This is a genomic window from Nocardia takedensis NBRC 100417 (genome assembly GCF_000308695.1).
GTDB lineage: Bacteria > Actinomycetota > Actinomycetes > Mycobacteriales > Mycobacteriaceae > Nocardia > Nocardia takedensis.
The window spans coordinates 115,344-162,926 of the sequence record NZ_BAGG01000032.1; the positions used below are offsets into that span (position 1 = coordinate 115,344).

40 protein-coding genes and 2 pseudogenes (1 of these 42 cut by a window edge) are annotated in these 47,583 nt (G+C 70.2%); 32 read left to right on the plus strand and 10 right to left on the minus strand.

The features are described 5' to 3' along the window. The 3 genes from ON30_RS07590 to ON30_RS07600 form a co-directional block, all read right to left on the minus strand. Positions 1-146 carry the start of an RtcB family protein gene (locus ON30_RS07590; protein ID WP_040705180.1) on the minus strand. The gene continues 1,078 nt to the left of window position 1, outside the view, so only the first 146 of its 1,224 coding nucleotides appear in the window; the start codon lies at positions 144-146; its stop codon lies off the left edge, out of view. Between the two features lie 61 nt (positions 147-207). Beyond that, the gene (locus ON30_RS07595; protein WP_051029040.1) at positions 208-1,401 is read right to left on the minus strand and encodes an aminotransferase class I/II-fold pyridoxal phosphate-dependent enzyme; all 1,194 of its coding nucleotides are present in this window, start codon (positions 1,399-1,401) and stop codon (positions 208-210) included. Between the two features lie 116 nt (positions 1,402-1,517). Then, the gene (locus ON30_RS07600; RefSeq protein ID WP_281004715.1) at positions 1,518-2,387 is read right to left on the minus strand and encodes a ribokinase; all 870 of its coding nucleotides are present in this window, start codon (positions 2,385-2,387) and stop codon (positions 1,518-1,520) included. A 266-nt stretch (positions 2,388-2,653) separates the two neighbouring features. Between ON30_RS07600 and ON30_RS07605 the strand changes: the two genes are divergently transcribed. The 18 genes from ON30_RS07605 to ON30_RS07690 all read left to right on the plus strand — a co-directional run bounded on the left by ON30_RS07605 (position 2,654) and on the right by ON30_RS07690 (position 23,339). Beyond that, positions 2,654-3,934, plus strand: a complete 1,281-nt coding sequence (locus tag ON30_RS07605) for a glutamate-5-semialdehyde dehydrogenase (RefSeq protein WP_040705182.1) — start codon at positions 2,654-2,656, stop codon at positions 3,932-3,934. Positions 3,935-3,963: 29 nt separating this feature from the next. Continuing rightward, on the plus strand, positions 3,964-4,848 hold the full coding sequence (locus ON30_RS07610; protein WP_040705184.1) for an AAA family ATPase: 885 nt from the start codon (positions 3,964-3,966) through the stop codon (positions 4,846-4,848). A 5-nt stretch (positions 4,849-4,853) separates the two neighbouring features. Continuing rightward, positions 4,854-6,278, plus strand: a complete 1,425-nt coding sequence (locus ON30_RS07615; protein WP_040705306.1) for a vWA domain-containing protein — start codon at positions 4,854-4,856, stop codon at positions 6,276-6,278. Between the two features lie 10 nt (positions 6,279-6,288). Next, positions 6,289-6,630: an MmcQ/YjbR family DNA-binding protein gene (locus ON30_RS07620; protein WP_040705186.1), complete on the plus strand. Its 342-nt coding sequence runs from the start codon at positions 6,289-6,291 to the stop codon at positions 6,628-6,630. 120 nt (positions 6,631-6,750) lie between these two features. After that, complete coding sequence (locus ON30_RS07625) at positions 6,751-8,607, plus strand: HSP90 family protein (RefSeq protein WP_051029041.1); 1,857 nt, start codon at positions 6,751-6,753, stop codon at positions 8,605-8,607. A 162-nt stretch (positions 8,608-8,769) separates the two neighbouring features. Next, positions 8,770-10,713: a hypothetical protein gene (locus ON30_RS07630; protein ID WP_051029042.1), complete on the plus strand. Its 1,944-nt coding sequence runs from the start codon at positions 8,770-8,772 to the stop codon at positions 10,711-10,713. Between the two features lie 101 nt (positions 10,714-10,814). Next, positions 10,815-11,522, plus strand: coding sequence for an RsiV family protein (locus tag ON30_RS07635; RefSeq protein ID WP_051029043.1), 708 nt, complete (start codon positions 10,815-10,817; stop codon positions 11,520-11,522). 54 nt (positions 11,523-11,576) lie between these two features. Next, positions 11,577-12,221 (plus strand): nicotinate-nucleotide adenylyltransferase, encoded by a 645-nt coding sequence (gene nadD, locus ON30_RS07640; protein ID WP_083911210.1) that lies wholly within the window; start codon positions 11,577-11,579, stop codon positions 12,219-12,221. Next, positions 12,218-12,631: a ribosome silencing factor gene (rsfS, locus tag ON30_RS07645; protein ID WP_040705191.1), complete on the plus strand. Its 414-nt coding sequence runs from the start codon at positions 12,218-12,220 to the stop codon at positions 12,629-12,631. The genes nadD and rsfS overlap by 4 nt, the downstream gene beginning before the upstream one ends. 49 nt (positions 12,632-12,680) lie before the next feature. After that, complete coding sequence (locus ON30_RS07650) at positions 12,681-13,340, plus strand: histidine phosphatase family protein (RefSeq protein ID WP_040705193.1); 660 nt, start codon at positions 12,681-12,683, stop codon at positions 13,338-13,340. Between the two features lie 1,180 nt (positions 13,341-14,520). Further along, positions 14,521-15,213, plus strand: a complete 693-nt coding sequence (gene octT, locus ON30_RS07655; protein WP_040705312.1) for a diglucosylglycerate octanoyltransferase — start codon at positions 14,521-14,523, stop codon at positions 15,211-15,213. Positions 15,214-15,216: 3 nt separating this feature from the next. Then, positions 15,217-16,071: a DegV family protein gene (locus ON30_RS07660; RefSeq protein WP_040705195.1), complete on the plus strand. Its 855-nt coding sequence runs from the start codon at positions 15,217-15,219 to the stop codon at positions 16,069-16,071. Positions 16,072-16,116: 45 nt separating this feature from the next. Then, the gene (locus ON30_RS07665) at positions 16,117-16,605 is read left to right on the plus strand and encodes a GNAT family N-acetyltransferase (RefSeq protein ID WP_040705197.1); all 489 of its coding nucleotides are present in this window, start codon (positions 16,117-16,119) and stop codon (positions 16,603-16,605) included. A 39-nt stretch (positions 16,606-16,644) separates the two neighbouring features. After that, positions 16,645-17,301 carry a transcriptional repressor LexA gene (gene lexA, locus ON30_RS07670; protein WP_040705199.1) on the plus strand — a complete coding sequence of 219 codons (657 nt, stop codon included), beginning with the start codon at positions 16,645-16,647 and terminating at the stop codon, positions 17,299-17,301. Positions 17,302-17,898: 597 nt separating this feature from the next. Next, on the plus strand, positions 17,899-18,765 hold the full coding sequence (locus tag ON30_RS07675; RefSeq protein ID WP_083911219.1) for a ComEA family DNA-binding protein: 867 nt from the start codon (positions 17,899-17,901) through the stop codon (positions 18,763-18,765). Next, positions 18,762-20,420 carry a ComEC/Rec2 family competence protein gene (locus ON30_RS07680; protein WP_051029044.1) on the plus strand — a complete coding sequence of 553 codons (1,659 nt, stop codon included), beginning with the start codon at positions 18,762-18,764 and terminating at the stop codon, positions 20,418-20,420. The genes ON30_RS07675 and ON30_RS07680 overlap by 4 nt, the downstream gene beginning before the upstream one ends. Positions 20,421-20,682: 262 nt before the next feature. Beyond that, the gene (holA, locus tag ON30_RS07685) at positions 20,683-21,648 is read left to right on the plus strand and encodes a DNA polymerase III subunit delta (RefSeq protein ID WP_040705201.1); all 966 of its coding nucleotides are present in this window, start codon (positions 20,683-20,685) and stop codon (positions 21,646-21,648) included. Positions 21,649-21,716: 68 nt separating this feature from the next. Then, the gene (locus ON30_RS07690; RefSeq protein ID WP_083911212.1) at positions 21,717-23,339 is read left to right on the plus strand and encodes an LCP family protein; all 1,623 of its coding nucleotides are present in this window, start codon (positions 21,717-21,719) and stop codon (positions 23,337-23,339) included. Between the two features lie 47 nt (positions 23,340-23,386). Here ON30_RS07690 and ON30_RS07695 read toward each other — a convergent pair whose 3' ends face one another. Both ON30_RS07695 and rpsT read right to left on the minus strand, forming a co-directional pair. Next, positions 23,387-23,629, minus strand: coding sequence for a hypothetical protein (locus ON30_RS07695; protein ID WP_040705203.1), 243 nt, complete (start codon positions 23,627-23,629; stop codon positions 23,387-23,389). A gap of 169 nt (positions 23,630-23,798) precedes the next feature. Further along, the gene (rpsT, locus tag ON30_RS07700) at positions 23,799-24,059 is read right to left on the minus strand and encodes a 30S ribosomal protein S20 (protein WP_040705206.1); all 261 of its coding nucleotides are present in this window, start codon (positions 24,057-24,059) and stop codon (positions 23,799-23,801) included. A gap of 294 nt (positions 24,060-24,353) precedes the next feature. On the opposite strand from rpsT, the gene ON30_RS07705 reads away from it, so the two are divergent. The 4 genes from ON30_RS07705 to ON30_RS07720 all read left to right on the plus strand — a co-directional run bounded on the left by ON30_RS07705 (position 24,354) and on the right by ON30_RS07720 (position 28,791). Continuing rightward, positions 24,354-26,081, plus strand: coding sequence for a circularly permuted type 2 ATP-grasp protein (locus ON30_RS07705; protein WP_373282510.1), 1,728 nt, complete (start codon positions 24,354-24,356; stop codon positions 26,079-26,081). Further along, complete coding sequence (locus ON30_RS07710) at positions 26,081-27,055, plus strand: alpha-E domain-containing protein (RefSeq protein ID WP_040705210.1); 975 nt, start codon at positions 26,081-26,083, stop codon at positions 27,053-27,055. The genes ON30_RS07705 and ON30_RS07710 overlap by 1 nt, the downstream gene beginning before the upstream one ends. Next, on the plus strand, positions 27,052-27,894 hold the full coding sequence (locus ON30_RS07715; protein ID WP_040705212.1) for a transglutaminase family protein: 843 nt from the start codon (positions 27,052-27,054) through the stop codon (positions 27,892-27,894). The genes ON30_RS07710 and ON30_RS07715 overlap by 4 nt, the downstream gene beginning before the upstream one ends. A gap of 108 nt (positions 27,895-28,002) precedes the next feature. Continuing rightward, positions 28,003-28,791 (plus strand): aquaporin, encoded by a 789-nt coding sequence (locus tag ON30_RS07720; protein ID WP_040705214.1) that lies wholly within the window; start codon positions 28,003-28,005, stop codon positions 28,789-28,791. Between the two features lie 47 nt (positions 28,792-28,838). Here ON30_RS07720 and ON30_RS07725 read toward each other — a convergent pair whose 3' ends face one another. Continuing rightward, positions 28,839-29,390 (minus strand): type II toxin-antitoxin system PemK/MazF family toxin, encoded by a 552-nt coding sequence (locus ON30_RS07725; RefSeq protein ID WP_040705216.1) that lies wholly within the window; start codon positions 29,388-29,390, stop codon positions 28,839-28,841. Between the two features lie 105 nt (positions 29,391-29,495). Between ON30_RS07725 and lepA the strand changes: the two genes are divergently transcribed. From lepA to ON30_RS07740, 3 genes are all read left to right on the plus strand, one after another. Further along, on the plus strand, positions 29,496-31,358 hold the full coding sequence (gene lepA / locus ON30_RS07730) for a translation elongation factor 4 (RefSeq protein ID WP_040705218.1): 1,863 nt from the start codon (positions 29,496-29,498) through the stop codon (positions 31,356-31,358). Positions 31,359-31,682: 324 nt separating this feature from the next. Continuing rightward, positions 31,683-33,902 carry a superantigen-like protein SSL4 gene (locus ON30_RS07735; protein WP_040705220.1) on the plus strand — a complete coding sequence of 740 codons (2,220 nt, stop codon included), beginning with the start codon at positions 31,683-31,685 and terminating at the stop codon, positions 33,900-33,902. 78 nt (positions 33,903-33,980) lie between these two features. After that, complete coding sequence (locus ON30_RS07740) at positions 33,981-35,801, plus strand: dynamin family protein (protein ID WP_051029045.1); 1,821 nt, start codon at positions 33,981-33,983, stop codon at positions 35,799-35,801. Positions 35,802-35,803: 2 nt separating this feature from the next. On the opposite strand, the gene ON30_RS07745 is transcribed toward ON30_RS07740, so the two are convergent. After that, a complete protein-coding gene (locus ON30_RS07745; RefSeq protein ID WP_083911214.1) occupies positions 35,804-37,789 on the minus strand; it encodes a glycoside hydrolase family 15 protein in 1,986 nt (661 codons plus the stop codon). 102 nt (positions 37,790-37,891) lie between these two features. On the opposite strand from ON30_RS07745, the gene ON30_RS07750 reads away from it, so the two are divergent. Next, positions 37,892-38,158 carry a hypothetical protein gene (locus tag ON30_RS07750; protein ID WP_040705222.1) on the plus strand — a complete coding sequence of 89 codons (267 nt, stop codon included), beginning with the start codon at positions 37,892-37,894 and terminating at the stop codon, positions 38,156-38,158. Positions 38,159-38,224: 66 nt separating this feature from the next. Here the strand turns inward: ON30_RS07750 and ON30_RS07755 are convergent, their stop codons facing one another. Continuing rightward, positions 38,225-39,082 carry a M48 family metallopeptidase gene (locus ON30_RS07755; RefSeq protein WP_040705324.1) on the minus strand — a complete coding sequence of 286 codons (858 nt, stop codon included), beginning with the start codon at positions 39,080-39,082 and terminating at the stop codon, positions 38,225-38,227. 183 nt (positions 39,083-39,265) lie between these two features. Between ON30_RS07755 and ON30_RS07760 the strand changes: the two genes are divergently transcribed. Beyond that, positions 39,266-40,180, plus strand: a complete 915-nt coding sequence (locus ON30_RS07760) for an alpha/beta hydrolase (RefSeq protein ID WP_245553969.1) — start codon at positions 39,266-39,268, stop codon at positions 40,178-40,180. 86 nt (positions 40,181-40,266) lie between these two features. Here ON30_RS07760 and ON30_RS07765 read toward each other — a convergent pair whose 3' ends face one another. Continuing rightward, complete coding sequence (locus ON30_RS07765; protein WP_083911215.1) at positions 40,267-41,112, minus strand: alpha/beta fold hydrolase; 846 nt, start codon at positions 41,110-41,112, stop codon at positions 40,267-40,269. A gap of 271 nt (positions 41,113-41,383) precedes the next feature. Here ON30_RS07765 and ON30_RS07770 point away from each other — a divergent pair. Then, positions 41,384-42,712, plus strand: a pseudogene (locus ON30_RS07770) (FAD-dependent monooxygenase). A 37-nt stretch (positions 42,713-42,749) separates the two neighbouring features. Here the strand turns inward: ON30_RS07770 and ON30_RS07775 are convergent. Beyond that, a complete protein-coding gene (locus ON30_RS07775; protein WP_040705224.1) occupies positions 42,750-43,577 on the minus strand; it encodes an alpha/beta fold hydrolase in 828 nt (275 codons plus the stop codon). Positions 43,578-43,901: 324 nt separating this feature from the next. Here ON30_RS07775 and ON30_RS07780 point away from each other — a divergent pair, with 324 nt between their 5' ends. The 4 genes and pseudogenes from ON30_RS07780 to ON30_RS40900 form a co-directional block, all read left to right on the plus strand. Continuing rightward, positions 43,902-45,503 (plus strand): GMC oxidoreductase, encoded by a 1,602-nt coding sequence (locus tag ON30_RS07780; RefSeq protein ID WP_040705226.1) that lies wholly within the window; start codon positions 43,902-43,904, stop codon positions 45,501-45,503. 413 nt (positions 45,504-45,916) lie between these two features. After that, complete coding sequence (locus ON30_RS42220) at positions 45,917-46,006, plus strand: Ms4533A family Cys-rich leader peptide (protein WP_332873269.1); 90 nt, start codon at positions 45,917-45,919, stop codon at positions 46,004-46,006. A gap of 193 nt (positions 46,007-46,199) precedes the next feature. Continuing rightward, entirely contained in the window at positions 46,200-47,246 is a 1,047-nt protein-coding gene (locus ON30_RS07785) for a sulfate ABC transporter substrate-binding protein (protein ID WP_040705228.1), read from the plus strand. A 97-nt stretch (positions 47,247-47,343) separates the two neighbouring features. Further along, a pseudogene (locus ON30_RS40900) lies at positions 47,344-47,583 on the plus strand (hypothetical protein); the annotation flags it as partial.

Sequence of the window (47,583 nt, forward strand, 5' to 3'; positions counted from 1 at the left end):
TGCACGTCCGGCATGACGCGCACGCCGTGCACCCACTCCAGTTGCGCGATGTTGCGCAACTGCCGCACCGCGGCGGGTTCGATCTCGTGCTCGTGGGCCCACATCAGCGTCCGCGCCCGGGTACCGGGCAACTCGACGGGAAACATCGGTTCGTCCTCTCGTTCTCCGTTCCACGGTAGAGAGCGAGCGGAGGCGACCGCACCCGATTTATTCCACGCCGTGCATCGCGTGGCGCGCGGAGTCGACGGGGCGCGGCGGGGCGACGGGGACCGGCGGCACGGTGCCGAAGGTGTCGCGCACCTGTTCGCAGGCCAGCACGATCCGCTGCACCTCGACGTCGGTGAGTTCGGCGTGCAGCGCGAATCGGACCAGCGTGCGGTGCCGCGCGGTGACCGGCGGGCACAGGATGGTCCCGAAGACGCCGCGCTCGGTGAGCAGGTCGCGCATCGCGATCGCGCGCTGATCGTGGCCCGCGGGCAGCGCGATCAGGTGCGCGGGGGTGGGCGGGACGTCGAAACCCAGGCCGGCCAGCGCGTCGCGCACCGTGGCCGCGATGTGCCGCAGGCGTTCGCGGCGGCGGTCGTCGGTGCGCACAATGTTGAGCGCGGCGGCCAGACCGGCGCGTTCGTGCGCCAGCAGACCCGCCGAGAACACCGACGGGTACGCCTCCATCGTGAAGTAGTCCACGAAATCGACCCCGTTGACGCAGACGAATCCGGCGCGGCCCGCGAACGCCTTGGACAGGCTCGCGGTGCGGAAGGGCACCCGTTCGGCGAGGCCGAGCGCGACCACCGCGCCCGCGCCCAGCGGTCCGTCGATGCCGAGAGCGTGTGATTCGTCCACCACCAGCAGGCTGCCGGTCTGCTCGGCCACATCGCAGAACTGCGCCAGCGGCGCGCGAGTGCCCGTGCCGCCGTAGAGCGCGTCGACGGCGATGATGCCGGGGCCGTAGGTGCGGATCTTCTCGCGCAGGTGGCCGGGGAAGTTGTGGCGGAACGGATGCAGCGGCGCCCCGGCCGCTTTCGCGGCCTGCCACAGCGACATGTGCGCGAGGCTGTCGATGTAGACCGGGAGGCGCGGGTCGGCGATCATCTGGAACAGGCCGATGTTGGCCTGCCAACCCGACTGACACACGATGCCCGCGGGTGCGCGCATGTGGTCGGCCAAGGCGCGTGCCAGTCGGTCGTCCTCGGTGTGCGGCGCGGTCGCGGCGTCAGAGATCGCCGCGGCGACGCGCGGATCGCCGCCGATGCGCAGGTAGTCCTCGCTGTCGAGCAGGATCGCGTCGGGTCCCGGCGCGCGGCCGTGCGCCACGTGCCGACCGCCCCATTCGCCGACCACCCGGCCGTACTGGAATCGGTCGACCCGGAACTGCACCTGCTCGGCGACAGTGGGAACCACGCGGAACTCCCTTCACTGGATATCTGGCTACCCGAGAGCACACATCGGCCCCGATTCAACCACCGCGCGCGGGAACTCGCCGGCGTTCGTCGGAAGTGGGCGCGGCGGAGCGGTATTCAGTGGTTGCGGGAGGTTTTCGGGGGCGGTGTCCGCAGGAGTTCCTCGATCGCGGCGGCGGTCGGGATGGACGCGCTCGCGCCGAGGACGGTGGTGGCCGACGCTCCGGCGGCGCAGGCGTAGGGCAGGGCGGTCTCCGGTCCGCGTCCCCAGGCCGCGACGAGCGCGCCGGTGAAACTGTCTCCCGCGCCGGTGGTGTCGACCACCCGCACCCGCGGACTCGGATAGGAACAATGCCGACCGTCCGGTCCTCGATACGTCGCGCCCGCCCCACCCCTGGTGGTGACCACGTGCGGCACCGAATCCACCACCGCGCCGAGCTGTTCCGCTTCGCCCGAATTGACCACCGCCACCTCGACATCCGCCCACAGCCGCGCGGGCAGTTCGGCGACCGGTGAGGGATTCAACACCACGACGGTCGCGTTGTCCCTGGCGTGCCGGGCCGCCGCCGCGACCGTCGCTATCGGAATCTCCAACTGGCACAGCAGGATGTCCGCGGCGGCGATCACCTCCAGATCCCTTCGATCCAACTCGGTGAGCCGGGCGTTCGCTCCGCCCACGACGATGATGCTGTTCTCCCCGCCGTCGTCGACGGTGATCGCCGCGATCCCGCTCGGGCCCGGGATGGTTCGCAACCGGTCCACGCCGACGCCGCTCGCGACGAGCGTCGACCGCAACTGTTCGGCGAACACGTCGTCGCCGACCGCGCCGAGGAATTCCACCCGAGCCCCCGCACGCCGCGCCGCGATCGCTTGATTCGCGCCCTTGCCGCCGGGCACCGTCGCGAAGGCCGTGCCGAGCACCGTCTCCCCGGGGGCGGGCCTGCGCGCGACGCTCGTCACCAGATCCATGTTGATACTGCCGAGCACGGCGACGGTGACCGGACGGCTGGCCCGGGGCTCGTACGCTGCGTCGCCCGCCGGTTCGGCGGAGGAGTCGGCGGTCGACCGAGGTTCGTCGGTGAGGGGCACGGCCGCGACCTTAGCCTCCACGTGTCCCGACCGGCGGCGGATGAGCGCCCGCTGTCCACGGTGTCCCTCTTGTGCGCGGGGGCGATTCGGTGGGGGTTGTCCTCCGGGTGCGCAGGGGTGCAGCGGTGCTACTGACGGCAGGCCCTATCAGTAGTCTGTGGGGTATGACGGCTGCAACGACGACGGGGGTCGACGCCCGCGAACTCGATACCCGCGAGGTGGTGCACGAGGCCGCGCGGCGGGCCCGGGTGGCCTCCCGCGCGCTCGCGCAGCTCACCACCGCGCAGAAGGATCAGGCCCTGCACGCGGCCGCCGACGCGCTGCTCGCGGCGTCCGCGACCGTGCTGGCCGCCAACGCCGAGGACATCGCGACCGCGCAGGCCGCGGGCACCGAGGAGGCGCTGCTCGACCGGTTGCGGCTGACCGAGGCCAGGATCGACGGCATCGCCTCCGGCCTGCGCCAGGTGGCCGGGTTGCCCGATCCGATCGGCACGGTGGTGCGCGGGTCGACACTGCCCAACGGGTTGGAGATCCGCCAGGTCCGGGTGCCGCTCGGTGTGGTCGGGATGGTGTACGAGGCCCGCCCCAACGTCACGGTGGACGCCTTCGGGTTGGCCCTGAAGTCCGGCAACGCCGCCGTGCTGCGTGGCTCCTCCTCGGCGGCGCACTCCAACGCCGCGCTGGTCGAGGTGTTGCGCGCCGCCCTTGTCGACCAAGGCATCCCGGCCGACGCGGTGCAACTGCTGCCCAGCCACGACCGCTCCAGCGTCACCCATCTGATCCAGGCGCGCGGCCTGGTCGACGTGGTGATCCCGCGCGGCGGGGCCGGACTGATCGCGGCGGTCGTGCGCGACGCCACGGTGCCCACCATCGAGACCGGCACCGGCAACTGCCACGTCTACGTGCACGCGGCCGCCGATCTGGACATGGCCGAGCGCATCCTGATCAACGCCAAGACCCGCAGGCCCAGCGTCTGCAACGCCGCCGAGACGGTGCTCATCGATGACGCCATCGCCACCGTCGCGGTGCCGAAGCTGATCGAGGCGCTGGAACGGCACGGGGTGACGGTGCACGGTGACCTGCCGGGCCTGATTCCGGCCGCCGACCGGGACTGGGGTGAGGAATATCTCAGCCTCGACATCGCCCTCGCGGTCGTCGAGGATCTGGACGCGGCCGTCGCGCACATCGACACTTGGGGCACGGGACACACCGAGGCCATCGTGACCGGCGATCTGGCCGCGGCCCGTGAGTTCACCGCCCGCGTCGACGCCGCCGCGGTCATGGTCAACGCCTCCACCGCGTTCACCGACGGCGAGCAGTTCGGCTTCGGCGCGGAGATCGGCATCTCCACCCAGAAACTGCACGCGCGCGGCCCGATGGCGCTGCCGGAACTCACCTCGACCAAATGGATCGTGTGGGGCGAGGGGCAGATCCGCCCCGTGTGACGGATCTATTCGCAACGGAAGGACACCACGTGGCTTCGCAGCAGAGTGCGACCCAGGAACCGATCTTCACCTCGGTCGACGATGTGATCGAGCGACTGGCCACCACCGGCTATCTCGCCGACAAGGGCACCGCGACCTCGGTGTTCCTCGCCGACCGCCTCGGCAAACCGCTGCTGATCGAGGGGCCCGCGGGCGTCGGCAAGACCGAACTGGCGCGCGCGGTGTCCCAGACCGCGGGCGCGGAACTGGTGCGGTTGCAGTGCTACGAGGGCGTGGACGAAGCCCGCGCGCTCTACGAGTGGAATCACGCCAAGCAGATCCTGCGCATCCAGGCTTCCAGCGAGAACGACTGGGAGGAGACCAAGGCCGATGTGTTCACCGAGGAATTCCTGCTCTCGCGTCCGCTGCTGACCGCGATCCGCCGCGCCGACCCCACCGTGCTGCTCATCGACGAGACCGACAAGGCCGACGTCGAGATCGAGGGCCTGCTGCTCGAGGTGCTCAGCGATTTCGCGGTCACCGTGCCCGAACTGGGCACCATCGTCGCCCAGCGCAAACCGTTCGTGGTGCTGACCTCCAACGCCACCCGCGAACTGTCCGAGGCGCTCAAGCGCCGCTGCCTGTACCTGCACCTGGATTTCCCGGACGAGGAACTCGAGCGGCGCATCCTGGCCAGTCGGGTGCCGGAGTTGTCGGCGGCCGTGGCCGCGCAGTTGGTGCGCATCGTGCACGTGCTGCGCGGGATGCAGTTGAAGAAGCTGCCCTCGGTGGCGGAGTCGATCGACTGGGCGCGCACGCTGCTCGCGCTGGGGTTGCACGACCTGGACGACAGCACGGTCCGCGCCACCCTGGGCGTGGTCCTCAAGCACCAGAGCGATCACCAGCGCGCGCTGGCCGAGCTGAAACTGGCCTGACGGTGGTGACCGGATCGGGGGTCGACCCGGACGTCGCGGGCGCGGCCCCGCACGGACTGCCGGGGCATCTGGTCGGATTCGTGGAGGCGTTGCGCGCCCGCGGCATCCCGGTCGGGCCGTCGGAGACGGTGGACGCGGGCCGGGTGGTCACCGTCATCGACCTGATGGACCGCGAAGTGCTGCGCGAAGGGCTGGCCTGTTCGCTGCTGCGCCGCACCACCCACCGCGCCACCTTCGACGGCCTGTTCGACCTGTGGTTCCCGGTGGCGGTCGGGCAGCGTTCGGCCACCGCCGAGGACATCGAGATCCCGCACGCGCCCGACGGCACGGTGGACATCGCCGCGCTGCGGGAGATGTTGGCCGAGTTGCTGTCCCGGGACGACGCGGGCGACCTGCTCGACCGGATGGCCGCGCAGTTGGTGGAACAACTCGGTCAGTACCAGTCCGCGCGCGGGCCGTCGTTCTCGGCGTACCAGGCGCTCAAGGACGTGCAACCGCAGACCCTGCTCGCCAAGATCCTGGCCGGTCTGGCCAACGGGCCCGGCACCAGCGAATTCGACACCGAGGTCGCCCGCCGCGCCGCCCGCGGGCGCATCGACGCCTTCCGCACCTCGGTGGAGGCCGAGACGCGCAGGCGTGTGGCCGAGCGGATCGGTCGCGAGCGGGTGGCGGGCTACGGCGTCGCCCGCCAGGCCGAGGACGTGGATTTCCTGCGCGCCTCCGAACGCGAACTGACCGAACTGCGCCGCAGCAGTCAGCGCCTGGCCCGCATCCTGGCCTCGCGGTTGGCCGTGCGGCGCAGGCACTCTCGGCGCGGCGAGATCGACCTGCGCAAGACGTTGCGCAAATCCATGTCCACCGGCGGCGTGCCGATCGACCTGGTCAATAAGAAACCGCGACCGGGCAGGCCGGAACTGGTGCTGCTGTGCGACATCTCGGGGTCGGTCGCCGGATTCAGCAATTTCACGCTGCTGCTGGTCAGCGCGCTGCGCGAACAGTTCTCCCGGGTGCGCATCTTCGCTTTCGTCGACCGCACCGACGAGGTGACCCGCTTCTTCGATCCGCGCACCCAACTCGATTCCGCGTTGACGGCGATCTTCACCGAATCCGACGTGATCGGCTACGACGGGCATTCCGATTACGGGTCCGCGCTCACCAGTTTCGCCACCGATTTCCCGGACGCGGTCACCAGTCGCAGTTCGCTGCTGATACTCGGCGACGGACGCACCAATTACCGGGACCCGGAACTGGAGACGTTGCGCACCCTGGTCGGCACCGCCAAACACGCGCACTGGCTCAATCCGGAACCGGTGCGGCAGTGGGGTTCCGGCGATTCCGCCGCCGACCGCTACCGCGAGGTCATCGAGATGCACGAATGCCGGTCGGCGGGCCAATTGACCGAGGTGGTGTCCCGGCTGCTGCCGGTGTGAGGAGGCGCGTGTGAACGGCGACGGACTGCTCGCGTACTGTCTGGCCAAACCGGGCGCACGAGAGGACGAGCCCTGGGAGGGCGATGTCGTGGCCAAGGTCGGCGACAAGATCTTCGCCTTCCTGGGCGCGGAGTCGGTGGGCCTCAAATGCGGGGCGAATCGCGCCGAGGCCGACGAATTGGTGCTCATGTACCCCGGGGACGTCACCGCCTCGGCCTATATCGGCCGCTACGGCTGGAACAGCGTGCGTCTGGGCGGTGCGGTGCCCGAGGCCGAGATCCGCGCCCTGGTCGACCAGTCCTACGACGCCGTGGTGGCGAAACTGCCGAAATCGAAACGGCCCGTCCGATGATGTTGCGGTTTCGCGGTCGCCGACGATAACCAGGTGATTCGGCGCCTGGGTTGGCGCGCGCCCGGCTTCGAAAGCATTCGTTAAGGAAACCGTTGGGCGCACTGTCCACGATCCACACCCATGGTGCAAGCAACGCCGGAGGGCACGGGGCCCGTCGACGGTGACGTGGTGACGGACAGGTATTCGTTTCAGGTGGATCTGCGGGGGATCGTCGACCTGCTCTCGCACCACCTGTATTCCAGTCCGCGGGTGTATGTCCGCGAACTGTTGCAGAACGCGGTGGACGCGGTCACCGCGCGGCGGCGGATCGATCCGCTCGCGCCGTCGGAGATCCGGATCGCCGTCGACGCGCACGGTCTGCGTATCACCGATCCCGGCGTCGGCCTGACCGAAGCGGACGTGCACCGGTTCCTGGCCACCATCGGCCGCTCGTCCAAACGCGACGACATCGAGGGCGCTCGTCGGGAGTTCCTGGGCCAGTTCGGAATCGGGCTGCTGGCCTGTTTCACCGTGGCGGAGACGATCCGGGTGGTCACCAGGTCGGCGGTCGACCCGGACGCACCGCCGGTGCGGTGGGTGGCGGCCGCGGACGGCACGTATTCGGTGCTGACCCTCGACCCCGGGCAGCATCCGGGGCCGGGCACCACCGTCGAGGTGACCCCGCGTCCGGGGGCGGCCGCGTGGTTCGAACCGGACCGGGTCTTCGCGTTGGTCCGCGAATTCGGTGCGCTGCTGCCCTACGAGGTCACCGTGGAGTCCGACGGACACGTGCGGACCGCCACCGACGGTGTCCCGGTGTGGCGGCGCGCCTACGCCTCGCCCGCCGAACGGCGTGCCGCGCTGTTCGAGTTCGGTGAGCGCACCTTGGGGTTCGCGCCGTTGGACGTCATCGAACTCGACGAGGACGGCGCGGGGGTGCACGGCGTCGCGTTCGTGCCCGCCCAGGCGGGCAACCCCGCCGACGGCAGCACCCACCGCGTCCACCTGAAGGGGATGCTGCTCGGCGACGCGGTGCGCGGATTGCTGCCGGACTGGGCGTTCTTCGTGCGCTGCGTGATCGACACCGACAGCCTGCGTCCGACCGCCTCGCGCGAAGGGCTCTACGAGGACGAGCGGTTGGCGATCGTGCGCGAGGCGCTCGGCGAGCGGATCCGCCTGTGGCTGACCGAGATCGCCGCCGAACAGCCGCAGCGCCTCGCGAATTTCCTGGCCGTGCACGCACTCGGGGTCAAGGCGGTGGCCCGGCATTCACCGGATCTGCTGCGGGTGATGTTGCCGCACCTGCTGTTCGAGACCACCGACGGACGCGTCCCGCTCACCGACTTCGCGCGCAACCACCCCGACGTGCGGGTGACCGCGACCGTCGAGGAATTCCGTCAGGTGGCGGCGACGGCCGCCGCGCAGGGGATCGGCGTGGTCAACGGCGGGTACGCCTACGACGCGGAGTTGGTCGCCCACCTGCCCGCGATGCTGCCGGGGGTGACGGTGCGCGAACTGGACGCCGAAGCCGTCACGGCCGCGCTGGACTCGGTCGACGCCGACGCCGAACTCGCGCTGACACCGGTGCTCGCGACCGCCCGCGCCGTGCTGGACCCGCTGGCCTGCGACGTGGTGCTGCGTGCCTTCCACCCGGTGAGCGTGCCCGCCCTGTACCTGGACAGTCGCGGCGCGCGCAACGAACGCGCCAGGGCCGAGGTCGCCGCCGATTCCGACGCGCTGTGGACCGAGATCCTGGGCGCGCTGGAAGCCGACGAACCGCGCGCCCGTCTGGTGCTCAACCACCACAGTCCGGTGGTGCGCCGACTCGCGCGCATCGATGATCCGGCTTTCCTGAGAACGGCCGTGGAATCGCTCTACGGCCAGGCGCTGCTGCTGACCCACCGCCCGCTGCGACCCGCGGACACCGCGCTGCTCAACCGGGCCTTCGGCGAATTCCTGGGCTGGGCGACCCTGCGCGCGGCGGGAGACGAGGCGTGAGCGCGCGACCGGAACCGGGCTGCGCGGACCGGGCGGGAACCGGCGCGCGGGCATGGGCGACGCGCACCCGCGCGACGCCGGGGGACACGACACACCGACGGCTCCGACCGAGCCGTCCGATCGCCGGATGCGGGCATCGCGGCGCGACCCAGGAGGGGTGAGGTGGACACCACCGAGATCATGGCGGAGCTCGCGCGGGCCCGGGGACTACCGGACGGCCGGACCCGCACGCAGCGGCTGGAGACACTGGCCGCCGCCGCCAAGCAGGGCGTCGATCGGGCGCTGGAGGGGCGCGTCCTGATCGACCTGGCCAAGGCGTACACCCACGCGGGCGAACGGGACCTGGCGCCGGTCACCTACGCCAGACTGCTGCACATCTACGACGAATACCCCGCCGAACTGGGGTCGCTGAGCCATTCGGTGCACTGGTACCTGAAGTGGATGACCTGGGGATTGATCGAGAGTCCGGCCGTGCCACTGCCGGTCATCCGCCGCTGGCTCGACGAACTGGACCAGCGCTACCGCGTCAAGGGCTACAGCCCGCGTCCGGTCCTGTCGCTGCGCGCCACGCTGGCCCGTGACCTGGGCGAGCACGTCGAGGCGGCGCGGCTGACCCGCGCGGCGGTGGCGGCCCCGAGCGACAGCATGTCCGACTGCGACGCCTGCGAACGCGACGACTGGGGCGCGACCGCCGCGGCGGCCGGGGACGACCGCACCGCCCTCGACCACTGGCAGCCCGTCCTCGACGGCGAGTCCACCTGCGCGGAACAGCCGCACCGGATCGCCTCGAGGGCGCTGCTGCCCCTACTGCGTCTGGGTCGTTCGGCCGACGCGCGCCGCGCCCACCTGGTCGGCTATCCGCTGGTCCGGCACGCCGAGGGTCTGCGCGACGCCGTCGCCCGGCACGTGGAATTCTGCGCGCTGACCGGCAACGAGGCCCGCGGCCTGGAGATCCTCACCGAGCACGCGGGGTGGCTCACCGATTCGGGGACCGACGCGGGACTGCGCCTGTCCTTCGCCGGCGGGGTGTGCGTCCTGCTGAACCGGCTGAGTGAACTCGGACTCGGACAGTCCCCGCTCGGCACGGGCACGGTGGCCTCCGTGCGCGCCGGACTCGGCGTCGAACTCGCCGAACTCGCCGCCCGCTACGACGCGCGCAACGGCCACGGCGTGGTCGGCGCCGCGGTCGCCGCGCGGCTGGCCCGCCGCCCGCTGCTCGACCACCTGCCGCTCGGCATCAAGGTCGGCCTGTCCGAACCCCTGCCCGCCCGCGCGGCCGATCCGGTGGCCGGTGAATCCGAGCGGGCCGCCGAGGCGATGGCGCTGGCCGAGGAGGCCGCCACCCACCTGCTCGACGACCCGGCCTTGGCCGAGAAGCAACTGCGCCGCGCCTTGGCGCTCGGGGTGCGGGCGCTGCCGCCGGAACATCTGGCCCGGCTCGGGTCGCAACTGGTCATGGTGATGTCCGGACAATCCGGGCGCGAGGAGGAACTCGCGGACGCCGCCCTGCACGCCGCCGCCCGCTGGGACGGCATCTCCGACGCCGACGCCACCCACCTCACCTTCGTCGCCGCCCGCGCCTTCCACCGGGCGGGCAGGCACGGTGAGGCCGCCGCGCTGTTCGAGCAACCGCTCGCGGCGGGCAACACCCCCTACCCGGACACCGAGATGGCGGTCCTGCGCTCCCAGTACGGCCGTTCCCTCGGACTGCTGGGACGGCACCGCGACGCCGCCCGGCAGTTCGTCGAAGCGGCGGCCCTGGTGCAGCACCGGCCCGACCGGTTGCCTCTGCGCGCCGAACTCGCGGCCTCCGCGGCTACCGCCCTTGACGCCTGCGGGGCCGACGACCAGGCGCGGGCCGCCTACCTGCGCGCGGCCGAACTCTGGGGCGAACTCGACCAGATCGCCGCGCGGGCGCGCTGCCTGCGCTCGGCCGCGTGGCTCCAATTCTGGCGTGACAGTGCGACATCCGACGAACAAGGCGCGCTCACCACCCTGCGCGACCTGCTCGCCGAACTCGAAGCGCGCGACCAGACCCCCGAGGTCGCGGGCGAACTCGCCCAGACCAGAAGACAACTGGCGAACATGGAATCCCACGAGGTCTGACCCGACCGTTGGCGGATCATAAGAACCCTTTCAGCGGTGGCGCGCACTGTCGGATCAGCGACCGGGACAGCCCCGGCCGACTCGACAATTCGGAGATCGACATGAGGAAGTTCGCCGCATTCGCCATCGCAGGGGTGCTGACCGCCACGCTGACCGCGTGCGCGGCCGGGGTGGAGCACGGCGAGCTCACCCCGGCCGCGGGCCAACAGCAGGTGTGCGCCCAGGGCGGGTTCACCGCCGCCTCGGTCCGCCTGCAAGGCCCCTGGTACACCGTGGACGTACCGCAGGTCGCGGGCGGTACGGACGCCGCGCGCACCGAGTTCAACACCGCCATGCGCGGCCTGGCGCAGGGCTGGATCGACCGGGTCGACGGGACCATAGTCCTCGAACCCGGCGCCGGTCAGGTGACCTACCTGGGCACCCGGGTGCTCAGCGGTCTGCTGGTGGTCAGCGTGAACGGCGGCGGAGCGCACCCGAACAACGCGCTCGAGACGCACGTCACCAACGCCGACACCGGCGCACCGATCACCCTCACCGACCTGTTCACCGACGTCCAGGCCGGACTCGACGTCCTCGCCGAACAGGCCGCGATCGAGGTCCCCAAGACCCGGGCGGGCGACACCTACTCCAAGAGCGGCATCGAAGCCGCCGAATTCAACTACCGACTGTGGCTGGCCACCCCCGGCGGCATGGAGATCCACTTCGGCGAGATCGCCTCGCACGCGGCGGGCGACATCGTCATCACCGTGCCCTGGTCCAAGCTGGCCTCGGTGCTGAAGCCCGGCATCCGCGAGGTCGTGAGCAGCTGAGCGCCGACCGGTGTCCCGGGCCGCCGTCCGAGACACCGGTTAAGCTCGACACTCATGCAAGAGACAGGGCGGTCCGGCCGCAAGCTGGGCGTCATGGGCGGCACGTTCGACCCCATCCACCACGGGCACCTCGTCGCCGCCAGTGAGGTCGCCAACCGGTTCGACCTCGACGAAGTGATCTTCGTCCCCACCGGGCAGCCGTGGCAGAAGGCGGACAAGCAGGTCAGCCCGGCCGAGGACCGCTACCTGATGACGGTGATCGCCACCGCCTCCAACCCGCGGTTCTCGGTCAGCCGCGCCGACATCGACCGCGGCAAGGTCACCTACACCGTGGACACCCTGCGCGAGATGCGCGCCCAGCATCCCGAGGCCGAGCTGTACTTCATCACCGGAGCGGACGCACTGGCCAACATCCTGACATGGCAGGATTGGGCCGAACTGTTCGAACTGGCGAAGTTCGTCGGGGTGAGCCGACCGGGGTACGAGCTGAACACCGATCATCTGCGGGAACATCTACGCGATCTTCCCGTCGACGCGGTGACCATGATCGAGATCCCGGCACTGGCCATCTCCTCGAGCGAATGCCGTCGCCGCGCCGCCGAGAACCGGCCGGTGTGGTACCTCGTCCCCGACGGCGTGGTGCAGTACATATCGAAGCGGCACCTGTACGTGCCCGCAGAGCGGAAGGCAACTGAATGACGGCATCTGTCGAGTCGGTCGAGATCGCGCAGGTCGCCGCGCGGGCGGCGGACGAGAAGCTGGCTTCCGACGTCGTGGTCCTCGACGTCTCCGAACAGTTGGTCATCACCGACTGCTTCGTGATCGCCTCCGCGCCCAACGAGCGTCAGGTCAACGCCATCGTCGACAATGTCGAAGAGAAACTGCGCGCCGCCGGACACAAGCCGGTCCGCCGCGAAGGCACCCGCGAAGGGCGCTGGGCGCTGCTGGACTACGTCGACGTCGTCGTCCACATCCAGCACAACGACGAACGCAATTTCTATGCGCTGGAACGACTCTGGAAGGACTGCCCCGTGGTGCCGGTCGACGGGATCGGCGATCCCCGCACGGCCGGGACGAACGGGACGAATCCGGGGGACAGCGCGGAGTGAGAGAACGAGCCCACAGATCCCCCAGCTCGTTCGGCACGGAGGCACAGCAGTGAGCAAGAACGCAGGCGTGCGCACGCTGATCCTGTTGCGCCACGGTCAGACCGAGTGGAACGCCACCGACCGCATGCAGGGGCAGATCGACACCGACCTCACCGAACTCGGCCGCAGGCAGGCCAAAGAAGCCGCGCGCGAACTCGTTTCGCGCAACGCCATCGCGATCGTGTCCTCGGACCTGCGGCGCGCGCACGACACCGCGCTCGCGCTGGCCGACCACACCGCGCTCCCGATCCGCCTCGACCCCCGGCTGCGCGAGACCCACCTCGGCGACTGGGAAGGGCTGACCCACCTCGAGGTCGACGCCGACGCACCCGGCGCGCGCGTCACCTGGCGGCTGCACGCCGACTACCGCCCGCCCAACGGCGAGACCAAACTCGAGGTCGGCGCCCGCTCGCTGCCGGTCGTCCAGGAATTGTTCAGCGAGCGACAGGACTGGCCGGGCCGGACTATCATCCTGGTGGCGCACGGCGGACTGATCGCCGCACTCACGGCCGCGCTGCTCGATCTGCCGCCGGCGAACTGGCCCGTCCTCGGAGGGCTGGCCAACACCAGCTGGGTGCAGCTCAGCAGCCACGGCCCGAGTGCCGAACAGCCCGGCTGGCGCCTCGATGTGTGGAACGCAGCGGCGAAGGTAGCTCCCGATGTCCTCTGATGAACCGATCAGGTCGGTGCCGGACGAGTTGTTCCAGCAGGTGACGGCCAAACCGGAACGTCGACTGCCGGACGCGCTCTTCGGCCCGCCCCCCGAACCCAAGTCCTCTGACCGGTCCAGATCCGACGAGGATCGGACCGTGCCCGACGAACTGTTCAAACAGGTCACCGCGAAGCCGACCCGGCAGTTGCCCGACGCGCTGTTCGGCGGGCCGCCGGCACCGAAACCGGAAGCGTCCGCTGAATCTGCCTCCGGTGGGGCTGGTTCCGGGGCTGCTTCTGCCGGGGCGGCGGACGGAGGGGAGAAGTCGTCGGATTCCGCCGCTGGTGCTTCCGAAGCGGAAGGTGTCGATGTGATCGTCGGTGCCGATGGGGCTGAAGAGACTGCGGATGCCGGTGATGCCGGTGGTGCTGTGGGTGCTGTGGGTGCTGTGGGTGCCAGTGGTGCTGCGGGCGCTGGTGGTGCTGTAGATGCCTATGGTGCTGCGGGTGCCGATAGTGCTGATGGTTCTGCCGGAGCGCATGAGGCTGAGAGTTCTGCCGGTGCGGACGGTGTTGCTGGTAGTGCTGCTGGTGCGAACGAAGCTGCGGGTGCTGCTGCATCTGTTGCGCGGTCGGCCGACGTCGCCGATGCGGATCGTGCTGCCGGTGTGGCCGGGGCGAGCTCGGCGGCCGGCGCGCCAGTTACGGAGTCTTCCGGCGGAGCGCCCGTGGGTGCCGAGTCCGATGACATGGTCCGGCGCGAGGATTCCGGTCTTTCCGAGACCGGGACCGCGGCCGGGACCAAGGCGGACCAGGCCGGCGGTTCGGCCGCCGCCACCGGTGAACAGGGCGGGGTATCGGACCCCGCCGTCGAATCCCCTTCCGCCGGCATTCACGATGCCGCTGCGGGAGTCAACGGCGGATCCGCTGCTGGGGCCGCTGACACCGGCCAGGCGGCACAACCCGCCCTTCGGATCGCCGGCGCGACAGCGGCCGCCAACGGTGCCGTGCCGTCGGAATCCGGGACGGACACCGCCGCGCATCTCCCGGGCGCGGCCGTCGCCGCCGACGGCAGGGCGCACGCGCCGAGCGAAACCGCCTCGGCGGCATCTCGAGCGGCCTCGGTTGACGCTTCGGTCGCGGCCGAGCCGAGCGACAGCGAGCAGGGCGAGGCCGGGGAGAAGCCGGCGCGTCCGGTACTGCTCGTCATCGCGGACTCGCTGGCCTACTTCGGGCCGAAGGGCGGACTGCCCGCCGACCATCCGCGGATCTGGCCGAATCTGGTCGGCGCGGAACTGGATTGGGACGTGGAACTGGTCGGCCGGATCGGCTGGACCTGCCGCGACGGCTACTGGGCGCTGATCGGCGACCCGCGGGTGTGGGCCGCCGTGCCCAAGGCCGGTGCGGTGGTCTTCGCCGTCGGCGGGATGGATTCGCTGCCCTCGCCGCTGCCCACCGCGCTGCGTGAACTGATCCGCTACGTCCGCCCGTCCTGGCTGCGGCGGATCGTGCGGTCGAGCTACAACTGGTTGCAGCCCAAGCTGTCCCGGCTGGGCCGTCCGGTGGCGCTGCCGCCGAAGGTGAGCGTCGACTATCTGGAGCAGTCGCGCCAGGCGTTGGCGCAACTGCGCCCGGAACTGCCGTTCGTGGCGGTGCTGCCCTCGGTGCACGACTGCGCGGCCTACGGACGCGTGCACAGCGGTCGTCCACGCGCGGTGAAGGCGTTGCAGGCGTGGTCGGCGCGCACCGAGGTGCCGTTGGTCGACCTCGCCGAAGCGGTGCGCGAGGACATCTTCTCCGGTTCGGCCAATCCCGACGGCATCCACTGGGGTTGGGCGGGGCATTCGTCGGTGGCCACCGCGATGGTCAAGACCTTGCAGGAGGTTCGGTAGTCCGTGGCCGTCGTGGTCGTCACCGATTCGTCCGCAAGCCTGCCTGCCGAACTCACCGCCGAACTGGACATCGCCGTCGCCCCGTTGCACGTGCTGGTCGGTGACCGCACCGTGCGCGAGGGCATCGATCCCGTCGAGATCGATTACGGCGCCGACAGCGTCACCACCTCGGCGGCCTCGCCCGGCGAACTGCGCGAGGTCTACGCGGCCGCCCTGGAACGCAGCGGCGGCGACGGCGTCGTGGCGGTCCACATCTCCCGTTCGCTGTCGGGCACCTGGGAGGCGGGCAGACAGGCGGTCGCCGACATGCCTCCCGGATCCCCGGTGCGACTGGTCGATTCGCTCGGCGCGGGATTGGCCACCGGACTGCCGACCCTGGCGGCGGCCCGTTGCGCGCGCACCGGCGCTTCCTTGGCGGCCGTGCACGACGCGGCGGTGGCGGCCGCGAGCCGCGCCCGCACCTACATCCTGGTCAACCGCACCGAGCAGCTGCGCCGGGGCGGCCGACTGAGCAGTGCGGCGGCGTTCTTCGGCAGTGAGTTGGTCACCAAACCGCTGTTGCAGATCGTCGAGGGCCGCCTCGAACTGCGCGAAAAAGTGCGCACCCGGTCCAAGGCGTACGCCCGGTTGGTCGCGGCAGTGGTGGAGGCGGCGGGCACCGAAGGGGCGGCCGTCGGCGTGCAGCACCTGGGCGCGCCGGAAGCCGCCGAGACCGTGTGCCGCCAACTGCGCGAACAGCTTCCCGGCCTCGGCGAACTCATCGTCGCCGAATTCGGGCCCGCACTCGGCGTGCACTTGGGCGCGGGTGCGGTCGGCGTACTCGTCGTGCCCGGGGGCTGCGGCCTGGAATCCCGCTGAGCGCAACCCGTGTCGGCCGAAGAATCCGCCGCTAGCCTCGCGGGCATGACGAGCTCCGCGCGTCCCACGACGCCGCTGACCGTGACGACGGTGGACTGGGAGCATCCCGACGCGGTCACCCTGCGCGCCGAGATGGCCGCCGAGGTCGGCCCCCGCTACGCCTACCAGGCCGAAACCCTCAAAGGCAGCACCTTCAACGTCGTCGACCCCGACACGGTGCACAGTTGCCTGCTCGCCTACAGCGCCGACGAAGCCGCCGGGCACGCCGCGCTGCGCTGGAACAACGGCGAACTCGAACTCAAGCGCATGTTCGTCCGCCCGGCTCACCGCGGGTCGGGCGCCGCCGCCCTGCTGCTGGCCGCCGCCGAGGACGCCGTGCGCGCGGCGGGTCTGCCGCGCCTGATCCTGCAGACCGGCCACCTGCAACCCGACGCCGTCCGGTTCTACGAACGCAGCGGCTACCACCGGATTCCGCTGTTCTCGCCGTACGAAGTGGTGCCGCGCTCGAATTTCTTCGCCAGACACCTGGACTGACCGGCGATCCTGTCGGGGCCTGCCTCTAACATTCTCGCGGTGACCGGATACGACGACGCCTACGAGCACCTCGACACCTCCACCCTGCCGCCGCGCCAACAGCGCATCCTCACCGTCATCCGGGATCAGGTGCTCCGCCACGGATACGCGCCGAGCACCCGCGAGATCGCCGACGCCGTCGGCCTGCGCTCCACTTCGTCGGTGTCCGCGCACCTGAAGAGCTTGGAGGAGCGCGGTTTCCTGCGTCGCAGCGGTACCGTGTCGCGCCCGATCGACGTCCGCATGTTCCTGCGGACGAGCGAGCCCCGTACCGAATCCGAGCGGGCCGTCGCCGTACCCGTCCTCGGGGATATCGCCGCGGGCACGCCGATCCTCGCCGAGGAACATGCCGAGGACAGCCTGACCCTGCCGCGCGAACTCGTCGGGCGCGGTGAGGTCTTCGGCCTGCGCGTGCGCGGCGACTCCATGATCGACGCCGCCATCTGCGACGGCGACCTCGTCGTGGTGCGCCGCCAACCCGAGGCCCACAACGGCGAGATCGTCGCCGCCATGATCGACGGCGAAGCCACCGTCAAGGTCTTCCGTCGCCGCTCCGGTCACGTCCACCTGGAACCCCGCAATCCCGCGTACCAGGTCATCGACGGCGACAACGCGGTCATCCTCGGCAAGGTCGTCTCGGTCATGCGCCGAATGTAGCTCCGCCGCCGCACACTCCCCGGCGGTCCGCACCCCCGTGACCGCCCTCCATCCCCAGCTTTCCGGTTGTCCACAGCCATCCCGAAGTCCCAGGTAGCGGCCCGTGCGCGGCATCCGCCCACCCCTACCGTCGGTCCCATGCCCCGACACGAGGAACGAGAGCGCATCCGCCGCCGCCTGGCCGCGACCACCCCCGCCCACGCCACCCAGCGCCCCACCCGCCTCGCGAAACCCCACCGCCCGACCCTCGTCCCCCTCTCCCCGTCCACCGCCGAATCCCGGGGTTGGTCCTTCGCCCCGCCCCACCCCATCGCCCACCCGCGAAGCGGCCGGAATCACCGCGACGAATCCCTGCCCACCCCAACCGCATCCGGCCGTCGCCCGGTTCCGGGTCCGCCGCGGCGCAACCTGCCGGCCTCCGACCACGGCGACGGTCACGAGACGAGCAACGCACCAGTCGATGACGATTCCGCCGTCCGCCAAGGCGGCCTGCACGACTCTGCGCGTGCGTCGCGTGAGCGTGTCGACCTGCATGTCTCCGCTCTCGAGTTGCGTGAACCGCGCGAGGACCGTGGGCATGGCAGCGACTGGTGGGGGATGTCGGCTCCGGAAGCCGACCCGGATGACCTCGACGCCGATCCCGTGCGGTCGCCCGGTTGGCTCGCGGACGGTGGACGCGCGGGGGCGTGGTGGGACCGTTGGGTGCCCGAACGTTTCCACGGCGCGCGGTGGGATCCAGGTCGGCGCGGCGTACTCGCGCTGGCGGTGGTGGGCGTGATGGCCGTGCTCATCACCGGGGTGGTGGTCGTGCGCGAACGCCCGGTCGCGCAGGCGGCGGCCCCGGTGCCGGGAATCGTCGCGCCTAGCACTCCGAAGCGTGATGCCGATGCCGCCTCCGGTTCCGGGCAGGCATCGAGCGCGTCCGAGCCGGACGCGGACGCTGGAACCCGTTCCGACGCAGCCGGATCGACCGACGTGGCCGGCGGGGGTGAACTGGTGGTCAGCGTCGTCGGCCTGGTACACATCGTCGGGCTGGTTCATCTGCCCTCGGGCTCCCGGGTGGCCGACGCGCTCGCGGCGGCGGGCGGCGCCCGCGACGGCGCGGATCTCACCGGCCTGAATCTGGCCCAACGCCTCAGCGATGGCGACCAAGTCCTGGTCGGTCCCGCCGCCGCCGAACCCGACGGCAGCCCCAGTCTGGGGAGCAGCACCACCGCCGGGGCACGCGACGCCCAGCCGTCCGGTGGGAACACGCCCCCGACCCGTCCGGGTGCGCGGCTGAACGTCAACACCGCGACCGAGGCCGAACTCGACGCACTCCCCGGAGTAGGACCGGTCACCGCCCGCGCGATCGTCTCTTGGCGCACCACCCACGGCCGCTTCACCGACCTCGAGGAACTCGGCGACATCGACGGCATCGGCCCCACCCGTCTGGGCCGCCTCAAAGAACTGCTGTCGACATGACCGAAGTCCCGCCCACCGCTGACGCCTCCACGATCCCCGACATCCTCGACGCCCGCCTTCTCCCGGCAGCCCTCACCTGTTGGCTCATCACCATCGCCGTTCTGACCACCGGCTGGCACACCGGCGTCGTCCTGGCCGTGCTCGCCTTGGTCATGGCCGCGGTCCTGACAACCGCCCGAAACGCCCACATCCGGATCGGCGGGCGGCACCGAGTCAAGGGGCGGGGTGTGGTGGGGGTGGTCTTGGCCGCGCTGGTGTTGGGGGCGGGGTTCGCGGGGGCGGCGGCGTGGCGGGAGTATCGGGTGGATCGGCACCCGTTGCGCGGGATGGTGGGGGAGTCGGTGCGGGTGGTGGTGCAGGTCGCGGATGATCCGAAGGCGGTGCGCGGCAGTTCGTTCGGGTCGCGTCGGCTGTATGTCGTGCGAGCCGGGTTGGTGGAGTTCCGGGGTGCCGGGGCGGAGTTTCGCGGCGGCGGGGCGGTGGTGATTCTCGGGGAAGGAGAGCCGTGGAGTCGGGTCGTGCCGGGGGCGCGCGTGGAGTTCCGGGCGCGAGTGCAGGCGGCGCGATTCCGGGACCTGACCGTGGTCACATTGCGGGCGATGGGGCCGCCGCGGGTGGTCGACGCGCCCCCGTGGTGGCAGCGTGCCGCGATGGGGGTGCGGGCGGATCTGGCGGACGCGGCGCGACGAGCCTTGCCGGAGCGGGCCGCCGGGTTGCTGCCCGCGCTGGTGGTCGGGGACACCTCGGCGCTGCCCGATTCGGTGCGGGCGCACTTCGATACCGCGGGGCTGACGCATTTATGTGTCGTCAGCGGTGCGAATTTCGCGATCTTGTTGTCTGCGGTGCTCTTCGGCGTCCGCCGGTTGACGGTGGGGCCGAAAACCACGGCGGGCATCGCGGCCGTCGCGTTGATCGGGTTCGTGGTGGTGGCGCGGCCGGATCCGAGTGTGCTGCGTGCGGCCGCCATGGGGTCGGTCACCTTGCTGGCCGTGCTGACCGGTCGGCGCAAGCAGGCGCTGCCCGCCCTGTGCGCCGCGGTGATCGGTCTATTGGCCTGGCATCCGGCCCTCGCGATGAGCCCCGGATTCGCCCTGTCGGTGATCGCGACCGGCGGTCTGATCCTGGTCGCCCCGAGCTGGGTGGACGGTCTGCGGGCGCGTGGATGGCGGCGGCTGCCTGCCGAACTCCTCGCCGTCTCGGCGAGCGCGTTCGTGGTGACGGTGCCGCTGATGATCGCGCTCACCGGCAAGATCGCCTTGGTCGCGGTCCTCGCCAACCTACTGGTGGCCCCGGTCATCGCTCCGATCACCGTCCTGGGCGCTCTGGCGGCGGCGACCGCGTGGCTGTGGCCCCCGTTCGCCGTGCTGCTCCTACACCTCGCCGAACCACCCCTCTGGTGGCTGCTCACCGTCGCCGAGCGCGCCGCCGCCCTGCCCGGCGCATCGGTGAACGTCCCGGGCGGCACAACGGCCGGAATCGTCGCCGCCCTCCTGCTCACAGCCACCCTCCTGCTACGCCGAGCAACCCGCGCGAGCCCACCCGGCCCGCGCCCGACCGCTTCACCCGCCCCCGGCCCGCGTCGGTCCGCCGTACGCGCCCCCGACCGCGCCCGATCGCCGTACGCGCCCGGCCCGCGTCTGTTCGGCTCGCGCTAGTCCGACTTTTGCGGGTCCGCATGGCTCGCGTCCGTTCGCCCCTGCGTGCCCAGCCCGCGTCTGTCCGGCTTGCGTTGGTCCGACTCTGGCGAGTTCATCCGACCGCCTGCGCCGGTCCGGCCCGAGGGCGGTGCCGGGTGAGCCGCCCCGGATCGGTACATCGGTGACGGGCCGGCGTTCGTGGGTGCCTATTCCGTTCGCTGCCGAGGCGCGGTGTTGGTCGGGGGAGGGGGTGTCGGGGGTGGTCCGTAGGATCGCCGGCATGAGCGAAGCTTCGGTCCACCTGGTGCTCGGGGATGAGGAGTTGCTGGTCGAGCGGGCCATCGCGGAGGTGGTGGGTCGGGTGCGGGCGGTGGCGCCGGATCCGGAGGCGGTGCCGGTGGATCGGCTGCGGGCGGGTGACGCGAGTACGGCGGAGTTGGCGGAACTGTTGAGTCCGTCGCTGTTCGCGGAGGACCGGGTGATCGTGTTGGAGTCGGCGGCCGAGGCGGGGAAAGAGGCCGTGTCGGTGATCACGCAGGCGGCGAGTGATCCGCCCGACGGGGTCGTGTTGATGGTGGTGCATTCCGGGGGCGGGCGGGCGAAGGCGCTGGTGCCCGCGTTGCAGAAGGTCGGGGCGGTCACCCACGATTGCGCGAAGCTGACCAAAGCGGCCGAACGGGTGGAGTTCGTGCGCGCGGAGTTCCGGGCGGCGGGGATCCGGGTCAACGGTGACGCGGTGCAGGCGCTGCTGGAGTCCGTGGGATCGGAGTTGCGTGAACTGGCGGCGGCGTGTTCGCAGTTGGCGGCCGACACCGGCGGCAAGGTCGACGTGGACGCGGTGCGCCGCTACTACTCGGGCAAGGCCGAGGTGACCGGGTTCGACGTGGCCGAATTGGCGGTGGTGGGGGATCGGCCCGCCGCGATGGAGGCGTTGCGGTGGGCGATCGACCGCGGTGTCGCGCACGTCCTGCTCGCGGACGCGCTCGCCGATTCGGTGCACACCATCGCCCGGGTGGGGTCGGCGGGGCGCGGCGACCCGTTCAAACTCGCCCAGCAACTGGGGATGCCGCCGTGGAAGGTGAAGAAGGCGCAGGCCCAGGCGCGGGGGTGGAACCCGGCGTCGATCGGCAACGCGCTGCAAGTGGTCGCGACACTGAACGCCGACGTCAAAGGAGGTGCCGCGGACGCGAACTACGCGCTCGAGCACGCCTTGACCAGCATTCTCGACCTGCACGGCGCAGACTGAGCCCACCGGCGCGGAGTTCCGTGATCCGCTAATTTCCGGCAATCACTCGTGTCACACTGGTTCCGGTCATGGACGACGCGACGACTCCGGTCCCCCCGAGCGATCCCGCCGAACGCGCCGAACGAGAGCGCGCACGGCCCATCGGCACGGTCGCGACCGAGCCCGACATCCGGTCCCGCCGACGCGGGCGCGGACGGATAGCGGGGAAAGTGCTCGTGTCGGCCCTGGCGGCGCTGGTGGTGGCGGGCACCGCGATCGGCTGGGCGGCGGAGAACGGCTTCGACGACGGTTTCCTGCGATCCTCCGCGCTGGGCGACGACGCTCCCCGCTCGCTCGACGGCGACCTCAACATTCTGCTGATCGGCCTGGACACCCGCAAGGATCGCGACGGCAAGGATCTGCCCGCCGAGATCCTGGACCAGTTGCACGCGGGCGACGGGGAGGAAGGCGGCTACAACGCCAATACCTTGATCCTGGTGCACATTCCGGCCGACCTGTCGAAGATCACCGCGATCTCCATCCCGCGCGACGACTACGTCACCGTGACCGGCATCCCCGGATACACCAAAGCCAAGATCAAGGAGACCTACGGCCTGAAGAAGGCCGTGGTGCAGCAGCAGGCGGAGGCCCGCGGCGAAACCGACCGGGTGAAGCTCGAACATCTCGGCCGGGAGGCGGGCCGCGCCTCGGTGATCCAGCACGTGCGCGCGCTCACTGGTGTGCCGATCGACCTGTTCGCGGAGATCACGCTGTCGGGTTTCTACGATCTGGCGGCGGCGCTGAACGGTGTCGAGGTGTGCCTGAACAACCCGGTGCAGGACCCCGATTTCTCGGGCGCGGACTTCCCGGCCGGACGGCAGCGCCTGGATCCCGCGCAGGCGTTGGCGTTCGTGCGGCAGCGGCACGGGTTGGAGAACGGCGACCTGGATCGCACGCACCGCCAGCAGGCGTTCCTCACCTCGGTGGCGCGGGAACTGCGCGAGGCGGGGACCTTCACCGACGTGGGCAAACTGACGGCGTTGATGGATGTCGCGCACCGCAACGTGGTGCTCTCCGACGACTGGGACGTGATCGATTTCCTGCGCACGGTCGGCACCGCGGACAGCCCGGCGGTCGAATTCCGCACCCTGCCGGTGGTGCGCTACGACTTCATCAACGGTCAGGACGTGAACATCGTCGACCCCGCCGCGATCCGGCGCGAGGTGCGCACGGCCTTCGGCGACGAGGAGTCGATCGCGACGACCACCGCGCTGCCGTCCGCGCCGAGCGTGGTGGACGTGGCGGACGGGGGAGCGGGGCGCGGTGTGGCCGCCGCGCTGTCGAGCGCGCTGGCGACGGCGGGCTTCCGCCGGGGCACGCTGGTGGATTCGCCGACGATCGAACAGTCGGGCAGTTCGGTGCTGTACGCGGCGGGTCGGCGGGCGGAGGCCGAACGGCTCGCCGAGACGTTGGGCGGTCTGCCGGTGCGGGCGTCCACCACGATCGGGCCGGGTCGCATCGAAGTGGTCCTCGGCGCGGAATTCGTGATGCCGCCCGCGTTGACCGGAGCGAGCGCGACCGCGTCGGTGACCCGGTCGGCGGCGACCACGACCTCGGGCCTGCCGTCACAGACGGGATCCCCCACCCCGGATGTGGGTGCGCCGATCGACGCGGACATCACCGGCGACGGCGAGATTCCCTGCGTGAATTGAGCGGGCGGGGCCGGAGCGACAGGCGCCGGTCCGGCCCGCCGCTTCGCTCAGTCGGCGAGGAGGACCAGTTCTTCCTCGCCTTCGGCGTCCTCGTACCGGCCTTCCCATTCTTCGTACGCGGGCACGTCCTCGTCCCTGGTGACGATCCACTCGAGCGTGTAGCCGCCGTCCTCGTCCGGGACCATGACATTCTCGATTTTCAGCCCGAACCCCAACACCTCGGCCGCCCGGATGACGTCCGGCAGGTCCTCGGCTCTGACCACAGTCTGATTCGCGTACACGGTTACCATGCGCGGAATGGTAGACGCTCGCACCGACAGACCGGCTACTACCGGGTGAACTCGTCGCGGATCGGCCTCGGGGCCGTGCGGGGGAGGTGTGGATACGACAAAACCGCCGTGGTCGTCGAGGCCACGGCGGTCGCGCTAACGGCGGGGTACCGCGCTCGCGGTACCGCGATCAGATCTTGTTCAGGGCCAGCGCGAGGGCGGACTTCTTGTTGGCGGCCTGGTTGGCGTGGATGACGCCCTTCGAGGCGGCCTTGTCCAGCTTGCGGCTGGCGAACTGCAGGCGCTCGGTCGCGGCTTCCTTGTCGCCGGAGGCGGCGGCTTCGCGGAAGCTACGGATCGCAGTGCGCAGCGCGGACTTCACCGACTGGTTGCGCTGACGCGCCGCCTCGTTGGTGCGGATCCGCTTCATCTGGGACTTGATGTTGGCCACGCCTGTTTCCTCGTGTTCCTGTCGCTGAGTGGTGTGCTGGGCAGAATTTCTCTGACTGAGCTTTCGCGTGCGACACACCCGGAGGGAACCGGAGACGCAACGCCGACTTTCGAGGTTACCAGTCGCCTTCCGGCAGACGAAATCGGCGTGGCCGCCCGCTCCGTGACCGTTGCGCGTCGGTGTCCGGTAATAGGCCGTTTACATGAGACCGGCCCGTCAACCGGACTTTCAATGGCCGCCCCCGAGGTGATGCAAGAAATTTACCTGTGTCTCACACGGCCTTGCCGCTGGGTGATGCACGATTTTTGCATGACTTCCGCCTCCCCGCCGCGTTCGGGCCGACCCTCCGTTCCGAACCCGAAGGGGGCGAACGGGCAGGTCGAGCGACGTGATCGCGCAGTGACATCGGGCCTGTTCGAGGGCTATAAACCGGGCCGGTACGCGGGGGCGTTCGACGAGATGTTCGACGCGTCGGGGCGGGTGCGCGCGCCCTACCGCGGCATTTTCGAGGCGCTCGCGCCGATCGATGTGGCCGATCTGGAGCGGCGCTCCGACGCCTTGGATCGCGCGTTCATCGATCAGGGCATCACGTTCTCGCTGTCCGGTCAGGAGCGGCCGTTCCCGCTGGATCTGGTGCCCCGGGTGATCGCGGCCGCGGAGTGGACCAAACTCGAGCGCGGGATCAAGCAGCGCGTGGTGGCCCTGGAACTTTTCCTGGCCGACGTGTACGGGGAGCAGAACATCCTGCGCGACCAGGTCATCCCGAAGCGCCTGGTGACCTCCTGCCAGCATTTTCATCGCGAGGCGGCCGGACTGGTTCCGCCGAACGGGGTGCGCATCCACGTGGCGGGCATCGATCTGATCCGTGACGAGCGCGGTGACTTCCGGGTGCTGGAGGACAATCTGCGCTCGCCCTCGGGTGTGTCCTACGTCATGGAGAACCGGCGCACGATGGCGCGGGTGTTCCCCGACCTGTTCTTCTCGCACCGGGTGCGCGCGGTCGGCGACTATCCGGCATACCTGTTGCGGGCGCTGCGCAACTCGGCCGCGCCCAACGAGGCCGACCCGACCGTGGTGGTGCTGACCCCGGGTGTGTACAACGCGGCTTACTTCGAGCATTCGCTGTTGGCCCGGCAGATGGGTGTGGAGTTGGTCGAGGGGCGCGACCTGTTCTGCCGCGACAACTTCGTCTACATGCGCACCACCGAGGGCGAGCGCCAGGTCGACGTCATCTACCGGCGCATCGATGACACCTTCTTGGATCCGATGCATTTCCGGCCCGATTCGGTGCTCGGCATCGCGGGTGTGCTCAACGCGGCGCGGGCGGGCAACGTGGTGATCTCGAGCGCGGTGGGCAACGGCGTCGGCGACGACAAGCTCATCTACGCCTACGTGCCGACGATCATCGAGTACTACCTCAACGAGAAGCCGGTGCTGCCCAACGTCGACACCTTCCGATGCTGGCTGCCGGAGGAGTGCGAGGAGGTGCTGGACCGGCTCGAGGAACTGGTGATCAAACCGGTGGAGGGGTCGGGCGGGTACGGCATCGTGATCGGGCCGGACGCGACCCAGCGCGAGTTGGACGCGGTGCGCCGCAAGGTGAAGGCCGATCCGCGCGGCTGGATCGCCCAGCCGGTGGTGCAGTTGTCGACGGTGCCGACCAAGATCGGCAACGAGTTGGTGCCGCGGCACGTGGACCTGCGGCCGTTCGCGGTCAACGACGGCGACGACATCTGGGTGCTGCCGGGCGGCTTGACCCGGGTGGCGCTGCCGGAGGGTTCGCTGGTGGTGAATTCGAGTCAGGGCGGCGGCAGCAAGGACACCTGGGTGCTGACCGGTCGCGCCTCTCCCGAGGATCGCGAGCTCGCGGGTGAGGAACTGGTCGGCGATCCGCCGCAGTCCGATGCCTTCGAGCTGGGTCGTGAACTGACCGCGACCCAGGCCAATCAGCAACAGCAGCAGCAACAGCAGGAACAGCGCTGCTCGGAGCCGGGCGCGTCGAGCCGGGACGAGGTGCGCTGATGCTGGCACGCAACGCCGAGTCGCTGTACTGGATCGGCCGCTACGTCGAACGCGCCGACGACACCGCGCGCATCCTCGACGTCGCGGTGCACCAACTGCTCGAGGACGCCACCGTCGACCCGGACCGCACCTCGCGGGTGCTGTTGCGGGTGTTGGGGATCGAACCGCCCGACGGCGAGCTCGACGTGTGGTCGGTGACGAACCTGGTGGCCTTCAGCCACGAGCACGGCGGGTCGATCATCGATTCGATCGCCAGCGCCAGGGAGAACGCCAGGGGCGCGCGCGAGGTCACCTCGAGCGAGATGTGGGAATGCCTCAACGCCACCTACATCGGGTTGGCGGCGACCGAGAAGGCCGCGCGCAGCGTCGGTCCGCACGAGTTCTTCCACTACATCAAGGACCGGGCGGCGATGTTCGCCGGCCTGTCGGATTCCACGCTCAGCCGCGACGACGGTTACCGCTTCCTGCTGCTGGGCCGTTCCATCGAACGCGTGGACATGACGGTGCGACTGCTGCTCTCGCGCGCGGGCGACCGGACCTCCTCGCCCGCCTGGGTGACGGTGCTGCGCTCGGCGGGCGCGCACGACACCTATCTGCGCACCCATCGCGGCGCGCTGGACGCGAACCTGGTGGCCGAGTTCATCCTGTTGGACCGGTTGTTCCCGCGTTCGGTGTTCCATTCGGTGCGGGTGGCCGAGAACTGTCTGGCGGAACTGGATCAGCGGCCGAGCAGTCGCGTCGGCGCGCGGCACGAGGCGCAGCGGTTGCTGGGCCGGGCGCGCAGCGAACTCGAGTTCCTGCCGCCGGGCGTGCTGCTCGAGGACCTGCAGACCCGGCTGCTGTCGTTGCAGCGGACCTGCCGTGAGGTCAGCGAGGCGATAGCGTTGCAGTACTTCCACGCCGCTCCCTGGGTGGCCTGGACCGACCTGCGCAGTAGTCACGACAGTCGAGTGCAGGTGGAGGGCGAGCTATGAGTTGGCGGATCAGGGTCGTGCACACCACGGGCTACGTCTACGACGCGCCGGTGACGCGGTCGTTCAACGAGGCGCGGCTGACCCCGCGCGCGGACAGCAGGCAGAACGTCATCCTGAACCGGGTCGAGACGGTGCCCTCGACCCGTTCCTACCGCTACACCGACTACTGGGGCACCGCGGTGACCGCCTTCGACCTGCACGCCCCGCACACCGAACTCGAGGTGACCGGAGCCTCGGTGGTGGAGACCGAACCCTTCGCGGGTCCGGCGGACGAACTGGCCTGGGAGCAGCTCTACAACGAGCAGTTGGCGGACCGTTTCGACGAGATGCTCTCGCCGACGCCGTATGTGCCGCGCGATCGCAAGCTCGCGGGTGTGGCCAAACAGTTGGCCAAGGGGGTGCCGCCGGCGAAGGCGGTGGTGCGCGCGGCGGAGTGGGTGCACCAGGAGATGGACTACATCGCGGGCACCACCTCGGTGCACACCTCGGCGGTGCAGGCGTTCGCCGAACGCAAGGGCGTGTGCCAGGACTACGCGCACCTGACGCTGGTGTTGCTGCGCAGCATGGGGATTCCGAGCCGTTACGTCTCCGGATATCTGCATCCGCACCCGTCGGCGAAGATCGGCGAGACGGTGGCCGGGCAGTCGCACGCCTGGGTCGAGGCGTGGACGGGCGCGTGGTGGGGCTACGACCCGACCAACAACATCGCCATCAACGAACAGCACGTCTCCGTCGGGGTGGGTCGCGACTACGCCGACGTGCCGCCGTTGAAGGGGATTTTCTCCGGCGGCGGCTCGACGGATCTTGAGGTCGTCGTCGAAATCACACGATTGGCATAACGCGTGTTGTGCTACGGGGTTGCCAGGTGACCTCGTAGCCTTGCCAGCAGTACCCAGGACAATCGCTGCCGACCCGTGCGGGTCCGCTCTCGAAGGGACTGCTGTCTTATGTCACCCACGGCTCAGGAAATCGTCGAGGAGGTCGTCGAGGACGGTCCGGTCCCCGATGTGAAGAAATGGGCGGCCGAGGCGCTCGGCACCTTCGTGCTGGTGATGGGTGGCGTAGGGACGGCTGTTCTCGCTGGTGATCGCGTCGGTGCGCTGGGTGTCGCGTTGGCGTTCGGTCTGACCCTGTTGTTCCTGGTGTATTCGATCGGGCCGATCTCCGGTTGTCACGTGAATCCCGCGGTGACGTTGGGGCAGTTGCTGCTGGGTCGGATCTCGGCGGTGGTCGCGGCGGGCTACGCGATCGCGCAATTGATCGGGGCATTCCTGGCCGGTCTCGTCCTCTTTGCGATCGCCAAGAATTTGCCGGCATATGACCGGAAGATCGACGGACTCGGTGCGAACGGGTGGGGCGAACACAGTCCGTCGGCGCAGACCGGTCCGCTGGGCGAGGTCGTGGTGCAGAACGGCTACGGCCTGGCCGCGATGATCATCATCGAGGTGATGCTGACCGCGCTGCTGGTGTTCGTGGTGCTGGCCTCCACCGACCACATCTCCGACGTGCCGTTGGCGGGCCTGAGCATCGGTTTCACCCTCGCGGTGATCCACCTGATCTCGATCCCGGTCGACAACACCTCGGTCAACCCGGCGCGCAGCCTGGGCGTGGCCTTCTACCAACCCGGCGCGGGCGGCCAGGTGTGGGCGTTCGTGGTGTTCCCGCTGATCGGCGGCGCGCTCGGCGCGCTGATCTACGGCGGGCTGTTCGGCAGGCATCGCGAGATGCTCGGCTGAACCTCGACCGAATCAGGAGGCCGTCCCGCGGGGCGGCCTCCGTCGCGTCAGCTCCACTGGTATTCGGCGACCAACCGGTGCGCGACCAGGTCGAAGGTCTTGCGGGCCAGGATCGCGCCCTCGCGGCGGATGCCGTCCTCGGGGACGTCGAGCACGCGGTCCAACCGGACCCAGCTCGGCCTGCCGTCGTGATCCCAGCTGCCGCTGCCGATCCCGATCCAGTCCCGGTCGTGGGCGCGATCGGGATTAGAGGACAGCATCAGCCCGAGCAGGGTGCGCTTGTCGCGGCCGACCACCAGCACCGGACGGTCCTTGCCGTTGTTCGGGTCCTCCTCGAACGGCACCCAGGTCCACACGATCTCGCCCGGGTCGGCACGACCGTCGAGTTGCGGGCAGTAGACGATCTGGCGGGCGCGTTCGCGGGTGGGCACCGGCCGCGAGGCGGTCGGGCGGACCGAGGCGGGGGTCCTGCGTCGGCCGTTGAGGCCGCCGACCAGCTTCTCCACGAGTCCGGGTGCGCGCTGCCCGGCGCCGCCCCCGCGCGGGGACTTGGCGACGATGCCGAGTTGCTTGCCGAGGGAGTTCCACGTGCGGACCATCCCGAGAGGATAACGGCGCAGTCACGAGTTCACACGGGTGAGGTGACACCGCCGAAGGCCCTCGTCGGGCCCGCATGGGACGATGGAGCCAGTTTGCCGATACCCATGAGGAGTGGAGTGCCCGCCAGCTTCGCCGACACGACGTTCACCGATCCCGCGCGGATCCGGAACTTCTGCATCATCGCGCACATCGATCACGGCAAGTCGACGTTGGCCGACCGGATGCTGCAACTCACCGGTGTGGTCGAGGAGCGCGCGATGCGCGCCCAGTACCTGGACCGGATGGATATCGAGCGCGAGCGCGGCATCACCATCAAGGCGCAGAACGTCCGGCTGCCGTGGCAGGTGGACGGCGCCGACTACGTGATGCACCTGATCGACACACCGGGCCACGTCGACTTCACCTACGAGGTCTCCCGCGCGCTCGAGGCGTGCGAGGGCGCGGTGCTGCTGGTGGACGCCGCGCAGGGCATCGAGGCCCAGACCCTGGCCAATCTGTACCTGGCCATGGAGAAGGACCTGACGATCATCCCGGTGCTCAACAAGATCGACCTGCCCGCCGCGGACCCCGACCGCTACGCCGCCGAACTGGCCCGCCTGGTCGGCTGCGAACCGGAGGAGGTGCTGCGGGTCTCGGGCAAGACCGGCGTGGGCGTGCCGGCGCTGCTGGATCAGGTCATCGCGCAGGTGCCGGCCCCGGTGGGCGATGCCGACGCGCCCGCGCGGGCGATGATCTTCGACTCGGTCTACGACACCTACCGCGGTGTGGTGACCTACGTGCGCGTGGTGGACGGCAAACTCACCCCGCGCGAGAAGATCAAGATGATGTCCACCGGCGCGACCCACGAACTGCTCGAGATCGGCATCGTCTCGCCCGAGCCGAAGCCGACCAAGGGCCTGGGCGTGGGCGAGGTGGGCTATCTGATCACCGGCGTGAAGGATGTGCGCCAGTCCAAGGTCGGCGACACGGTGACGGCGGCGCGCGGCGGCGCGACCGAAGCGCTGACCGGCTACCGCGAACCGCGTCCGATGGTCTACTCCGGCCTGTACCCGGTGGACGGCTCGGACTATCCGGACCTGCGCGACGCGCTGGAGAAGTTGCAGCTCAACGACGCCGCGCTGACCTACACCCCGGAGACCTCGGTCGCGTTGGGCTTCGGGTTCCGCTGCGGGTTCCTCGGTCTGCTGCACATGGAGATCACCCGTGAGCGCCTCCAGCGCGAATTCGACCTCGACCTGATCTCGACCGCGCCGAACGTGGTCTACCGGGTGGAGATGGAGGACGGCGCCGAGCACGTGGTCACCAACCCCTCGTACTGGCCGGAGGGCAAGTCCCGCAAGGTCTTCGAGCCGATCGTCAAGTGCACGATCATCACCCCGAGCGAGTTCATCGGCTCGATCATGGAGCTGTGCCAGTCGCGGCGCGGGGAACTCGGCGGGATGGACTACCTGTCGGAGACGCGCGTGGAGATGCGCTACACGATGCCGATGGCCGAGATCATCTTCGACTTCTTCGATTCGCTGAAGTCGCGCACCCGCGGCTACGCCTCGCTCGACTACGAGGAGGCGGGCGAGCAGGAATCGCATCTGGTCAAGGTCGACATCCTGTTGCAGGGCGAGGCGGTGGACGCCTTCAGCGCGATCGTGCACCGCGACGCCGCGCAGGCCTACGGCCACAAGATGACGACCAAGCTGCGCGAGTTGATTCCGCGCCAGCAGTTCGAGGTGCCCATCCAGGCGGCGATCGGGTCGAAGGTCATCGCGCGCGAGAACATCCGCGCGATCCGCAAGGACGTGCTCGCCAAGTGCTACGGCGGCGACATCAGCCGCAAGCGCAAACTGCTCGAGAAGCAGAAGGAGGGCAAGAAGCGAATGAAAACGATCGGCCGCGTGGACGTTCCGCAGGAGGCGTTCGTCGCCGCGCTGTCCTCCGACGCCGCCTCGGACAAGCCGAAGGACAAGAAGTAGCGTCCGCGCGCGGCGGCGAGATCCGCCGCGCGCCCGCGTTCTTCGGATTCCCCGCGAACTCTCGAGTGATCATCAGTAATCTCTCAGGTCCGACCCCGAAGGCGGGAGTGGCTGTCCGCGAACCGTATCGTGCCAGGTGAGACCGCCTATCGGCGAGCGAACCCCGTCCGGTGGCCCGGAAAGAACGGGCTTCCGTTCCGTGCCCGCCGGTGGCAAGGTTGCCCGAGAATATGACAGCCGCTTTCTTCGGAAATATCGTGGGTAGGTCTTCACACGGTCGGCCGGAGCGGTGAGGATGCTGGAATCCGAGATGTTGGAGTGTGGATGTCGCGTGATCTGCCGTTCGACGGGGACGACGTCGAAGTGACCGACCCGTCGGGCGATACCGCGTACCGGGTGGCGAACGGGGTCGCCCGGGTGGCGCGGGCCGGTGCCTACGTCACCGGTGGCGCACTCGTGGCCTCCAACGGCGGCGCGCCCGCCCAGCCGGGTGAGCAGCGGCTGGACAGCTGGCACACCCACTGGTCCGGCAACAACGATCCCCAACCCGATCTGCCGAGTCCGGTGGTGACCTTCCCGGACCCGACGCCGGATTCGATCCCGTTGGCTCCGTCGCGACCGTCGCTGGTCGCGCACGACGAACCCGGGCACGGCGCGCCCGCACCGGTCGCGCCGCCGTCGCCGAATGAGACCACGCTGGAGATCCGCGTCGGCGCGCAACCGCGCGACACGGTCACCGCCTGGGACGACGCGCGCGTCGGCGCACCGAGTTTCCTGGACTCCGCCCCCACCTACGACTCGCCGTCGGATCAGTCCTGGCTCGACTACGACCCCGAGGCCCTGACCCCCGACGGTTCCGCGGGCGGACAGCCCTGGTTCGGCTACGACCCGTCCGCGCAGCCCGGGGCGGGAAGCCCGTGGTCGCCGGGCGGAACGAACGACGCGGGTCCCGGACTCGGTTTCGAGATGCCGGACACGCCCGCCTGGATGACCCCCGACAAGCCCTCGGACCTGTTCGCCTGGGCCGAACACCCCGCCGCCGAGCGGTCCGAGGTCGGCGAACTGGCCGAGACCGCCGAGGACGGGACGACGCCGTTGGGTTTCGGCTCCGGCTACCACCCGTGGGCGCCGACCCACGGCGTGGACGGCGCGCAGGCCGCCGAACTGATGGACAGCTTCGACGATTTCGGCGTCTACGTCGGTGTCGACGCGCACGCTTCGCTCTACACCGAATTCGAGATCGATTTCGGGATCGGCCCGACCGGCGCGTGGTTCAACACCGAGATGCGGGTGGAGGTCGAGGCCGGGGCGACGGTGAAGACCGCCGCGGGCTCGAATATCGGTGACCAACTCGACAATCTCTCGGATTGGCTCGACGGCGGCAAGTCGACCGGCGCGACCGGCCGCAACGGCGCCGAGCAGTCCGGGCTCGGCGGGTCCTCGCCGTTCGGCGCCAACGCGGCGGGCGCTCCCGGGGCGCTCGGCCCGGTCGGCCCGACCGCGCCTGCTCCCGCGGGCCCCGCTCCGGCGGCCGCGCAGCCCGCCGCGTTCGCCGCGCCGCCCGCGCCGGTCGCGATGGCGCAGGCCCCGGTCGCCCCGCCGCCCGCCCCCGTACTCGCCGCCCCGGTGGCGGCGGCTCCCGTCGTGGCGGCGACGCCGTTGCAGACCACCATCCAGCCCGACGTGGCCTCCACGCCGGTGGCGCACGTGTTCACGCCGCCGCCCGGTCCGTCGCCGTTGACCGCGCCCGCCGCGACGGTTCCGGTGCTGTTCGACCACCATCCGTCCAAGCACGCGCCGCAACCGCCGCAGCCCACCAAGCCGGTGGACACCGGGGCGGATCACCACACTCCGCCGCCGGTCACCAAGATCCCGACCACGGTCCTGCCGACGCCCGGCGTCACCACGCCGGACACCGGGTCGGTGAGCACGCCCGGGTCGATCGTCACCAAGACGCCGACCGTCGACATCCTGCCCGTGCCGGACATCGATGTGGACCTCACCACCAAAGCGCCGACGATCACCACCCGGCCGACCCAGCCGACCACGCCCGACGACGTCACCACGCCGTCCACCGGCGGCACGACCGCGGGCGGCGGAACCACCGCGGGAGGCGGGACGACGAGCAACGGCGGCGGCGTGAGCGGGGGCGGCAGCACCCAGCCGACCCGTCCGTCGACCGATCCGCCCAGCGTGGACGTGCCGTCGGTGTCGGTGCCCACCCAGCCGTCGACCGGCCACAGCGTGCCGTCGGTGACGGTGCCGTCGGTCGACGCGCCGAGTGTCGACGTGCCCGCGCCGACCTACTCGGCTCCCTCGCCCGCGCCGGTCACGCCGCTCAAACCGCAGGTGGGCACCAAGCCGATCGCCGACCAGTGGGATTCGGGCCACCACTACGTCGCCCACCAGGCCGCGCTGCCGGTCGTCCTCGACGATCACGCGCTCGCGGTGTCGGGTCACGGATTGTCCGCGGGTCTGCTACCCGACGGGGGGCTGTTCGAGGCGCACGCGGTACACGGCACACTGGACCACACGCTGATCTAGCCGGGGAGGCGGCCGCGCGGGGGACGCGCCGTTCCGGTTTCACCGCGCCGTGAACGTGAACGAGAGTGAGGAGCAGGGTTGTCTGCCGCGACCGGGCTGGAATCCGTGACCGTCAAGGACCCGGACGCGATGGCTCCGCTGCTCCGGATCCTGGACGAACTGCGCGAGATGACCAGAGCGGCGGGCCGTGACGATCTGACGGGCAGACTCGGGATGGTCCGGGCCCGGGTGAGCGATCCGCGGGTGCGTCTGGTCGTGGTCGGGGAGCCCAAGAGCGGGATGAGCACGCTGGTCAACGGACTGGTGGGTGCGGCGGTCAGCGCGACCGACAGCCCGATCAGCGTGCCGGTGATCGCCGAGTACGGGCAGCGCGCCACCGCCACGCTGGTGCGGGCGGTGGGTGGCGGACGCACGGAACGTCAGCCCGTGGACCCGCTCGATCCCGGTCCGGCGTTGCGGGCCGAAGGCGTGGTCCGCGCGGAGTTCACCGAGCCGAGCCCGCTGCTGGCCGACGGCATCGTGGTGATGGACGCGCCGGGCGCGCCCGCCGACGAGCATGTGACGTGGTCGATGATCGCCGCCGCGGACGCGGTGCTGTACGTGGTGGACGCGAATTCCGAACTGTCGCCCGAACAACTCGGCTACCTGGAGCGGGTGCGCAACCTGTGCCCGACGGTGGTGTGCGTGCTGAACAAGATCGACACCGCGCCGCACTGGGCGCACGTGCAGCAGCGCAACCGCGACCTGCTGGACGCGGCCGGTCTGAGTTTCGCGGTCGCGCCGGTGTCGGCGGCGCTGCACCGGCAGGCCACCAACGGCTCCTACCGGACGGTGACCGATCCGCAGCGCGACATCGAATCCGGGATGCCGCAGCTGATCGACCATCTGCGCGACTACGTGGTGGCGCGGGCGGACGCGACGGCGGTCGAATCGGCGGTCCGCGATATCCGCCTGGTCGGCGACCACTTGGCGATGACGCTGCGCAGCGAGGCCGAGGCCCTGCGCGATCCGCGCCGCAAGGCCAGGATCACCCACGATCTCGCCCAGGCCCGCGATCAGGCCGAACAGTTGCGTCAGCGCACCGCGAACTGGCAGATCACCTTGGTCGACGGCAGCACCGAGTTGATGGCCGACATCGAGCACGACCTGCGTCACCGATTGCGCAGCCTGGTGCGCGACGCGGAAGCCGAGATCGTGCGGACCGATCCGGCGCGCGGATGGAAGGAATTCGGGGTCGACCTGGACGCGCGCATCTGCGAGGCGGTCGAGGAGAACTTCGTGATGGCGCACTACCGGTCGGTGGAGTTGTGCGATCAGGTCGCGGCGAAGTTCCCCGCCGACAACCGCACGCCGCCGCTGCCGGATCTGCGCCTGGAGAATCCGGGGGAGGTCCTGGAACCGGTGGCCCCGCTGGAGCCGCTGGACAGCGCCGAGGCCGGGTTCACCCAGCAGTTCCTGTCCGCGTTGCGCGGTTCCTACGGCGGCATCCTCATGGTCGGTCTGGCCACCAGCCTGCTCGGCATGTCGCTGGTGAACTGGTATTCGGCGGGCGCGGGTGTGCTGCTGGGCGTCAACGCGCTGTGGGACGACCGCAAGAATCGCAAGACCAGGCGACGCGCGGAGGCCAAGGTCGCGGTGGCCCGGTTGATGGACGACGTGATCTTCCAGGTGAGCAAGGAGTCCCGTAACCGACTGCGCGCGATGCAGCGTTCGTTGCGCGATCACTTCACCGAGATCGCCACCGAGACCGCGCGCACCGCCGACGAGGCGTTGCGCGCCGCGGAGGAGGCGTTCGGCAAGTACGGCGACCGGCGCGAGGAGCGCATCGCCGAACTCGACGGCCGTCTCGGCGCGCTGCGCTCCATGCGCGAACGCGCCGACCGCCTGGTGAACGGCTGAGTTCAGCGCGCGTGCGTGGTGGGGGTGTGCGCGGGCTGGAATTCGCCGACCGACCGTGATTCCTCGGCCCGGATGACGTGGGTGACGGCGTTGATGAGCGCCAGGTGGGTGAACGCCTGCGGGAAGTTGCCCAGATGCCGTCCGCTGCGCGGGTCGATCTCCTCCGCGTAGAGACGCAGCGGGCTGGCGTAGCCGAGCAGTCGTTCGCACAGGTGCCGGGCGCGGCGCACCTCGCCGATCTCGACCAGCGCCGACACCAGCCAGAACGAGCAGATGGTGAACGCGCCTTCCACGCCGGTCAGGCCGTCGTCGGTGGTCTCGGTGCGGTAGCGCAGCACCAGGCCGTGTTCGGTGAGGCGGTCGGCGATGGACAGGACCGTGGCGCGCACCCGGTGGTCCTCGGGCGGCAGGAAGCGCAGCAGCACCACCAGCAGCAGCGAGGCGTCGAGGGTGTCGCCGCCGTAGACCTGGGTGAACACGCCTTCGCTGTTCACGCCGTGGGCGAGCACATCCTCTTTGATCTCGTCGGCGATGGCGTACCACTCGGTGGCGCGTTCGAGTTGCCCGTGCATCTCGGCGAGTTTCGCGCCGCGGTCCAGCGCCACCCAGCACATGACCTTGGAGGAGGTGAAGTGCTGGGGTTCGCCGCGGACCTCCCAGATGCCGCGGTCGGGGTCGCGCCAGTGCGTGATGGCCGCGTGCACCTGCCGTTGCAGCATCGGCCACAGCGATTCGGGGACTTGGCCGCGGGATTTCACGTGCAGGTACACCGCGTCGAGCATGGTGCCCCAGATGTCGTGCTGGTTTTGGTTGTAGGCCCCGTTGCCGATGCGCACCGGGCGCGCGCCGTCGTAACCGCGCAGGTGGCCGAGTTCGGCTTCGGCGAGGTCGCGTTCGCCGCCGATGCCGTAGAGCACTTGCAGCGGGACGGGCGCGCCGTCGTCGTCGGTGGTGACGTCGTTGAGGAAGGCGAAGAAATCGTCGGCCTCACGGTCGAGACCGAGCGTGTACAGGCCCCACAGCGCGAAGCTGGCGTCGCGCACCCAGGTGTAGCGGTAGTCCCAGTTGCGCTGTCCGCCGGGGGTTTCGGGCAGCGAGGTGGTGGCCGCGGCCAGCAGCGCGCCGGTCGGCTTGTAGGTCAGCCCTTTGAGGGTCAGCGCGCTGCGTTGCAGGTAGTTGCGCCAGGGGTGGTCGGGGAAGTTGCCGAGGGTGATCCACTGCCGCCAGCATTCGGTGGTCGCCCACATCTTCTGCGCGGCGTCGGCGAAGGTCTGCGGCGCGGGCAGCTCCGACCAGGTCAGCGCGACGAACACCTCGTCGCCTTCCTGCATCCTGGTGCGCGCGCGGGCTTCGCGGCCTTCCAGCCCCAGGCGCATGTCGGTGGTGAGGACCAGCGACGGGCCGACCGACGGGTCGACCGAGCAGATCGCGGTGGCCTCCTCGTAGACCTTGCCGGTGTATTGCCAGGCGGTCGGCGCGCGGTGGTAGTCGAAGGCGGGTTCGCAGCTCATCTCGAGTTCGACCGTGCCGTTGACGCATTTCACGGTGCGCAGCAGCATGTGTTCGGCGTCCCAGTCCATCGGGGTGCGGCGGTGGGTGCGGCTGCGCTGGTCGACGTTGTGCCACGGTCCGAGCACCAAGGCGTCGCGCACGATGAGCCACCCGGTCGGCGTTTGCCAGGTGGTTTCCAGGATCATGCCGCCGGGCAGGTAGCGACGCGCGGCGGGCACGTTGGTGCCGTAGGGGCCGATGCGGAAGTGGCCCGCGCTGCGGTCGAGCATGGCGCCGAACACGCTGGGGGAGTCCGGTCGCGGCAGGCACATCCACTCGACCGCGCCGTTGCCCGCGACCAGACAACTGGTCTCGCAGTCGGACAGGAAGGCGTAGTCGTCGATCCGGGGGAACACGCCGTGGTTCATTCCGGTGAGCGCACTGGGCACCGGCAGGTCGTCGGGTTCGTCGATCGTCAGGTCATCGGTGGACGCCATACCTCTCATCTTGGGGTTGCCCGGGCCTTGCCGTCCACCGTTGGCTGCCCTTCGGCGGGTGCGGGTCGCCGCTGGGCCGCCCGCGCGGACTAGGCTGGAATCGTGGATCGCATTGCGGGTTGGTGGGACGGCTTCGAGCTGTGGGTGGCGGGACTCCCGTTCATCCCGCAGTTCCTCGTGGTGCTGCTCGGGATGGTCCCGATCAGTTTCGCCATCGCCTTCCTGTTGGACCGCGCGTTGCGCGAGATCATGCGGTTGCTGGGCCGCGACCGCGCCGAAGCGCGCGCCATCGCGGCCGCCGAGCGGGCGCTGCTCGCCCCCGCCGCGGAGAGCCCGGCCCGCACGCCCGCGGGTAGCGGGGCCCGCTGATGCCGCGCTCCCGCGTTCAACTCGCGCTGATCGGCCTGCTCGTCCTGATCGTGATCGCCTGGCTGATCACTCGCTGAGGCCGCCGCGCCAGTCGCTGAGCCGCCGTCCGATCTTGGTGACCGTGTCGCCGACCTCCTGACCGACGGTGTTCATCGCCGCGCCCATGTCGCGGCCCATCGTGCGCACGGTGCGGATCAGCGGGTCCTCCGAGGTGTCGAAGTCCTGCTTGTAGGTGCGGGCCGCCTCGCGCACCTGTTCGCGGATGCGGGCCTCGCGGTCCTGTTCGCGGCGGGGGTAGTCACCGGCCAGGACGCGCTCGTAGTCGCCGCTCTGGATCCAGCGGCGCAGTTCGGCGGCGCGCAGCACCGAGAACGGATGCGTCTGCAACTCCACCATCAGCGCGGCCACGATCGCGCGCACGGCCCACCCGCCCACCGGCATCCAGCCCAGCGAGGACGACAGGCGCAGCAGGTGCAGCAGCATCGTCCGGTAGACGGCGTGGCCCGACAGCGCGTGCCCGAGTTCGTGGCCGATGACGAAACGCAGTTCCTCGGTGTCCATCAACTCGATCATGCCCGTGGTGAGAACCACGAACGGGGTGTCCATGCCGATGGTGAAGGCGTTCACCTCCGGGCTCTGCAGGACGAACATCTCGGGGCTGACCTTCGCGTCCAGGATGCCGACGCAGTCCTCGCGCAGGTGGTGCAGTGTGCGGAACTGCCGTTCGTCGACGCGGACGGCGGTGGCCAGGTACAGCAGTCGGTGCCTGCGCTCCTGGAGCAGCCCGGACAGTGTGCGCAGCACCACGTCGAAGCCGCTGAGCGAGCGCAACGTCACCAGGGCGGTGCGGTCGGCGGGATGCTCCCAGGCGCGGGTGCTGATGCCGGGCAGGCGCACGCGCCTGCGGTCGGGACTGGTGTTCACGGGTCGGATCTCCCCCTCGTTCCTCACGAATCGTGCCGTGCCCAGTCTGACCGAAGTGGCCGCGCGCCTCCACCTCTGGTGACGTGCGGCGACGCGGGAGCTCGGATCGATTCGCCCCGAATCGGTTTCGTCCTGCCCCGGCGGCGGTATCTCGAAACGGTGAGGGGTTCTCGGCTGTTCGTTGTGCTCGCGGTTCTGTTCGTCGCCGCGGGGGTGATGACGGTCCGGCCCGTCGCGGCCGCGCCGCCGCCCGCGGTGGTCGGCGAGACGCCCCTCGGGGGCGCGGCCCACCGTGTCGACGTGTACTCCCCGTCGATGGACCGGGTGGTGACCAATCGGGTGTTGAAGGCCGCGCGCGGCCCCGCCCCGACGCTGTACCTGCTGACCGGCATCGGCGGTGGCGAGGACGGCATCTCGTGGTGGGACGACACCGACGTGGCGGGTTTCTTCGCCGACAAGAACGTCAACGTGGTGATGCCGGTGGGCGGGGCGTACAGCCTCTACACCGACTGGCTCGCCGACGATCCGGTGGTGGGCAGGCACCGCTGGCAGACCTACCTCACCGAAGAACTGCCCGCCGTGCTTGATCCGCATCTGAACACCACGGGACGTAGTGGCATCGCGGGGGTCTCGATGAGCGCCGGATCGGCGATCGACCTGGCCATCCAGGCGCCGCACCGCTACAGCGCGGTCGCCGCCTACAGCGGGTGCCCGTGGTCGACCGATCCGGTCGGGGTGGCGCTGGTCGGCGCGCAGTTGCTGCGCGGCGGCGCGAATCCGCTGAACATGTGGGGTGTTCCGGGCGGGGAGGGCTGGCGCGCGCACGACGCGTACGCGCGGGCGGGCGCGCTCGCGGGCAAGACGGTCTACCTGTCCTCGGCGTCGGGCAGGCCGGGACCGATCGACGCGGGCGGGGCGTCGTTCCCGCCGGTCGAGGCGATCGCGAACTCCTGCACCCGCGCGTTCGCGGATCGGTTGGCGGGGCTGGGTGTCTGGGCGGTGCACGTCGACCGACCGCAAGGCGCGCACACCTGGGGGCAGTTCGAGACCGACCTGCACGACTCCTGGCACTACCTGGCGGGCGCGCTGGGGGCCTGATTTGGTGGTCGCGCTGGGGGGCCTGAGCGGAGGATGCGCGGCGTCGATGCTGCGGGAGATCGAGCATCGGCCGGTGCGGGCGAGATTCAGCGACGGACGCCGACGGAGTCGCGTAGGAACGGGATCAGCAGATCGGCCACCGCGTCCGGGTCGTCGGCGAAGCACCAGTGCCCGAGTCCTGGCAGCACCTCGACGCGACTGTTCGGCCACACCGCGGACTGGAAGTGCGCGAATTCGGCCGGGATCCAGGGGTCTTCGGCTCCCCACAGCACCAGCGTCGGGATGTGCACGGGCAGACTCGACAGGGAGTCGGCGAGCATCGCCTCGGGATCGCGGGCGGCGCGGTAGAGCGCCAGCACGGTGGCGCGGGTGTGAGCGTCGTAGCGGTCGTACATCCGGTCGACGAATTCCGCGGGTAGCCGAGGGTTCGCGCGGCGCAGCAGCAGGCGCATGCCGACCCGGTTGGTCAGGCGCTGGGTCAGCTCGCCCAGGACCGGGGTCTGCCAGATCCGGGCGTAGACGTGCCAGCGGTAGCCGACCAGCGCGCCCGCGTTCATCATCGTCAGCGAGGCGAGGCGGTCGGGATGCGCGGCGGCCCAGGCCAATCCCCAAGGCACGCCGAAATCGTGGGTGACCAGGTGTACCCGGGTCAGGCCCAGTTCGTCCATCGCGGCGCTCAGGAAGGCGCGGTAGTCGCCCTCGACACGGTGGTCGAAGCCGGGGAAGGTGCGGGCGGTCCCGAAGCCGGGCAGGTCGAAGGCGAGCGCGCGGGGCAGGGCGCCGGTCCGGCCGAGCAGGTCCAGCCAGTCCTCGGCGTTGCCGGGGGAGCCGTGCAGGAACACCACCGCCTCCTCGGCGTGCGGGTCGCCGGTGGACAGCAGCGTCCCGGTGACGTCGTGGCAGTGCCAGCGGCGGGTGGTGATCGTGGTCATGCGGGGTTCCCCCTCGGTGTGCGCGGAGCCTCGGTGGTGACATCCCTCCGGCCCACCCCCTGCGCGAGTCGGAGGCGGATGCCACGACGGCGAGCGTATCGAGCGGGCGCGGCGGCGAGCATCGTGCCGGGAGCGGGTTCGGCGCTCCGACCGGGGGCGGAGGTCGACTACGTCCCGAGGCGGCCCGCCCTGAGATTGGCAACATCTCAGCTATCGAATCGGTAGACTCGCCGCACCACCCCCGTGAACACGCGACCCGAGGCGGCAGCGCATGGTCGATACCGAAGTACTCGTCGTCGGCGCGGGGCCGGTCGGCCTGACCGCGGCGATCGAATGCGCACGGCGCGGCGTCGCCTGCCGGATCGTCGACGCCCTGCCCGAACCCCCGCGCTACGCGAAAGCCGTGGGCGTGCAACCGCGCACCCTCGAGGTGTTCGAGTCGATGGGCGTGCTGCGCGAGATCCTGGACGCCTCGGCCCCGATGCGCGGACAGCTCGTCTACGTCGACGGCGTGCGCACCGGGCGGCTGGAACTGGCGCTGCCGCCGTCGATCCCGTACGGCTTCCTCGGACTGCCGCAGTACGAGACCGAACGTGTGCTGCGAGAACGATTGACCGCGTGCGGTGTTCGCGTGGAACGGGAACTGCGATTGTCCGCCTTCGAGCAGGACCAGACCGGTGTCACCGCGACGCTCGCGGCGGCCGACGGGTCCGAGCGACAGGTGCGCGCGTCCTATCTGGTCGGCTGCGACGGCGCGCACAGCGTGGTCCGCAAGGGGGTGGGGCCGGCTTTCGAAGGCGGCGCCTTCGCCGAGCAGTACATGCTCGGTGACGTGGAATTGTCCTGGTCGCAGCCGGTCGGCTACGGCGTGGGTTTTCGTCGCGGGCGACGCCGCGCACATCCACCCGCCCACCGGTGCGCAGGGCATGAACACCGGAATCCAGGACGCGCACAATCTGGCCTGGAAACTGGCGCTGGCGGTGTCCGGGCTGGCCGCGCCGGATCTGCTGTCCACCTACGACCTCGAACGTCGTCCGGTCGGCGCGGAGGTGGTGGGACGCACCGTGCGCGACGCGCGGGAGGGATCGGAGCGGGGGAGCGGGACCCGGCGCGGGTGATGGCGCGCGCCGCGCAGTTGCTCATCGACGACCGGGACAGTCCGTTGGTGGGCGGAACCACCGGGCGCGGACCGCGTCCGGGCTCCCGCGCACCCGACGCCATGGGTCTGACCAGGGAGTTGGTCGGCTTCCCGCTACACCTTTTCGGGCTGCTGGCCGGCGCGGAGCACACGTTGCTGCTCTACGCGGACGGCGGTGTCGACGCGTCCGGGCTCGCGTGGTTCGAGGAGATCGCCGACGCCGCCCGCGCCGCCGCCCACGGCAGGCTCGAGGTGTATCTGCCGGCGGCCCCGGACGCCGAGGTCGACGGTGCGGCGCTCCCGGTGATCCGCGACGCGGCAGGCGAATTCGTCCGCGCCTACGACGCCGTGCACCGCGCGGTCTACCTGGTGCGTCCGGACGGCTACCTCGGCTACAGCGCGGTCGATCCGCGACCGGGTGAGCTCGCCGAGCACGCCGAGGCGACCTTCGCGAGGCCCTGAGGCTCCCGGCGAACCGTCGTCCGCCGGGAGCATCCGCTCAGGCGCGCAGGAACGCGAGCAGGTCCGCGTTGAACCGTTCCTTGTCGCCGGGGACCAGGGCGATCCCGTGCGAGCCGCCCTCGTAGACGGCCAGCGTGGCGTCCGGGATGATTCGCGCGGATTTGCGTCCGGTGGCGTCGATGGGGACGACTTGGTCGTCGTCGCCGTGCACCACCAGGGTCGGGACGTCGAATTTCTTCAGGTCGTCGGTGAAGTCGGTGTAGGCGAAGGCGTCGACGCAGCGCACGCCCGCCTCGATGGATTCGTGCATCGCCATGAACCAGAAGGCGTCCCGATTGCCCTGGGTCGCCTTGGCGCCGGCCCGGTTCGCGCTGAAGAAGCCTTCGGAGGTGTCGCGCCAGAATTGCGAGCGTTCGGTGAGGATGCCGTTCTTGATCTGCTCGAACACCTCCTCGGGCACGCCTTCGGGGTTGGCCTCGGTGCGGATCATCAGCGGCGGGATCGCCGAGAGCAGGACCGCCGAGCGCACCCGTTCGGTGCCGTGGCGGCCGATGTAGCGGGCCAGTTCGCCGCCGCCCATCGAATGCGCGACCAGGGTCGCGTCCCGCACGTCCAGGGCGGTGAGCAGATCGTTCAGGTCGTCGGCGAAGGTGTCGAAGTCGTAGCCGTCCCACGGTTGGGCCGAACGTCCGTGGCCGCGCCGATCGTGGGCGATGCCGCGAAAGCCGTTGTCGGCGACGTGTTTCAGCTGGTCGTCCCAGGCATCGGCGTCGAGCGGCCAGCCGTGGATGAACACCACCGGCCGACCCGTTCCCCAGTCCTTGTAGTAGAGGTCGACTCCGTCGCGCGTCGTGCACACAGGCATGGAAATCGGTTCCTTCCCTCGGTGTGCGGCCCGCCGACCGAAGCGTTTCCGGCCGTGCCAACGAGACGCCGTTCCCCACGATAGTGAGCGAGTCGACCCGGCTGGCAAATATTTGGTTACAGCTGCGGTTTGCTGCGACGGTGCTATGTGACCGGTCACATCGACCCGCTTGACGTGACCGGCGTCATCCCGCAGACTACCGACGGAACCGGATATTACTGTCCGGTAGGCGTTCGGATCGGGGTGCGGACAGGAGCGACTCGACGGGTGGACAGGTCACACCACCCGGTGCCGCACGAACGATCCCTTCACGAAAGTCTGGTTATGGCCTCACTCACGCGCCGGTCACTGCTGACCGGAGCCGTCGCCACAGGTGTCCTGCTGGCGAGCACCCGAACCGCCACCGGCCCGAGCGGCGGCATCGCCGCCCGGGTGAACAGCGTCCCGCTCGTGCGCGAGGACCACCGCGTCGTGGTGGTCGGCTCGGGCTTCGGCGGCGGCGTGACCGCCCTGCGACTGGCCCAGGCGGGCGTCCCCGTCACCGTGCTCGAACGCGGTATGCGCTGGCCCGCCGCACCGAACTGCGAGACCTTCCCGCGCGCGTCCTCGCCCGACAAGCGACTGCTCTGGTACAAATCCAGCCCCAACCTGTTCGGCACGCCGCTGATCTTCGACCGCTACACCGGCCTCATCGAAGCGGTGCCCGGCGAGAACATGACCACGCTGTGCGCGGCGGGCGTCGGCGGCGGCTCCCTGGTCTACCAGGGAATGTCCTTGCAGCCGAACGAGTCCGTCTTCAACACCCACTTCCCCCAGGAACTCGACTGGGCGCTGATGGACCGGGTGCATTACCGGCGCGTCGAGCAGATGCTGGGCCTGGCCGTCGCGCCCGACGAACTCGTCGCGCACCCCCAGTACGCCGCCGCCCGGATGTTCGCCGACCACGTGCGCGCCGCGGGCCTGCCGCTGTCGAAGATCCCCATGCCGATCGACTGGAACTTCGCACTCGCCGAACTGCGCGGGGAGATGAAGCCCTCCTACACCAACGGCGACGGCGCGATGGGCGTCAACAACGGCGGCAAGCACTCCGTCGACGTCACCTACATCGCCGCCGCCGAGGCGACCGGCAAGGTCCAGGTGCACACCCTGCACGAGGTCACCGACGTCGAACGCGCCGCCGACGGGCGCTGGACCGTGCACGTCGACGTCCTCGACACCACGGGCACGGTGGTGCAGAACAAGATCCTCACCGCGGGCGCGCTGGTGATGGCCGCCGGAACCATGAACACCACCCGCCTGCTCATGCGTGCGGGGGGCAAGGGGTTGATCCCCGACCTGCCCGACGAACTCGGCCGCAACTACGGCACCAACGCCGACCGCATCTACGTCTGGAACAACCCCGCCGCCAACTTCGGTCTGCGGCAGGGTGGCCCGGTCGTCTACGGCAGCAAGATCTGGGAGGGCGACCCCTACGCGGCGCACACCGTCATCCAGGCGTCGATCCCGCCGGTCGGCATCGACACCCTGAGCACCATGATGGTCGGCTACGGCGTCAGTGAAGGACGCGGCCACTTCGTCTACGACTCCGCCATCGACGACGCCGTGCTGCGCTGGCCGCACGAAGGCGACCACGTCATCCAGAACAACCACATCGGTCCCTCGGTCAACGCCATCGCCGGGTCCGGCAGCACGCTCGTCGACACCAACGCCCTGTTCCCGTCCACCTGGCATCCGCTGGGCGGCGCGAGCATGGGGTCGGTCTGCGACCTCGAGGGCCGGGTGCTCGGCCAGCGCGGCCTCTATGTCCTCGACGGCGCGCTGATGCCCGGCAACACCGCCGCGTGCAATCCGTCGATGACCATCGCCGCTGTCGCCGAACGGGCACTCGACCACCTCGTCGCCTCCGACGTCGGCTCGCTCATCTGACCCACCCGCGGGCGCGGGGCCGCCGACCCGCGTCCGCGGTGAAGGGTAATCATCGTCACCGTGACAGCGGTCGCGGCCGATCGGCTCGAGTCGGCGCCGTCCGCTGCACCGCGGGCATCGCCGCGCGGACGCTGTGGTGCGCCGCGTCAGGGCGACGAGGGGCGTCGGGGCCGGATTTTTTCCGGTCGCGGGGTAGATGCCGGAGCGGGTCCGCGCGGGGCTCGGGGTCCTCGACGCGGACTCTCGCCCGGCGGTTCGCGCCGACCCTGTCGCGGTCACGACCCCGCCCGCCCGGCACGCCGCGCGTGTGCGCCGTCACGCCGCTGATCCGCTGGTCATGGGATGAAATTCCTTTTCGATCGATTATTTTCTTCGATTCGAGGGGGCGGTACTCGCTCTGCTACAGTCGCCACGTGTCTTCGAGTGCCGTACCGCTGGTCCGCCATGAATTGGCGTTGATCGCTGTCGGTAACCTCGCGGTCGCCGACATTCTCTGTCGCTGATCCACAGGGCAAGTCCGCGCCTTCCTGCCCCCGTAGACTGGCGTGCGCTTCATCTCGCAGACCTGTCCTTTCCGACGGCCCGCTGGGCCGAGTCGCGCCACTGCCGCGCTCCCGCGCGGAAGGTCTACCCGACATCTCCTCTTTGTTCCGCCACCGACGTCCTCGACGGTGGCGACCGTGGGAAAGGTCCACCATGTCTCGCACCTCTTGGCTCAGCAGGCGTCGCCGCACCGCCGCCGCCGCGCTCACCGCGATCGCGGCGGTGACTCTCACCGCCTGCGGCGGCGGAGCCAGCGACACCGTGGGCGGCGAAGTCGCCGACGGCAGTGGCGGCACCCTGAACCTGTATGCCTACGCGGTGCCCAAGCCGGGCTTCGACAAGGTGGTCCCGGAGTTCAACAAGACCGACGCGGGCAAGAACGTCGTCGTCAACGGCTCCTACGGTGCCTCGGGCGACCAGTCCCGCAAGGTCAAGGACGGCGCCGAGGCCGATATCGTCAACTTCTCGGTCGAGCCCGACATCACCCGCCTGGTCGACGCGGGCCTGGTCGACCCGAGCTGGAACGCCGACGCCAACAAGGGCATCCCGTTCGGCTCGGTCGTGGCGATCGTGGTCCGTCCCGGCAACCCGAAGGGCATCAAGGACTGGGACGACCTGCTGAAGCCGGGTGTCGAGGTGGTCACCCCGAACCCGTTCAGCTCCGGTTCGGCCAAGTGGAACCTGCTGGCCCCCTACGCGGCCAAGTCCGACGGCGGCAAGAACCCGCAGGCCGGCCTGGACTACCTGAGCCAGTTGGTTTCGCCCGAGCACATCAAGGTGCAGCCGAAGTCGGGCCGTGAGGCGACGGAGACCTTCTTGCAGGGCACCGGCGATGTGCTGCTCAGCTACGAGAACGAGGCGCTGTTCTCCGAGCGCAAGGGCGACAAGATCGAGCACGTCATCCCGCCGAACACCTTCAAGATCGAGAACCCGGTGGCCGTGCTGAAGAACAGCAAGACCCCGGAGAAGGCCGCCGCCTTCCGCGACTTCCTCTACACCCCCGCCGGTCAGCGCGCGTGGGCCGAGGCCGGTTTCCGTCCGGTCGACCCGAAGGTCGCCGCCGATTTCGCCGCCGACTTCCCGACGCCGCAGAAGCTGTGGACCATCGCCGACCTGGGCGGATGGAAGACCGTCGACAAGGAACTGTTCGCGCCGCAGACCGGTTCGGTCGCGGTGATCTACGACAAGGCCACCAAGTAGCGCCTGGCCCCACCGGGCCGGATTCGGCGGTCCCGCCCTCGTCACCCGTTCGGGGGCGGGGGCGGGGTCGCCGCGGAACACGGGATACTGGACGACTGTGAGTGACAGCAGCACCGACGAGACCGAGCGCCCCGCCGCTCCCGTCGGACTCGGTAAGAAGGGCGGCGACTCCGCCGCCACGGGGGGCACACCGGCCGCCGCTCGCACCGGATGGCGAGTGCCTTCCTGGCTGCGCGTCAGCGGTTCGGTGGGTCCGCTCGGCATCGCCACCGCGGTGCTGTGGCTGAGCATCATCGTGCTGCTGCCGCTGGCGGCGCTGACGGTGACCTCCTTCGAG

Excerpts from the sequence above, each read along its gene's own strand:
- ON30_RS07605 (WP_040705182.1), top strand. The coding sequence starts at position 2,654 with ATGACGGCTGCAACGACGACGGGGGTCGACGCCCGCGAACTCGATACC.
- ON30_RS07625 (WP_051029041.1), top strand. The coding sequence starts at position 6,751 with ATGGTGCAAGCAACGCCGGAGGGCACGGGGCCCGTCGACGGTGACGTG.
- ON30_RS07635 (WP_051029043.1), top strand. The coding sequence starts at position 10,815 with ATGAGGAAGTTCGCCGCATTCGCCATCGCAGGGGTGCTGACCGCCACG.
- nadD (WP_083911210.1), top strand. The coding sequence starts at position 11,577 with ATGCAAGAGACAGGGCGGTCCGGCCGCAAGCTGGGCGTCATGGGCGGC.
- rsfS (WP_040705191.1), top strand. The coding sequence starts at position 12,218 with ATGACGGCATCTGTCGAGTCGGTCGAGATCGCGCAGGTCGCCGCGCGG.
- ON30_RS07665 (WP_040705197.1), top strand. The coding sequence starts at position 16,117 with ATGACGAGCTCCGCGCGTCCCACGACGCCGCTGACCGTGACGACGGTG.
- ON30_RS07675 (WP_083911219.1), top strand. The coding sequence starts at position 17,899 with ATGTCGGCTCCGGAAGCCGACCCGGATGACCTCGACGCCGATCCCGTG.
- ON30_RS07680 (WP_051029044.1), top strand. The coding sequence starts at position 18,762 with ATGACCGAAGTCCCGCCCACCGCTGACGCCTCCACGATCCCCGACATC.
- holA (WP_040705201.1), top strand. The coding sequence starts at position 20,683 with ATGAGCGAAGCTTCGGTCCACCTGGTGCTCGGGGATGAGGAGTTGCTG.
- ON30_RS07690 (WP_083911212.1), top strand. The coding sequence starts at position 21,717 with ATGGACGACGCGACGACTCCGGTCCCCCCGAGCGATCCCGCCGAACGC.
- ON30_RS07695 (WP_040705203.1), bottom strand. The coding sequence starts at position 23,629 with ATGGTAACCGTGTACGCGAATCAGACTGTGGTCAGAGCCGAGGACCTG.
- ON30_RS07705 (WP_373282510.1), top strand. The coding sequence starts at position 24,354 with ATGCACGATTTTTGCATGACTTCCGCCTCCCCGCCGCGTTCGGGCCGA.
- ON30_RS07710 (WP_040705210.1), top strand. The coding sequence starts at position 26,081 with ATGCTGGCACGCAACGCCGAGTCGCTGTACTGGATCGGCCGCTACGTC.
- ON30_RS07715 (WP_040705212.1), top strand. The coding sequence starts at position 27,052 with ATGAGTTGGCGGATCAGGGTCGTGCACACCACGGGCTACGTCTACGAC.
- ON30_RS07720 (WP_040705214.1), top strand. The coding sequence starts at position 28,003 with ATGTCACCCACGGCTCAGGAAATCGTCGAGGAGGTCGTCGAGGACGGT.
- ON30_RS07725 (WP_040705216.1), bottom strand. The coding sequence starts at position 29,390 with ATGGTCCGCACGTGGAACTCCCTCGGCAAGCAACTCGGCATCGTCGCC.
- lepA (WP_040705218.1), top strand. The coding sequence starts at position 29,496 with ATGAGGAGTGGAGTGCCCGCCAGCTTCGCCGACACGACGTTCACCGAT.
- ON30_RS07735 (WP_040705220.1), top strand. The coding sequence starts at position 31,683 with ATGTCGCGTGATCTGCCGTTCGACGGGGACGACGTCGAAGTGACCGAC.
- ON30_RS07745 (WP_083911214.1), bottom strand. The coding sequence starts at position 37,789 with ATGGCGTCCACCGATGACCTGACGATCGACGAACCCGACGACCTGCCG.
- ON30_RS07765 (WP_083911215.1), bottom strand. The coding sequence starts at position 41,112 with ATGACCACGATCACCACCCGCCGCTGGCACTGCCACGACGTCACCGGG.
- ON30_RS07775 (WP_040705224.1), bottom strand. The coding sequence starts at position 43,577 with ATGCCTGTGTGCACGACGCGCGACGGAGTCGACCTCTACTACAAGGAC.
- ON30_RS07780 (WP_040705226.1), top strand. The coding sequence starts at position 43,902 with ATGGCCTCACTCACGCGCCGGTCACTGCTGACCGGAGCCGTCGCCACA.
- ON30_RS07785 (WP_040705228.1), top strand. The coding sequence starts at position 46,200 with ATGTCTCGCACCTCTTGGCTCAGCAGGCGTCGCCGCACCGCCGCCGCC.